This is a genomic window from Xanthomonas sp. 1678 (assembly GCF_031455575.1).
Taxonomy (GTDB): domain Bacteria; phylum Pseudomonadota; class Gammaproteobacteria; order Xanthomonadales; family Xanthomonadaceae; genus Xanthomonas_A.
The window spans coordinates 57,672-114,582 of record NZ_JAVDSZ010000011.1; the positions used below are offsets into that span (position 1 = coordinate 57,672).

Consider the following 56,911-nt stretch of genomic DNA (forward strand, 5'->3'; position numbering starts at 1 on the left):
GGACGCGCTCGGCGCCCGCGCCGTCGCGCATGACCAGCACGGGCTGGTTCTGATCGCCCGCTTTGCGCGTGAAGAAGTAATGGCCCCCGCTCTTCTGCGGGATGCCGAGGCGCTCATAGTCATAGGTCGAGGCGAGCGATCGGCGGAAGACCTCACGGCCGGGCAGGTTGGAAAGGTACGCCGTCGTCAAGCGCTGCTGCGCGTGGATCCACGCCGCGACGTGCTTGTCGGTGCGGGAATCCCCTTCGAGCCAACGATAGGGATCCGGAACGGATACGCCGAACCGATTGTCGGCCACCATACCGCGCGTTGTCTCCGGGTACGCGATCTGCATGGTGTCCTGGCCGGGCGAAGATTCTTTCGTGCTCCCACCATCGAAGCAAGCCGTCTGCGCACCCGCCAACACGGCGGACACGCATAGTGCTTTCCCGAACCGTCGTCGGGAGATCAACGGCACCACTCCGGCCGCTCGCCGCGTTCTCGCGCTCGCTCGGCCTCGCGGTTGCACCGCATCCTGCGGACTGTCTCCACATTGTCCCGCGCGGCTTCAGCATTGTTCCGCTGCTGCTCGGACGCGTTGAGCAACGCATCGTCGCGGCGGCGCTGCTGTTCAAGCATGCACCTCGTGAAATCCCTGCCGTGATCCGCCCCAAACCGTTCGCAAGTTCTACGGTCTTCTTGGTGGGCTTCGCGCCCCCAATCGATCGCGGATGCGCTGCCCGCGATGCCAGCAGTGGCCAGAATCGCGGCGAGCGTCATCAATGCGGATCGATACAAGCTGATAGGATTTTTTCTGATCATTTCCTTGCACTCCTTTCGGTGCCGTCATCGGCGACACCGCTAGGAAAGCAGGCCAAGATTGCGGGAACCTGGGCTCGAGCAAAAAACGTCAGCGCGAAGCAAACTCGGCACGCACGATCGTGCCGCCGCCAGGTGCGCTTGAGATCGAAACCCGTCCGTCGTGCCTTTCAATGATCTGCTGCACCAAGTTGAGGCCGAGTCCGCTCCCGGTCGAACGCGGTCGCAAGCGATGGAACGGTTCGAATACGCGTTCACGCTCCTCTGGTGGCATGCCCGGACCGTCGTCCTCCACCTCGAAGCCTGCTTCCAGCACGCGCAGAACGACATGATGCCCGCCATGCTCGATTGCATTCTGGATGAGATTCGTCATCACCCGCTCGATCGCACCCGTATCACCGCGAAGCGACGGTTTTCCTTCGATCTGCAACTCGATCGAGCGCTCCGATGCAATCAGTAGCGGCGCCAGATCCGCGGCGACACGCCGGGCGAGCGCTTCGAGATCGATGCTTTCGTCGCTCCAGTCGGCGTCCAACCGCTGAATATCGAGCATCTGCTCGGCCAGGTTGCTTAGCCGTGCCACATCGCCACTCAGCTTGCGTGTGGCCGGCTCGACTGCGGTGTCCACTTTCAAGCGCAGGATGGCGATGGGCGTGCGCAGCTCGTGCGCGGCGGAGGCGATGAAGCGCCGCTGCCGCTCATAGCCCTCGTCAAGCCTGCGCAGGGCATCGTTCACGGCTCGCACCAACGGCGCGATTTCGGTCGGTACATGCTCCTCGCTCAGCCGCCGCCCACGCCGGTTCGCGTCGATCTGCTCGGCCTCCTGAGCGATCTTGGATACACCGGCGAGCGCTTGCCGAACGATCCATGGCGTCACCAGCAGCGAGATCAGTGCCAGTGCGAGGAAGATTGGGATGACGATAAAATTGGACGCAAGAAGAACGACGAGACTGACGTCGGTCAGCTTGCCATGTCCCAGAATCGTCAAGGTCCCGGCCGGGGCGACCTCTCGCCGGATCACCGCCGACAGGCGGTAAGGTGGAGACCGATCGCGCAGCTGCGCGTAGGATAGATCACGCAGCCGCCCGAGAAGCGATGCGTATTGCGACGGCACGCTGCCAAATGCGACGCTTCGGCCGGAATCGTCCTCGGCCACAAACCAGAGATCCGGAGATTTTTCGCGAAGCTCGGCCAGTTCCGGTGTCTCGCGCACCGAAAGACTCCCGTTCTGATCACGGACGATCGCGCGCGCGATCACCGGCGTAATCGCCTCGTCGGTGTAGAGGCCGCCGCTGTCCATGCGAAGCGCCAACGTCATGAAGAATGTGCAGGCGATCAGCAATGTCGCGAGCTGGAAGATCAGCGGTTTGACGATCAGCGGGCGTTTCAGCGAAGGCGAACCTTGCTTCATGACAGATCTTTCAACAGGTAGCCAACGCCCTTGATGGCGTGGATTTCGACCTGCGCACCCGCTTCGGCGAGCTTGCGGCGAAGACGCGAGATGTGGGAGTCCAGCGTGTTCGACTGCACCTCGTCGTCAAAACCATAGACTGCCTGCTCGAGAGACTCTCTCAGTACCGTTCTGCCGCGACGCTTCACGAGCGCGGTCAGAACGCGCAACTCTCGGCGGGTAAGATCAAGCCTGGCACCTCCGACGCTCGCCTCGTCGTTGGTCACGTCGAACACAAGCGCGCCGACATGGATTTCCTCGCTCCCCAACTCTGCGGGACGCCGCCGTACCGCGCGGATGCGGGCAAACATCTCGTCTATATCGAACGGCTTGATGAGATAGTCGTCAGCGCCTCGGTCCAGGCCAGCAATACGGTCGATCACTTCGCCGCGCGCGCTCAGCACAATGACCGGAAGCCCAGGGTGTGTTTCACGCAATATCGGCAAGAGCGACAGCCCATCCCCATCCGGCAGAGTGCGATCGAGCAGCACCAGATCATAAGATCCCGACATGGCCGCTTCCTGCGCCATCGATAGGCGGTCCGCCTGATCGACAATGAAGCGCTCTCGCTCGAGCGCAATTCGCAGCGCGTTTGCGAATTCCGTCTCGTCCTCAACAATCAAAACTCTCACGATTGCACCTCGGATCGACATGTCGTGCCGGACGACACCTTGGGTAGGTGCGCCCTCGATATCGCACGGCTGGCATGACGCGCACGTACATACCGTCTCGAGCCGCGACCTTGCACATCGTGCTCCGCGGCTTCAGAGCCTCGATCGCGGCATCCGGCTGCATTTGCGCGTCGCCTCCAAAAGTACCGGGATACGATTTTGGAGTGAGTCTTGGCGGGAAATGACCTTCCTCAGATACTCATGTCGAAAGATACCGCCAAGCGCTCATCGCTCCAGACGGTACTTCCGATTTTGCGGCTGATCAATATGGGCGAGGTCCATCGCGCATGCCGGATACGCCCGGATCGGCGAAAATCACTCCCACTCGATCGTCGCCGGCGGCTTGCCGGAGATGTCGTAGACCACGCGCGAGACGCCGCGCAGTTCGTTGATGATGCGGTTGCTCACCGTGCCCAGGAAGTCGTACGGCAGGTGCGCCCAGTGTGCGGTCATGAAGTCGATGGTCTCCACCGCGCGCAGCGCGATCACCCATTCGTAGGCGCGCGCGTCGCCGACCACGCCCACCGACTTGACCGGCAGGAACACCGCGAACGCCTGGCTGGTCTTGTCGTATAGGTCGGCCTTGCGCAGCTCTTCGATGAAGATCGCATCGGCCTTGGCCAGCAGTTCGGCGTACTCGCGCTTCACTTCGCCGAGGATGCGTACACCCAGGCCGGGGCCGGGGAACGGATGGCGGTAGACCATCGTGCGCGGCAGGCCGAGTTCCACGCCCAGGCGCCGCACTTCGTCCTTGAACAGCTCGCGCAACGGCTCGACCAGGCCCAGCTTCATGTGCTCAGGCAGGCCGCCGACGTTGTGGTGACTCTTGATCACGTGCGCCTTGCCGGTCTTGCTGCCGGCCGACTCGATCACGTCCGGATAGATCGTGCCCTGCGCCAGCCACTTGGCATTGGCCAGCTTGTTCGACTCCTCGTCGAAGATTTCCACGAACAGGTTGCCGATGATCTTGCGCTTGGCTTCCGGGTCGCTGACGCCGGCCAATGCGTCGAAATAGCGGTCGGCGGCGTTGACCCGGATCACCTTGACGCCCATGTGTTCGGCGAACATCGCCATCACCTGGTCGCCTTCCTGCCAGCGCAGCAGGCCGGTATCGACGAACACGCAGGTCAGCTTGTCGCCGATCGCCTTGTGCAGCAGCGCGGCGACCACCGACGAATCGACGCCGCCGGACAGGCCCAGGATCACTTCGTCCTCGCCGACCTGGGCGCGCACGCGCGCGATCTGGTCGTCGATGATGTTGGCCGCGGTCCACAGGGTCTCGCAGCCGCAGACGTCGACCACGAAGCGGCGCAGCAGGGTCTGGCCCTGCAGCGTGTGGGTGACTTCCGGGTGGAACTGCACGCCGTACCAACGCTTGGCCTCGTTGGCCATCGCCGCGACCGGGATGCGATCGGTCACCGCGGTGATGGTGAAGCCCGGCGGCACCTGGGAGACGTGGTCGCCGTGGCTCATCCACACGTTCAGGCGCGCGGCGCCGGGATGGTCGCTGAGGCCGGAGAACAGCGCGTCGGGCGCGACCACGTCCACTTCCGCATGGCCGAACTCGCGCTGGTCGGCCGCCTCGGTGGCGCCGCCCAGCTGCGCGGCCAGGGTCTGCATGCCGTAGCAGATGCCGAACACCGGCAGGCCGCTGTCGAACACTTCCTGCGGCGCGACCGGCGCACCCGGCAGCGTGGTCGATTCGGGGCCGCCGGACAGGATGATGCCCTTGGCGCCGAAGCCGGCGATCTGCGCCGGATCGTGGTCCCAGGCCCAGATCTCGCAGTAGACCCCCAGTTCGCGAATGCGCCGCGCGATCAGCTGGGTGTACTGCGCGCCGAAATCGAGGATCAGGATCTTGTCGTTATGCAGGTCGGACATGGTTACTCGCAGTGCGAAGGCGGCGCGCCCGGCGCCACTCCAGAAACAGGGAAAGCAGCGGCGCGAAAAGCGCCCCCGGCCACAACAGATTGGTGCCCATGACGAGAAACAGCACATGGACGGCGATCGCCAGCGTCGTGGCGATCGCGATGCGCGTGGCCGCTCGCTGGAAGCGGGCGGCTGCGCCGATCCCCAGCACCGCCGGGGACAGCGCGACCAACAGATACGTCGAGCCGAAGAATGTCGCGCCGTACAGCCCCGGCGACACCGCGTACACCCCGATCGCCAATGCGGTCAGAAGCGCGATCAACGCAAGATAGGCCAGCGCCGCCCTGAACACGGCAGATCAGCCCATCCGATAGTTCGGCGGTTCCTTGGTGATCTGCACGTCGTGGACGTGGCTCTCGCGCTGGCCGGCACCGGTGATGGTGACGAACTTCGGCTTGGTGCGCATTTCCTCGATCGTCGCGCAGCCCACGTAGCCCATCGTGGCGCGCAGGCCGCCGACCAGCTGGTGGATGATGCCGCTGAGCGGGCCGCGGTACGGCACGCGGCCTTCGATGCCTTCCGGCACCAGCTTGTCGGCGTCGGAGGCGTCCTGGAAGTAACGGTCCTTGCTGCCCTTCTCCATCGCGCCCAGGCTGCCCATGCCGCGGTAGCTCTTGTAGCTGCGACCCTGGAACAGTTCGACCTCGCCCGGGGCTTCCTCGGTGCCGGCGAACAGGCCGCCGACCATCACCGTGGAGGCGCCGGCGACCAGCGCCTTGCCGATGTCGCCCGAGTAGCGGATGCCGCCGTCGGCGATCAGCGGAATGCGGTCCTGCAACGCCTCGGCGACCATGTCCACCGCGGTGATCTGCGGCACGCCGACGCCGGCGACCACGCGCGTGGTGCAGATCGAGCCCGGGCCCACGCCGACCTTGACCGCGTCGGCGCCGGCGTCCATCAGCGCCAGCGCGGCATCGCCGGTGACGATGTTGCCGCCGATCACCTGCAACTGCGGGTAGGTCTTCTTGACCCAGGCCACGCGGTCGATGACGCCCTGCGAGTGGCCGTGCGCGGTATCGACGATGACCACGTCCACGCCCGCCGCGGCGAGCAGCTCGATGCGCTGCTCGGTATCGCCGCCGACGCCGACCGCCGCGCCGACCAGCAGGCGCGTGGATGCGTCCTTTGCCGCGTTCGGGTTGTCGGTCTTCTTCTGGATGTCCTTGACCGTGATCAGGCCGCGCAGCTCGAAGCCGTCGTTGACCACCAGGATCTTCTCGATGCGGTGGCGGTGCAGCAGCTGCAGCACTTCCTCGTCGCTGGCGCCTTCGCGCACGGTGACCAGGCGATCCTTCTTGGTCATGATGTGGCGGACCGGATCGTCGAGCTTCTTCTCGAAGCGCATGTCGCGGCTGGTGACGATGCCGACCAGCTCGCTGCCGTCGACCACCGGCACGCCGGAGATGTTGCGCGCGCGGGTCAGTTTCAGCACTTCGCCGATGGTCGTTTCCGGACCGACCGTGAACGGCTCGGTGATCACCCCGGATTCGAACTTCTTGACCTTGGCCACTTCGGCGGCCTGCTGCACCGGGGTCAGGTTCTTGTGGATGATGCCGATGCCGCCGAGCTGGGCCATGGCCACCGCGAGGCGGTGTTCGGTCACCGTGTCCATCGCCGCCGACAGGATCGGCAATTTCAGGCGCAGGTCGCGGGTCAGCCGGGTTTCCAGGCTGACGTCCTTCGGCAGGACGATCGAATGGGCGGGGACGAGCGAAACGTCGTCGTAGGTAAGAGCTTCAGCCTGGATGCGCAGCATCGGCGGACCCGAATGTGGGGAAGCGCGGCATTTTAACCGGAAATGGGGGGCTGAGGCTATGGGAGAAGAAGCCGGGACCGGGGACTCGGGACCGGGGACTCGGAGAACGTCCATCGGCAAAGCCACGCAATATCGGCAGCCAGACGCTTCCGCCTGGCTGTTGAGCTTTTATCGAGTCCCGAGTCCCGAGTCCCGAGTCCCGGCTGCATCAGCCGCTTCGATCGTGTTCTGCATCAGCGTGGCCACCGTCATCGGCCCGACTCCGCCCGGCACCGGGGTGATCCAGCTGGCGCGCTGCGCGGCCGCGTCGAAGCCGACGTCGCCGACCAGGCGGCCGTCGTCGAGGCGGTTGATGCCGACGTCGATCACCACCGCGCCGGGCTTGACCCACTCGCCGGGGATCAGGCCGGGACGGCCCACCGCCACCACCAGGATGTCGGCGTCGCGCACCCGCGCCTGCAGCACGTCGGGCGGGGTGAACTTGTGGCAGCAGCTGACAGTGCAACCGGCGATCAGCAGTTCCAGCGCCATCGGCCGGCCGACGTGGTTGCTGACTCCGACGATGGTGGCGTTGCGCCCGCGCACCGGCTGGTCGGTGTGCCCGAGCAGAGTGACGATGCCGCGCGGCGTGCACGGGCGCAGGCCGAATTCGCGCAGCGCCAGGTGGCCGACGTTCTCCGGGTGGAAGCCGTCCACGTCCTTGCGCGGGTCGATGCGGTGGATCAGCCGGCTGGCGTCGGGAATGCCCGGCAGCGGCAGCTGCACCAGGATGCCGTGGACCTTGGGGTCGGCGTTGAGGCGGTCGATCAGCGCCAGCAGCTCGGCTTCGCCGGTACCTGCCGGCAGGTCGTAGTCGAACGCCTCGATGCCGACCTTTTCCGCCGCGCGGCGTTTGTTGCGCACGTACACCGTGGACGCCGGATCGCCGCCGACCAGCACCACCGCCAGGCCCGGCCGCGGCTGCCCGGCCGCCAGCCGCACATCGACCCGGGCCTTGAGCTGGTCGAGCAGGCCGTCGGCGATGCGCCGCCCGTCGAGGATGCGGGCTGGAGCGGAGGAGACGGGCGCGGAGTCGGTCATCAGGGCGAGCGGGTGTAGAGTCTGGGGGACCCCATTGTCCCTGATTCCGCCATGACCGACACCACCCGCATCGAGGCCGCCGCGTTCCGGCGGCTGCTGCAGCACCTCAACCAGGAGCGCAGCGACGTGCAGAACATCGACCTGATGATCCTGGCCGGCTTCTGCCGCAACTGCCTGGCCGACTGGTACCGCGAGGCCGCGGCCGCCGAAGGCGAGACCCTGAGCAAGGAACAGGCGCGCGAACGCGTCTACGGCATGCCCTTCGCCGACTGGAAGGCGCAGTTCCAGGCCGAGGCCACCCCGGAGCAACTGGCGGCCTTCGCCGACGCGCAGCGCCGGCACGGATAGATGCTGCGCAATCTGGGCATCGTGGCGGCCATCGCGATCGTCGCCTACCTGGTGGTCTGCGCCCTGCTCTACCTCGGCCAGCGCGAACTGCTGTATTTCCCGCAGGCGACCCGGGTGCCTGCGGCGCAGACCGATTTCACCCTGCAGCGCAGCCCCGCCCTGTCGTTGCGCGGCTGGCGGGTCAACCCCGGCCGCGACAAGGTGTTGCTGTACTTCGGCGGCAACGCCGAAGACCTGCGCCATGCCCGCGCGCAGCTGGCGCCGCTGCTGCCCGACTACAGCGTGTACCTGCTGGCCTATCGCGGCTACGGCGCCAGCGACGGCACGCCGAACGAAGACGCCCTGATCAGCGACGCCCTGGCGCTGTACGACCACGTGCGCGCCGCCCGGCCGCAAGCCGAGATCGCCGTGCTCGGGCGCAGCCTGGGCAGCGGCGTCGCCAGCCAGCTGGCGGCGCGGCGGCCGCTGGCGCGGCTGGTGCTGGTCACTCCGTTCGACAGCCTGGCCTCGGCCGCGCAAGCGCACTACCCGTGGGCGCCGGTGCGCTGGCTGCTGCGCGACCGCTACGACTCGGCACGCGCGCTGCGCGGCTACCGCGGCCCCTTGCTGGTATTGCGCGCCGGACGCGATCAGGTGGTGCCGGCATCGAGCACGCAGCGCATGCTCGATGCGTTGCCGCAGCCGCCCGAGTTGGTCTCCCTGCCCCGCGCAGGACACGACGACATCAGCGCCGACCCGCGCTATGCGCAGGCGTTGCGGGCATTTTTGCGCTAAAGGTGCGTTTCCCGGGCTACCAAGTTTTCCTTTGGCCGCAACGACGCGTCGCCGGCGAGGCCTGCGGACGACGCGGCAACGGACCGGCGTCTGGCCCTATCGGTCTTGCAGAGGATCCCTGCGCCGCTGCGCGCGTGCCTCGCTCGTGTGGGCCGGCAGCGGACGCGCCCACGGAACGAGCACGCGCAGCCAATGCGGGCGCCAGGCCAGGGTGAAGGCGACGAGCAGCGACGCGCCGGTCAGCGCCATCACCCAGACCAGGGCCGCCATGGAGGCGTGATCGACCGCCAGGCACAGCCCCAGCGCGACGACGAGGCCGGATGCGCCCATCCAGCGCAACACGCGCGCCGCCCGCAGCGACGCAACGCCGCCCAGGACCTGCTGCGCGTGCGCCTGCATCGACAGCGCCAGCCAGCCCATGCCGGCGACGCTGGAGAGCAAGGCCGCCGCCAGCAGGCAAGCCGAAGAGAGGGCGTCAGGCACGTGCAGGCTCCTCGGCCAACGAACGCGGCTGCGCGACGCGCGCGCGCCGTCCCAGCCTGCGTGCGGCCACGAACGCCAGCGCGGCGCTGGACAGCAGGAACAGGTCGATGCCGGCGACCGGCCAGTAGCCGGCCGCGAGCGTGCGCACGAGGTGGTCGCCGGTGGTGATCCAGTTCAACGCCACCGCGGCCAACGCACCGGCGGCGATCGCCCAGCACTGTTCGCGCCAGGCGGGATTGGGCAGTCCCTGCGCGACCGCCGCGCTGCGCCAGGTCGCGTGCAGCAGCGCCAGCATCCAGGTCGCCCAGAACGCCCAGCGCTCCCAATCGCCGCGCGCAGGCAGGTCTTCCGGCAGCAGGCGGTTGGCCAGCAGAATTCCCAGCGTCGCCAACACCATGCCGGTCACCGTGGTCACCGCCAGCGCATCGACGATGCGCGCGCCCTGGCTGCCCTGCTTGGCATGCTGGCGCTTGCGTTTCTCGACGAAGAACACGAAGCCGGTCGCGATGCACACCGCGCCGGCCAGCCCACCCAGCACGTAGAACCAGCGCAGCAGCCAATGGCGGAAGTGCTGCAGGTGCAGCCCGGTGAGGAACTCGCTGACGCGTCCGACCGGCGTGGTCGGCGGGTCCTCCCTGATCAGCGCGCCGGTCGAGGCCTTGAAGTGCACGCCGTCGCCGACCAGCGCGATGCGGTCGGTGCCGGCGCGGTACACGCTGACGTAGCCGTTGGCGTCGCCCACGTGCTGCAGCACCAGGAACCCGACCTCGCCGGCCTTGCCCTTGGCCTGCCAGCGGCGCTGGGCTTCGGCGACCATCGCATCCACCGGCGCCAGGCCCGCGGGCACGCCGGCACGGTCGTGCGGCAGCCCGGTCTCGCGCGCTTCCACCTGCTCGTGCAGGTCGTGCAACTCATGCAGTTGGGTATGGCCGACCGGGAAGTAGTAGCTGCTGGCGAAGATCACCAGCCCGGTGAAGGCGAAGAAGAAGTGGAACGGCAGCGCCACCACGCCGGTGAGGTTGTGCAGGTCGAGCACGCTGCGCAGCCGCGCCTTGCCCGGACGGAAGGTGAAGAACTCGCGGAACAGCTTGCGGTGCATCACCACCCCGCTGACCAGCGCGACCAGCATCATCAGCGCCGAGAACCCGACGATCCAGATGCCCAGGTTCTTCCAGTCCAGCGTCAGGCTGTAGTGCATCGGGTAGAAGAACTCGCTGCCGAGCTTGAGGCGGTCGTTGGGCAGCGCGCGGCCATTGCGCGGGTCGATGGTGCTGTAGGCCCAGATGGCGTCTTCCGGGTCCTTGGCATTGGGCACGTCGTAGCCGGCGTACAGCGCCAGCACCGGGTCGCGGTGGGTGGTGTAGGCGCTCCAGCTGACCACGGTGTCGAAGCGCTCGGGCATGGCGCCGTTCACGCGCGGGCGCATCGCGTCGATGGCCTCGGGCGTCGGCCGCATCCGCTCGAACGCCGGGCGCAGCACGCGCTCGAACGAGGGCATGGGCTGCGGCTCGATACGCGTGGCCGGGATCGCCCAGCGGTCGATCTCGCGGTCGAACACCGACAGCGCGCCGAAGAAGAACGCGGCCATGAGCACGAAGCCCAGGACCAGGCCGAACCAGGTGTGCAGCCAGGCCATGGATTGACGGAAGCTCTGGAACACGACTATCTCCGTTTCAAGGTCGGCACATTACGCCAGCAACGATTGCACGTACGACGCGCCGGCGGCCATCAGCGCACCGGCGCCCAGCAGCACCGCCCAGACCCGCGCCAGGCGTCGCGCCGCGATCGCCCACAGGAACGCCACCAGATAGGCGAGCAGTCCGGCGATGGCGCCCAGGAACTCGGCATCGTGGAACTCCATGTCGGCCGCGAACAGCAAGGCGGTGACTGCGGCGACCGTTCCCCACGCGAAGGCGTAGCCGCCGAGCACCGCCGCGGCGATGCGCGAGGCCAGGCGCAGGCGCGGGGCGGCGAAGGGAGCGGAGCTTGCGGCGGTGCGGGACATGGCGTCGGCGATGGTCTGTGCGTGGGTCGGAGCGGGGTCAGAACCGCCAGTTCAGGCTGAGCGTGTAGTTGCGCGGCGCGCCGTAGTAGCCGCTGTAGCGCAAGGTGTTGATGTACTTCTCGTCGGCGAGGTTGTTGGCGTTGAGGCGCACCGTCGCGTTGGGCAGGAAATCCCAGGCGACGAAGCCGTTGAACACCGCATAGCTGCCCTGGCGCACGGTGAAGCCGCTGCTCTCCACGTTGGAGATGTCGCTCTGCCAGCGTCCGCCGATCCCGAAGGATAGCGCGGTGTAGCTGGGCAGGCGCGCGCTGAGCATCAGGTTGGCGGTGCGCCGCGGCACCCACCGGTAGGTGTCGTCGCCGTCCTGGCCGGTCAGCTTCAGCGCGGTGTAGCCGAACACCACGTCGAGGTCGTCGGTGAGCTTACCGGTCGCCTCCAGTTCCACGCCCTTGGACTCGACATCGACGCCGGTGTAGTAGAACTGGCCGAGCGCGTTGTAGCCGGCGCCGGTGGCCAGCCCGTTCTGCTCGGCCTTGAACACGGCCAGCGTGGTCAGCAGGCGCTGGTCCAGCCAGTCGGCCTTGATGCCGACTTCGTAGTTCGAACCCTTGGTCGGATCCAGGTAGCGGCCGTTCTCGTCGGACTGGCTCTGCGGCTGATAGATGTCCGAATAGCTGGCATAGCCGAGCACGTGTTCGTTGAAGTCGAACGTCAGCCCCGCGTACGGGCTGGTCTTGCTCTCGGTCTGGTCGAAGACCACGCCGTAGTTGACGCCGTCGCGGTGGTATTGGGCATAGTTGACGCCGACCACGGCCTTGAGCCGGTCGCTCAGCGTCAGCCGGGTCGCACCGTAGGCGCGCTTGAGCCGCTCGTCCAGGGTGCTGTACACGGAACTGTCGCCCCACACCGGCTCGGCAATGGCGTCGCCGGGCCATGGGAAGCTGGGCATGGCGAGATAGCCGCAAGGCGCGGCGCCGCACATCGCCTGGGCGTATTCGCGATTGGTGTTCTCGCTCCTGGACCAGCTCACCCCCAGCATCACTTCCTGATCGCGGCCGAACATCTGGAAATGGCCGTTGAGCGTGGCCGCGCCCAGGTCGGCGGTCAGCTCGTCCTTGCCGCCCCATGGGTAGCCGTACAAGCCCAGGTTGGTGCCCGGCTGCAGGCCGGTGCCGGCCAGGTCGGTGGCGTAGAACAGCTTGTCGTCGTTGCGGATGTCGCGGCGGTTGTAGGACAGCTTCAGCAGCCAGTCCGGGCCGAACTGGTGCATGTATTCGACGAACGCGGTCTGAGTGGTGGTGTCCCAGTAGGTCCAGTCCTGCGTGGTCGAGGCGCTGCGACTCCATTCGGCCTGGGTGCCATCGCTGTACATGAAGCCCAGCGCGCCCCACATGTTGCCGTCGGTCTGCGCGTCCTGCCAGGAGTAGCCGAACGTCAACGTGCCGTTCTCGCCGATCTGCCCGTCGACCACGCCATAGAAGAAATCGCGCTGGTCGTCCTTGCCGCGCAGGTAGGAACCGCCTTCCTCGTGGGCGGCCACCACACGGCCGGCCCAGGTGCCGTCGGCGGTGAACGGGGTCGAATAGTCCAGCTCTTCGCGCGTGGTGCCCCACGAGCCATAGCTGACGCCGACCGTCCCGCGCGGGTCGTTGGTCGGGCGCTTGCGCACGTAGTTGATCGTGCCGGCGGCGTTGCCCACGCCGGTCAACAGGCCGTTGGCGCCGCGGATCACTTCCAGCTTCTCGTAGCCGAAGGTGTCCACCGCGCCGGTGACGATGCCCCAGCCGTTGGGCAGGCCGACGCCGTCGATCTGGGTGTTGGCGATATCGAAGCCGCGCGCGGTGAAGGTGGTGCGGTTCGTCTCCCATTCCTCGACCTGGATGCCGGTGCTCAGGCGCAGCGCCTCGTTGAGGCTGTCGGTGCCGAACTGCTCCATCTGCGCGGCGCTGACCACGCTGATCGACTGCGGCGTGTCCTTGATGTCCAGGTCCAGGTTGGTCGCGCCGTTGCTGACCCGGCTGGCCCGCTGGGAGACCACCATCACCGCGTCCAGGTCGGTTGCGGCGGCGTCGGCGCTGCCGCCCTGCGCGCCGGCCGCGGCGTCCTGCGGCGCGGCGAGCACGGCGCCCGACAGGCACGCCAGGCCCAGGCCGATCGCGATGGCCAGGTGGCCGCGCATGAAGGACGACGGATTCTTGTACGTCGCGGATTGCAGCCGACTGGAATTCTTTGAGCGCATTGGCCTGTCTGGGGGCTAAGGAGTAAAGCGGTGAGCGCGGCTTCGCACCGGACAGGCGGGCTTTCAGGAAGCGACGCGTGGTCGGTGCGGATGCGTGGAGCGCCCGATGAGTGCAATTAAGAATGATTCGCATTTTATAGACAGGTTCAGCAGCCGTCAATCGCTGTTCCAATCGACGCGCCGTGGTGCGTGGGCCAAGCGGGCACTCAGGCTGGCGCAATGGCGAACCGTCAGGAGCCGCCTGTGCTTTTGGAACCTCTCCGCAACACTCAAGAAATGGCTCCGGCTTCATCTCCACCGACGGCAGGCCGGGCGCGGCGGGCTCTGTTCGGCCCGGCCCCTAATAGGCCTCTTTATAGGCCTCTTTCCGGATGCATCCTTGAACGTCGGCCACTCGCCGAGGAATGGAGCGCAGCGTCCCGTTGCCGGGCAGCGCCCTGCCCTAGTCGTCCCGCCCCGACGGCGCGTCTTCCGGCACCGCTTCCGGATTGAGCGTGCGGCTCTCGCGCCGCGGCGGGGTGAACGGCGTCGGCTTGGGCACGGTCGGGACGGCGTTGCCGTACATCAGGCCGCTGCCGGCGCGCACGTCGCCGGCGGCGATCTCCAGCTCCAGGCGCTCGGCGTCGCGGCGGCGGATCTCGCGGGCGATGCCCGCGGCCTCGTCCTCGGCCATGCCCAGCTCGATCAGCGCGGCCTGGCCGAATTCCACCGCCGACTCGAAAGTCTCGCGAATCTGGTAGTCCACGCCGGCGGCGATCAGTTTCAGCGCGTGCTCGCGGTCGTACGATCGCACCAGCAGCTTGGCGTGCGGGAACTCCTGCGTGGCCAGTTCGACGATGCGGTTGGCCGCCTCGCGATTGTCGATGCACACCGCGATCGCGCGCACGCTGTGCGCGCCGGAGGCATGCAGCACGTCCAGGCGGGTACCGTCGCCGTAATAGATCTTGAAGCCGAACTCGGCCGCGCTCTGGATCATCTCGATGTCGTTGTCGATGATGGTCACGTCCACGTCGCGCGCCAGCAGCGACTGGCTGGCGACCTGGCCGAAGCGGCCGAAGCCGATGATCAGCACGCTGCCGGTGAGCCCGTCGGCCGCTTCCACGCCGTCCAGCGACGGCGCCTCCACCGGCGCCCAGCGCCGGTACAGCAGCACGAACAGCGGGGTCAACGCCATCGACAGCACCACGATCGCGGTCAGGTTGGCATTGACCCGCGCATCGATGACCCCGGCCGCGCCGGCCGCGGCGAACAGCACGAACGCGAACTCGCCGCCCTGCGCCATCAGCACGCCGCGGTCCAGCGCCTGCGCGTTGCCGCTGCCGGTGACGCGCGCCACCAGATAGATGCAGGCGGCCTTGGCGGCCATGAACGCGAGCACGCCGCTGAGGATCAGCGGCCAGTTCTGCGCGACCACGGCGAGGTTCAAGGCCATGCCCACGCCGAGGAAGAACAGCCCCAGCAGGATGCCGCGGAACGGCTCGATGTCGGCCTCGATCTGGTGGCGGAAGGTGGACTCGGACAGCAACACCCCGGCCAGGAACGCGCCCATCGCCATCGACAGCCCGCCGAGCTGCATCAGCAGCGCCGCGCCCAGCACCACCAGCAGCGCCGCGGCGGTCATCACTTCGCGCGCCTTGGCCGCGGCCAGCAGCCGGAACAGCGGGTTCAGCAGCCAGCGTCCGGCCACCAGCAGGCCGACGATCGCCGCGGCGCCCACGCCGATGCCGACCCAGCGCGACGGCGCGTCCGGCATCGCCGGCAGCGGCGCCATCCACGCCACCACCGCCAGCAGCGGCACGATCAGCAAGTCCTCGAACAGCAGGATCGCGACGATCTTCTGCCCGGCCGGCAGCGCGATGTCGCCGCGCTCGCCGAGCAATTGCATCACCACCGCGGTGGAGGTGAGCACGAACCCGGACGCGGCGATGAAGGCCACCGGCAACGGCATTCCCAGGCCCAGCCCGACCCCGGTCAGCACCGCGGCGCAGACCGCGATCTGCAGCGTGCCCAGGCCGAAGATCTGCTTGCGCAGGCTCCACAGATGCGACGGCCGCATCTCCAGCCCGATCACGAACAGGAACATCACCACGCCCAGTTCGGCCACATGCAGGATCGCCTGCGGATCGGCGAACCAGCCCAGGCCGAACGGCCCGATCGCCAGGCCCGCGGCAAGATAGCCGAGCACCGAGCCCAGGCCCAGGCGACGGAACACCGGCACCGCCACCACCGCGGCGCCGAGCAGCGCCACCACCTTGATCAATTCACTGCTGTCGACTGCATTGGTCATGCGCCGATTCTACGCACAAGGCCGGGACGGCCCCAGCCCATGCGCCGGCGCGCGACATGGTGGCGTGGTGGTCGCGACGGGAGTCGCTTCGTGTTTCATGGAGGCAGGCCCGCGTCGGCTGTTGCTGTTCCCTTCTCCCAGCGGGACCATGGCCCCCTTTTTGGGGGAAGGTGCCCCGCAGGGGCGGATGAGTGTACGGGCGCAGCCTCGTGTACCTAAACCACGAGACGCTTCGCGCCGTACCCTCACCCCAACCCCTCTCCCGAGAGGAGAGGGGCTTTTGCTTCGTGACATTTGCGCGCAACTGACTGCAACTGTGGGCAGCGCAGGCGGCTCCGCGTCCGGCTCAGGTTTCCGCGCCGCAGAATTGCGCGTAGTCGATGTAGCCGGGGAAGGCCCGTCCCGGCGCGCACAGCGGGCACTGCGGGTCGGCGGCCAGGCGGGTTTCGCGGAAACGCATCGCCAGTGCGTCGAAATACAGCAGGCGTCCGCGCAAGGGCTCGCCGATGTCCAGCAGCAGCTTCAGCACCTCGTTGGCCTGCAGCAGGCCGACGATGCCGGGCAGCACGCCGAGCACGCCGGCCTCGGCGCAACTGGGCGCGAACTCCGGCGGCGGCGGCTCCGGAAACAGGCAGCGGTAGCATGGCGCCTGGCCTCGCCGGCGGCCGGCGTCGAACACGCTGACCTGGCCCTCGAAACGCTGCACCGCGCCGTACACCAGCGGCTTGCCCAGCTTCACGCAGGCATCGTTGAGCAGGTAGCGCGCGGGGAAATTGTCCGAGCCGTCGAGCACCACGTCCACGTCCTGCAGCAGGCGTTCGACATTGGCCGCGGTCACCCGTTCGCGCACCGCCTCGACCGTCACGCCCGGATTCAACGCGCCCAGCGCCGCGACGGCCGAGGCCACCTTGGGCTGCCCGATCCGCGCCTCCGTGTGCAGGATCTGCCGTTGCAGGTTGCTGCGGTCGACCACGTCGTCGTCGGCGATGCGCAGCTGGCCGACTCCGGCCGCGGCCAGGTAGAAGCCCGCCGGCGAGCCCAGCCCGCCGGCGCCGACCAGCAGCACGCGTGCCGCCTGCAGCCGCCGCTGGCCCTCGATGCCGACCTCGGGCAGGCGCAGGTGGCGCGAATAGCGCTCTAAGAAATCCTGCTGCTCCGGCGCCAGCGCCGGCCGCTGCAGCGGCAAGCCGTCGCGCTGCCAGCGCGTGGTGCCGCCCAGCACCGAAGCGATTCTCGAATACCCGGCCCGCTGCAGGAACAGCGCCGCCTCGTGCGAACGCTTGCCGCTCTGGCAGATCAGGATCACCTCGGCATCGGCCGCGCCCAGATGCGTGGCCGGGTCGTCCTGCAGTTGCGCGCGGGCCACGCCGAGCGCGTCCTCGGCCATGCCGGATGCGCGCTCGTGTTCCTCGCGCACGTCGATCAGCCGCGCGCCCTGGACGATGCGCGCGCGGGCCTGCTGCGGGGTCAGTTCGTTGATGCTCATGCGCCCATTATCGGCACAAACCGGCGGCGCGTCGTTCGCGCCAGGACGTCCGGGAGCGCATCGTGCGTGGGCCGATGGGCGGAAGCCGCCTCGCCCTTCCCTGCTCCGCCTCACCCAAGCGCTGCATGGCGCATCTCGATCGCCTCGAGGTACCCAGGCCGCAGCACAGCGGCCGGGGCCGGTCGGCGCAACGCCTGCTCACGCGCGCGACCCGCCGTGCGCCTTTCGGCGGCCCACGGGCCCACGGCGGAACGAATACGCGAACACCTCGACCACTTCGCCGACATCGACGGCGCGGCCCATCTCGATCGCACCAGAGCGGCAGACCGCCAATCGGTCGGCTTGGCTAGCGCGACGCTGCGCAGCCCGCGCTCGTCCTGACACGCTCACCTGCCGGCGACCGCGCACGCGGCTCAGTACGCGAACACCTCGACCACTTCGCCGGCCTCGAACTGGCGCGCGCCCTCGTCCAGGCGCAGCAGCACGTCGCTGTCGGCGGCGCCGCGCAGGCGATGCGAACCGTCGGCCGGGTTCGGCTCCACCCACAGTTGGCCGTGCGCGTCGCAGCGCATGCGTCCGCGCAGGAATTCCAGGCGGTCGTGGCGCTTGTTCCAGCCCGAGGCCAGCCGCGCGCGCCATTGCGGCCGCGGCTCGGCGCGCTGTTGCAGCGCGTCCAGCAACGGCCGCCCGATCGCCAGGAAGGTGGCCAGCACCGACACCGGATTGCCGGGCAGGCCCAGGAACAGCGCACGGTCCAGCTCGCCGAACAGCAGCGGCATGCCCGGGCGCATCCGCACCTTCCAGAAATGGATGCGGCCGCGCTCGGCCAGCAGCCGCGGCAGGTAGTCTTTTTCGCCGGCGGACACGCCGCCGCAGGTCAGCACCACGTCGAACGCCGAGGCGGCATCGCTCAGCATGCGTTCGATCCGCTGCGGATCGTCCGGCAGCGTCGGCCACGCGGTCGGCTCCAGGCCGAGCAGGCGCAGCTGCGCCATCAGCATGTCGCGGTTGCTGTTGTAGATCTGCCCGGGCTTGAGCGGCATGCCCGGCTCGACCAGCTCGTCGCCGGTGGCGAACACCGCCACCGTCGGCCGCGCCGACACCGCCAGCTGCGCCACGCCGAGCGCGGCGGCCAGGCCGATCCGCGACGGCGTCAGCGCCACGCCGGCCTCGAGCACCCGCTCGCCGGCGCGCACGTCTTCGCCGCGCACGCGCACGTGCGCGCCGGCGACCAGCGCGGCACGCACCTGCACCTGGCCGTCGCGCTCGATCACGTTCTCCTTGATCACCACCGTATCGGCACCGGCCGGCAGCGGCGCACCGGTGGTGATGCGCAGGCATTCGCCGGCGCCGATCGCCTGCCGCAGGTCCTCGCCGGCGAATTGCTCGCCGGCCAGGCGCAGCAGGCTCGGCGCATCCGGGTCCAGGTCGGCGTGACGCAGCGCGAAACCGTCCATCGCGCTGTTGGCGAACGGCGGCAGGTCGATCGGCGCGTCCAGCGGCGCAAGCAGGATGCGGCCGTCGGCGCGCGGCAGCGCCAGGCGTTCGGACGGCAACGGGCGCGACTGGGCGACGGCGGCGACGATGGCCAGCGCCTCGGAATAGGCGATGCGGGTGGGATAGTCGTTCATGGCGCCGGCAGGATACCTGCTGCGTGCAGATCCTGCGGCGTGTTGAGGTTGCCGAGCCTCACCCCGGGCAGGCGTACGCGAACCATTGCCAACTGCTGCTGCAGGATGCTCGGTGCGTAACGCGCCGTCGCCAGCGCCCTCGCCAGCGCGGGACGCAACGCGTCGAGGCGATACAGCGCCACCAGCGGCTGCACGCCGTCGTCGTCCTCGGCATAGGCGCCGGCACCGGGGCCGCTGGCGGCGATCAGCTTGGCCAGCAATGCCGGCGGCAGCCGGCACAGGTCCACCGGCAGGGTCAGCAGCCAGGGTGTCGCGCAGACTGCGGCCAAGGCATCCAGGCCCGCGATCGGCCCCAGCGAACGTTCGGCGCCCGCGGGCGCGACGAGCCGATCGGGCACCGCGCGCAATCCGGCGGCGGCATAGCGCGGCAGCATGCGGTTGGCGCTGACCAGCACCGCCGCCACCGACGGCGCCAGCGCCTGCGCCAGGCCCAGTACCAGCGGTTGCCCGTCGCGTTGCAGCCAGGCCTTGTCGCGGCCGCCCAGGCGTTGCGCGCGGCCGCCGGCCAGGATCCCCAGCGTGACCTCGCGCCGCGCGTCCATCGGCGCTACTTGCCGCGGACGTGCTTCATCAGGCGCCGCTTCTTGGCGACCTGGCGCTCGGTCAGCACGTTCTTCTTGCCTTCGTATGGATTGGCGCCTTCGCGGAACATGAAGCGCACCGGCGTGCCGACCAGTTTGAAGCGCTTGCGGAAGAAGTTTTCCAGGTAGCGCTTGTACGACTCCGGCAACACCTTCAGGCGGGTGCCGTGGACGATGAAGGTCGGCGGATTGCTGCCGCCCGGATGCACGTAGCGCAGCTTGGAGACATGGCCGCGGATGCTCGGCGGCGGATTGGTCTCGTACGCCACTTCCAGCGCCTGGTTGACTTCGCTGGTGCTGAACACACGGGTCGCCGAGGCATGCGCATTGTGGATCGAGCGGAACAGCTCGCGCAGGCCGGAGCCATGCTTGGCCGAGATCCGCACCGCTTCGGCCCAGGGCACGAAGCCGAGCTTGCGCGACAGCAAGGCTTCGGCCTGCTCGCGCTGGTAGTCGGTGAGCCCGTCCCACTTGTTGACGGCAACCACCAGGGCGCGGCCGGCGTCCAGGATCGCGCCGAGCACGCTGGCGTCCTGGTCGGTAACGCCTTCGGTGGCGTCGAGCAGCAGCACCGCGACCTCGCATTGCTCGATCGCCTGCAGCGTCTTGAACACGCTGAACTTCTCCACCGCCTCCTCGACCCGGCCGCGGCGGCGCAGGCCGGCGGTGTCGATCAGCCGGTACAGGCGGTCGTCGCGCTGCAGGTCGACCGCGATCGAGTCGCGGGTGGTGCCCGGCACTTCGGAGGCGATCATCCGCTCCTCGCCGAGCAGCCGGTTGACCAGCGTCGACTTGCCGACGTTGGGACGGCCGACGAAAGCGATGCGCATGCGCGCCGGATCGGTGTCCAGCGTCGCGCCGGCGCCCTCTTCCGGCAAGCGCGACAGCACTTCCTCGAGCAGGTCGTCGATGCCGTGGCGGTGCGCGGCGGAGACCGCGATCGCCTCGCCCAGGCCATAGCGCGCGAACTCGGCGCGGACCTGGTCCTCGTCGGTACCGTCGATCTTGTTGATCAGCAACAGCGTCGGCCGCGCCAGCTTGCGCAGCCAGGCCAGGATCTCGTCGTCGAGCGAGGACGAACCCTCGCGTCCGTCGACCACGAACAGCACCAGATCCGCCTCACCGGCGGCAGAGCGTGCCTGGTCCGCAGTGGCGCCGGCCAGGCCTTCTTCCTCGCCGGAGATGCCGCCGGTGTCGACGATCACGAACGGGGTTTCCGGCTCCAGCCGGCAGACCCCGTAGTTGCGATCGCGGGTGACGCCGGGCTGGTCATGGACCAGCGCGTCGCGGCTGCGCGTGAGCGCGTTGAATAGCGTGGACTTGCCGACATTCGGCCGTCCAACCAGGGCGACCAGCGGCAGCATCGCGAATTCCCTTCCTTTATTGACCCAACCGGAACGCGGTCAGGTCGCCTTTCGTGTTCTGGACCAGCAGGATGCCATCGGCTACCACCGGCTGCGCTACCAGCGCCTTGCGTCCCACTCGCTCGCGTGCGGCGATCTCGCCGTTGTCGAGCTTCAACCAATGCAGATAACCCTTGTAGTCGCCGACCACGGCGTAGTCGCCCTGGATCGCCACGCCGGTCAACGAGCGCCGCGCCAGCGCCGGCTGCGACCAGGTCGCCGAGCCGGAGGCCTTGTCCAGCGCCCACACCGAACCGGCGTTGTCGGCTACCACCACGCTGCTGGAACTGACGCCGACACCGCCGGCGCTGCCATGGTCGCGGGTCCACAACGGACGCCCGCTCGGGCCTTCCAGCGCCACGGTCTGGTTCTTGAAGCTGGCCGCGTACAGCGTGGTGCCGTCCAGCACCGGCGCGCCGTCCACGTCGGACATGCGCTCCAGCTCGGTACGGCCTTCCGGCACGCCGACGGTCTGCTCCCACAGCACGCGCCCGTCCTGCATCGCCAGCGCCGCCAGCGTGCCGTCGTCGTTGCCGACGAACAGCACACCCGGGCCGGACACCACCGGCGCGTTGCCGCGCACGGTCAGGGTCGGCAGTTCCTGCGTGTGGAACCAGCGCTGCTGCCCGGTGCCCGCGTCGAACGCGGTGACGTGGCCGTCGTTGCTGCGCACGAACACCATGTTCTGCGAGACCACCGGCGCGGCGATCACTTCGTTGGGGACCTTGGCGCGCCACTTCTCGGTGCCGCTGGCGGCGTCGAGCGCGACCACTTCGCCATTCAGGCCGCCCACCACCACCAGCCCCTCGCCCACGCCAGGACCGCCGGCGAAGCGCGGCAGCGGACGGTTCTTCTCCAGCCGCTTGCGTTCCTTGGCCTGCTGCTTCTCGTTGCGCAGGCGCTGCTTGTAGGCGGCGCGCTCGTCCTTGGTCAGGCCCTTGCTGGACTCGCCCTCGACCTGGCTCTCCGGCTGCTCCTGGACCTGCGACAGCCGCTCCTTGCGCGCCTTCTTGGCGTCGTATTCCCACAGCGTCTTGCCGGTCTGCAGGTCCAGCGCGTAGACCGAACCGGAGGTCGCGGCCAAGTACACCTTGCCGTCGGCCACCGCCGGATGCTGGCGCACGCCGATGCGCTGCTCGCCCTTGCCGGCATCGGTGGACCACAGCTTGGCAACCTTCACCGACGGCTTGAAATCGACCAGCTCGGCCGGCTCGGCGGCCTTCTTGGCGGCCGCATCCTTGCCCGCGAACCAGCCCTTGACCGTGCTGCAGCCGGACAGCGCCAGACCCAGCAGGGCGACCGTCGCGATGCGCTTGAACATGACTACCTTCATCAGATCGGCTCCGCAGGATTCGGCACGGTGCCGCCCGCATCCATCAATTTCGTTTCCAGCAGTCGCCGTTGCGGCGCCGCCACGTCCAGGGTGGTCAACGACTTGGCGTACGCCTCGCGTGCCGCATCGCGCTTGCCCTGCGCGATCAGCGCATCGCCGCGGATCTCCAGGCTCTGGTTGTCGTCGGCCGAGGCCAGCAGCTTCAGCGCTTCGTCGCTCTTGCCGGTCTGGATCAGCAACCGCGCCACGCGCTGGTCGACCAGCAGCTTCAGCTCGCCCTCGGTCTTGAGCCCGCGCAGCGTCGCCAGGGCCTGGTCGTACTTGCCGGCGTCGGCATGCGCCTTGGCCAGGCGCAACGCGGCCAGTTCGGCGTAGATGTTGGCCGGACCCTGCTGCAGCGCGGCCATGTCCTTGCCCGCCTTGTCCAGCTGGTTAGCCTGGATGCTCTTGAGCACGGCGTCGTAGCGGGCATTGGCCTGCGCCAGGTCGCTGGAATGCTGCTTGGTCCACCACTGCCAGCCAATGATCGCGCCGATGCCCAGGGCAATGCCGCCGATCAGGCCGGCGCCGTTTTTCCTGAGCCAAGTGCGGACGCGTTCGCTTTGTTCGTGCTCGTCGAGCAGGTCGTCGATCGCCATGCGTACTCTCGCCCCGCCGCAACGACGGGACATGGAATGTTGAGATTGAGGAACCGCGCCGCCGTCACTCGGACGCTGGCACCACGGAACCGTCAGAGGATACCGCAAAGCGGGCCACGTTCGCGCGCTTGTACGGGGTCAGATCCACGGTACTACCGGATTGCTGAACCTGGACCGCCGACGCATTGCCGAGCACGATACGGCTCACCTGGCCCGGCGCGTAGTCGCGCTTCTCGCCCGCTTTCAACAAGGCTTTTTCCAGCGGCGTGCCGTCGGCGGCAATGATCTGCACCCAGCTGTCGCCCTGGAACGACAGGCTCAGGCCGGGCTTCTGCGCCGTGCCGGACGCGCGTTCGGTTTCGCTGGAGACGCGCGGCAGCGGGGTCAACGAGGCGATGTACGGCGCGGCGCTGGGCGCGGCGCGGTCGACCGGCGCGGCGGCCGCGGCGTGGTTGCCTGTGCCGGACGGCGCAGGCTGTGCAGCGTCGCCCGGAGCGGTCGGCACCACGTCCAGCGAAGCGGTATTCGGGCCGTCCTCGGCGAAATGGGTGCGGGTCGCATACCAGACCGGCACCGCCAGTCCGGCGGTGATCACCACGTACACCAGGCGCCGGGTGGCGCTCTCGAGCATGCGCCGCAACGGCGGCGTATGCGTATGGCTGATCAGCTCCACCGGCTGCACCGGCGCCAGGTGCGCACTCTCCAGCAGCGGCTCCAGATCCACCTTGAGCAGGCGCGCGTAGCTGCGCAACTGCCCGCGCACGAACACCGGCGCGCCGAGGCGCTGCCACTGCTCCTCTTCCAGCGCACGGATCACGTGCACCGGCATGCGCAAGCGGCTACCGACGTCGTCGATGCTCAGGCCCGCCGCTTCGCGCGCTTCGCGGAGGTGTTGCCCGCAACCTTTGGCGCCATCGAAAGCGTTCGGATTGGAATCACTGATCACAATGCACTAGCCCCGGGAGTCGTGGTCGCGGCGTCGGGAAACTCCTTGCGCAACCGCTGTTGGTAACGGCCGGCGGCAGCCCTGTCGCCCAGCCCTTGTTCAATCTGAATAGCAAGTTGTAACACGGATGCGGTGGCCGGCGCAGCCGACAAACGCCGTTCGGAGAACGCACGCGCCTGGAAAAAGCGCGCCTGCGCCGCTTCATCGCGCGCCATCGCTTCCAACGCGTACGCATTGCCCGGCTCCAGCGCCAGCGCCTTGCGCAGGTCGCGCGCGCCGCGTTCGCGCTGGCCGATCTGCAGCGCGCAACCGCCGGCATTGGCCAGGGCCGACGCCGGCGTGGCGTACCCCGGCGCCGCCAGGGCGCGGTCGAACCATTGCAGCGATTCGGCGACGGCGCCGTTGGCGCACAGCCAGGCGCCGTAGTTGTTCAAGGTCTCGCCGCGGTTCGGCGCCAGTTCGGCCGCCTTGCGGTAGTGCTCGCCGGCCGCGGCGGCATTGCCGCGGCGGTCGGCGACGACAGCCAGCAAGGTCTGCGCCTGCACCGACTCCGGCGCCAGCGCCAGCGCCTTGCGCGCATGCTCCTCGGCGCCGGCCAGATCACCGCCGTTGAGCCGGTTGCCGGCCAGGCCCAACTGCTCCTGCAGCGCATAGCGCGCCTTGACCGCACCGTCGTCGCGGAAATCGTAGTCCGGCGCCACCTGCTCGACGCTGCGCAGCTTGCCCGGCGTGCTGCTGCGCCCGGCACAAGCGGCCAGCGCCAGCAGCGCCAAGCTCAACCCGGCGATGGCCAGAGGATGCTTAGGCCGCCGCATCCCGGTCCGCCCGCGTCTGCAACTCGCGCTGGAAGTCGGCTTGGCGGCGCGTGCGGTCCAGGACCTGCCCCTTGAGCTGGCCGCAGGCCGCATCGATGTCGTCGCCGCGCGTGCGCCGCACCATGGTCAGCACCTGCGCATCGAGCAGGATCTTCTGGAACGCGCGGATCTCGGTATCGCCGGAGCGCTCGTAGCGCGTGCCCGGGAACGGATTGAACGGGATCAGGTTGACCTTGCCCGCATCCTTGGTCTGCACCGCATTGTCGAACTGGCGCATCAGCCGCGCCAGCTGCCGCGCGTGCTCGGGCTGGTCGTTGATGCCCTTCATCAGCGTGTATTCGAAGGTCACCGACTCGCGGCGCTTGTTGGCGCGCAGGTAGCGCGCGCACGCGGCCATCAGTTCGGCGACCGGGTATTTCTTGTTGAGCGGCACCAGCGTCTCGCGCAGCGCGTCGTCGGCCGCGTGCAGCGAGACCGCCAGCGACACGTCGCTCTCGGTGGACAGGCGATCGATCATCGGCACCAGGCCGGAGGTCGACAGCGTCACCCGCTTGTTGGCCAGGCCGTAGCCCAGGTCGTCGCGCATCACGCTCATCGCGCGCACGACGTTGTCGAAATTCATCAGCGGCTCGCCCATGCCCATCATCACCACGTTGGTGAGACGGCGCTGCTGGTGCGGCACGTTGCCCAGATGGCGCGCCGCGACCCACACCTGGCCGATGATCTCGGCGGTGGACAGGTTGCGGTTGAAGCCCTGGGTGGCGGTCGAACAGAACGTGCAGTTCAGCGCGCAGCCGACCTGCGAGGACACGCACAGCGTGCCGCGGCCCTTGTCGGGGATGTACACGGTCTCGATCGCGTTCTTGCCGTCGGTGCCCATGGCCAGCAGCCACTTGTGGGTCCCGTCGGTGGACGGCTTGTCGAACACGATGTTGGGGACGACGACCTCGGCATGCTGCTGCAGCTTGGCGCGCAGCGCCTTGCCGAGGTCGGTCATCTGGTCGAAGTCGGTGACGTAGCGGTGGTGGATCCACTTCATCACCTGGTGGGCGCGGTAGCGCGCTTCGCCGAGGGTCTCGGCGAAGAAACGCTCCAGGCCCTCGCGATCGAGGTCGAGCAGGTTCTGCTTGGTCGCGCCGCCGGTCCGGATCGGATCGGCGAGCGCCAACGGAGTGTGGACGACCTCGTTCACGATGACCTCTTAGCGCGAAACCACTTCGGTGGCGGCGAAGAAATACGCCACTTCGTTGGCGGCGTTCTCGACCGAGTCGGAACCGTGCGCGGCGTTGGCGTCGATCGAGTCGGCGAAATCGGCGCGGATGGTGCCCGGTGCGGCGTCCTTCGGATTGGTGGCGCCGAGCAGGTCGCGGTGCGCGGCCACGGCGTTCTCGCCTTCCAGCGCCTGGATCATCACCGGGCCGGAGATCATGAACTCGACCAGCGCGTTGAAGAACGGACGCTCGCGGTGCACGGCGTAGAAGCCCTCGGCCTCGCGGCGCGACAGCTGCTTGTACTTGGCGGCCACGACCTTCAGGCCGGCCTTCTCGAAGCGGGAATAGATCTCGCCGATGACGTTCTTGGCGACGGCATCGGGCTTGATGATGGACAGGGTGCGCTCCAGCGCCATGGGAATTTCTCCGTTGGGCGGGCCACTAGACTAGATGGCCCGAGGTTAGCATGAAAAAAACCCGCGTCAAAACGCGGGCTTAGCCAGAATTGCGATGGACAATTCTATCCAATCGCAGCGGGGTTTGCACGGGCGCCGGCTGAATCGTGCTGCATTGCAACATGACGCGCCCGGTGGCGAAGCCTAGACTCAAACAATCGTTTGATTGATTCCGGCGGCCGCATGGCAAAGCAAGCGCACTTCTCCACCAAGGACCGCATCCTCAGCGCGGCCGAGGAACTGTTCGCCCAGCACGGCTTCACCGGCACCTCCTTGCGCCAGGTAACCAGCCAGGCCGACGTCAACATCGCCGCGGTGAACTACCACTTCGGCTCCAAGGAAAACCTGGTCAACGAGGTGTTCCGGCGGCGCATGGACGAGATGACCGCGGCACGCCTGGCGCAGCTGGACGCCGCGCAGCGCCAGCATCCGGGCCAGCTCGGCCCGGTGCTGGCCGCGTTCGTGGAGCCGGCGCTGGCGATGGCCCAGGACCGCCAGAGCGGCGGCGCCTTCGTGCGCGTGATCGCCCGCGCCTACGCCGAGAAGAACGACAGCCTGCGCCAGTTCCTGTCCGACCACTACGGCCACGTGCTGCGCGAATTCGGCAAGGCCATCGCCGTGTGCGTGCCCGAGCTGAGCAAGGAAGAACTGTACTGGCGCCTGGATTTCCTGGCCGGCGCCCTGACCTACGCCATGGCCGACTTCGGCCTGATCAAGCGCCCCGCCGGCGTCAGCGAAGGCGCGCACCGCGCCCACGCCGCGCGCGAACTGATCCGTTTCGCCGAAGCGGGCTTCCTGGCCCGCGCCGCGCCCTGATCCGAAAGAACCGTCTCGCACCACCCACTGCTTCCAGACCCGAACCCGCAATCGTTGACCCACAGAGGCTGATCGCTATGTCCAACCCCCTGCTAGTCCGCCGTGCCGCCGTCCTGGGCGCGGGCGTGATGGGCGCGCAGATCGCTGCGCACCTGACCAACGCCGGCGTCGACACCGTCCTGTTCGACCTTCCCGCCAAGGAAGGCCATCCCGACGGCATCGTGCTCAAGGCCATCGCCAACCTGACCAAGCTGAGCCCGGCACCGCTGGCCAGCCCGTCGCTGGCCGAGGCGATCACCCCGGCCAACTACGACTCCGGCCTGGAGCAGCTGCGCGGCTGCGACCTGATCATCGAAGCCATCGCCGAGCGCATGGACTGGAAGCAGGACCTGTACAAGAAGATCGCCCCGTTCGTGGCCGATCACGCGGTGCTGGCCTCCAATACCTCCGGCCTGGGCATCAATGCGCTGTCCGACGTGCTGCCCGAGCAGCTGCGCCACCGCTTCTGCGGCGTGCACTTCTTCAACCCGCCGCGCTACATGCACCTGGCCGAGCTGATCCCGGCCAAGGGCACCGATGCCGCGGTGCTGGAAGGCCTGGAAGCGTTCCTGGTCACCACCCTGGGCAAGGGCGTGGTCTACGCCAAGGACACCCCGAACTTCATCGGCAACCGCATCGGCGTGTTCTCGATCCTGTCCACCATCCACCACACCGCGCAGTCCGGCCTGGGCTTCGACGAAGTGGACGCGCTGACCGGCCCGCTGGTCGGGCGGCCGAAATCGGCGACCTACCGCACTTCCGACGTGGTCGGCCTGGACACCATGGCCCACGTCATCAAGACCATGGCCGACACCCTGCCCGACGATCCGTGGCACCAGTACTTCGCTTCGCCGAAGTGGCTGGACGCGCTGATCGGCAAGGGCGCGCTCGGCCAGAAGGTCGGCGCCGGCATCTTCCGCAAGGTCGGCAAGGACATCGTGGTGCTGGACCTGCAGAAGCAGGACTACCGCCCTGCCGACCGCAGCGCGGCGCCGGAAGTGGTCGAGATCCTGAAGATCAAGAACCCGGCCGAGAAGTTCGCCAAGCTGCGCGAGAGCCAGCATCCGCAGGCGCAGTTCCTGTGGGCGACGTTCCGCGACCTGTTCCACTACAGCGCCTATCACCTGGCCGACATCGCCGAAACCGCGCGCGACGTGGACCTGGCGATCCGCTGGGGCTACGGCTGGTCGCTGGGCCCGTTCGAGACCTGGCAGGCCGCCGGCTGGAAGCAGGTGGCGCAGTGGATCGCCGACGACATCGTCGCCGGCAAGACCATGTCCAGCGCGCCGCTGCCGGACTGGGTGTTCGACGGTCGCGACGGCGTGCACGCCGCCGAGGGCAGCTACAGCCCGGCGCGCAACGCCAAGCTGCCGCGCTCGGCGCTGCCGGTGTACCAGCGCCAGCGCTTCCCCGATCCGCTGCTGGGCGAGAAGTTCGCCCCGGGCGAGACCGTGTTCGAGAACGACGGCCTGCGCCTGTGGCACGACGGCGACGACATCGCCGTGGTCAGCTTCAAGACCAAGATGAACACCGTCTCCGACCAGGTCCTCGACGGCCTGCAGGAAGCGGTGGGCCGCGCCGAGAAGGGCTTCAAGGGCCTGGTGATCTGGCAGCAGAAGGAGCCCTTCTCCGCCGGTGCCGACCTGGCCGGCGCGCTGGGCCTGCTGCAGGCCGGCAAGGTCGATGCGTTCGAGGCGATGGTCGCCAACTTCCAGGCCACCAGCCAGCGCATCAAGTATTCGCTGGTGCCGGTGGTCGCGGCGGTGCGCGGCCTGGCTCTGGGCGGCGGCTGCGAATTCCAGATGCACAGCGCCAAGACCGTGGCCGCGCTGGAAAGCTACATCGGCCTGGTCGAGGCCGGCGTCGGCCTGCTGCCGGCCGGCGGCGGCCTCAAGGAAATCGCGGTGCGCGCCTCGCAGGCGGCCGGCCCGGGCGGCGACGTGTTCGCCGAGCTGAAGAAGACCTTCGAGACCGTGGCGATGGCCAAGGTCTCCACCTCGGCGGTCAACGCCAAGGAACTGGGTCTGCTGCGCGGCACCGACAAGGTCGTGTTCAACAGCTACGAGGCGCTGTACATCGCCAAGGCCGAAGCGCGCGCGCTGGCCGAGGGCGGCTACCGCCCGCCGCTGCCGGCACGGCGCATCCAGGTCGCCGGCGACGTCGGCATCGCCACCTTCAAGATGCTGCTGGTCAACATGCTGGAAGGCCGTTTCATCAGCGAGTACGACTACGAGATCGCCACCCGCATCGCCACCGTGCTGTGCGGCGGCGAGGTCGATCGCGGCGCACTGGTCGACGAGGAATGGCTGCTCAAGCTCGAGCGCAAGCACTTCGTCGAACTGGCCCAGCAGGAAAAGACCCAGGCGCGGATCGGGCACATGCTGAAGACGGGCAAACCCTTGCGGAACTGATTGAAGACGGGACCAGGGACCAGGGACCGGGGACCCGGAAAGGCAGGAGCGGAGCGACGCTTTTGACTTTCCGGGTCCCTGGTCCCGGGTCCCCGGTCCCGAACCAGCAAACTTCCAGCCATTCGAGACTCCCCAAATGACCAGACAAATCCAAGACGCCTACATCGTCGCCGCCACCCGCACGCCGGTCGGCAAGGCGCCCAAGGGCGTGTTCCGCAATACCCGTCCGGACGACATGCTGGCGCACGTGCTGCGCGCGGTGGTCGCGCAGGCGCCGGGCATCGATACCTCGCGCATCGACGATGCGATCATCGGCTGCGCGATGCCCGAGGGCGAGCAAGGCATGAACGTGGCGCGCATCGGCGTGCTGCTGGCCGGGCTGCCGAATTCGGTGGCCGGGCAGACCATCAACCGCTTCTGCTCCTCCGGCATCCAGGCCGTGGCGCTGGCCGCGGACCAGATTCGCCTGGGCAACGCCGACCTGATGCTGGCCGGTGGCACCGAATCCATGTCGATGGTGCCGATGATGGGCAACAAGGTCGCGCTGTCGCCGAGCGTGTTCGCCGACGACCACGTCGCCATCGCCTACGGCATGGGCATCACCGCCGAGAAGGTGGCCGAGGAATGGAAGGTGTCGCGCGAGGACCAGGACGCGTTCGCGCTGGCCTCGCACCAGAAGGCCATCGCCGCGATCGCCGCCGGCGAGTTCCGCGACGAGATCACCCCATACGAGATCCTGTCGCACCAGCCCGACCTGGCCGGCAATGTCATCGCGCTGCGCAAGCGCCTGGTCGATACCGACGAAGGCCCGCGCCCGGACAGCTCGATCGAAGGCCTGGCCAAGCTGCGCCCGGTGTTCCGCAACGGCCAGTTCGGCGGCAGCGTCACCGCCGGCAACTCCTCGCAGATGAGCGACGGCGCCGGTGCGGTGCTGCTGGCCTCCGAGCAGGCGATCAAGGACTACGGCCTGACCCCCCTCGCCCGCTTCGTCAGCTTCTCGGTCGCCGGCGTGCGTCCGGAAGTGATGGGCATCGGCCCGATCGCGGCGATTCCCAAGGCGCTCAAGCAGGCCGGCCTGAGCAAGGACCAGATTGACTGGATCGAACTCAACGAAGCCTTCGCCGCGCAGTCGCTGGCGGTGATCCGCGACAGCGGCCTGGACCCGTCCAAGGTCAATCCGCTGGGCGGCGCGATCGCACTCGGCCATCCGCTCGGCGCCACCGGTGCGATCCGCACCGCCACGCTGGTGCACGGCCTGCGCCGCCGCCAGCAGAAGTACGGCATGGTCACCATGTGCATCGGCACCGGCATGGGCGCGGCCGGGATCATCGAGGCGCTGTAAGGCAATCACCCCTGATGGGTTGCGTGGCGCGGGTAAGAATGCAGCCCGCCCGCGCCACCCATCCAGCCATTGCCGCCTGCGGCATCGGATTAGTCGTTCCCCGCCTGTTTGCCGATCCGCTTCACCGATCGGCAAGACGTTCGCAGGGCTGGCGCAGCAACGGAAAAGGCAGCCGAGAGGCTGCCTTTTCCGTTGCCGGCACGAGGATTCCGGCCGCGCACCGCAACGAAGCGGGCGCGGCGGCAGGCTCGGTCAGTCTTCGGCCAGCATCTGCGTGAGCTTCGCGCGCGCCGGCTTGGCCAGCTTCTTGTTCTCCAGCGCGAAGCGGATGGTCGCCTCGACCAGGCCCAGGTGGGTGCCGCAATCGAAACGGGTTCCCTCGAAGCGATAGGCGTCGACCTGCTCGCTCTTCAGCAGCGCGGCGATGGCATCGGTCAGCTGGATCTCGCCGCCGGCACCGGTGCCGGTGCTTTCCAGCAGTTCGAAGATCTTCGGACTGAGCACATAGCGCCCCACCACCGCCAGGTCGCTGGGCGCGTCTTCCGGCTTGGGCTTTTCGACGATCTGCGCGATGCGGCCCTTGCGGCCGTCGAAGGCGTCGGTGGCGACGATGCCGTAACTGGCGGTGTTCTCGTGCGGCACGTCCTCCACAGCGATCACGCTGGCGCCGCTGGCCTCGTTGAGGTCGGCCATCTGCTTGAGCGCGCCGGCGCCGCGGTTCCAGATCAGGTCGTCCGGCAGCAGCACGGCGAACGGTTCGTCGCCGATCACCGACTTGGCGCACAGCACCGCATGGCCCAGGCCCAGCGCTTCGGCCTGGGTCACGAAGACGGCGCGCACGCCCTTGGGCAGCACGTTGCGGATCATTTCCAGCAGCTCGACCTTGCCGGCGCGCTCGAGCTTCTGCTCCAGCTCGTAGGCCTTGTCGAAATAATCCGCAACCGCGTGCTTGTAGCGGTTGGTGACGAAGATCAGGGTGTCGCAACCGGCCTCGATCGCCTCGTCGACGGCGTACTGGATCAACGGCCGATCGATGATCGGCAGCATTTCCTTGGGCACCGTCTTGGTGGCGGGAAGAAAGCGGGTACCCAGACCTGCAACCGGAAAAACTGCCTTGCGGATTCTCTTGCTCATCAGAGCCTTCTGGCCTCGCGTGCGGGGAAAGGGACGATTGTAGCGGAGCTATCGTGACCGGCCTGTTGTCGCAACGGCGCGAATTCGGGCATGGTCGTGCGCAGTACTTTCTCGATGCCGTCGCTGTCGTACTCGGCCACGGCCGCACGCAATTGCTGCAGGCCCTGCAGGATGTCTTCGCGCGAAAAGCTGCGCGCGCCGGCTTCCAGGATCTTCGGGTGCGAGGTGGGACGATAGTTCTCGTCGGCATAGAACAGGGTTTCGTGCAGCTTCTCGCCCGGGCGCAACCCGGTGTAGACGATCGCGATGTCGCGGCCGGGTTGCTTGCCGGCCAGGCGGATCATCTGCTCGGCGAGCAGACGGATTGGCACCGGCTCGCCCATGTCCAACGTGTAGATCGCGCCGTGCGACGCCGAGGCGGCGGCCTGCACGATCAGCTGGCAGGCCTCGGGAATGGTCATGAAGTAGCGGGTCACCTGCGGATCGGTCACCGTGACCGGACCGCCCTGGCGGATCTGCTCGCGGAACAGCGGCACCACGCTGCCGGCCGAATCCAGCACGTTGCCGAAGCGCACGGTGACGAAACGGGTGCCCACGGTCTGGTCGTCCAGCGACTGGCACACCATCTCCGCGTAGCGCTTGGACGCGCCGAGCACGTTGACCGGATTGACCGCCTTGTCGGTGGAGATGAACACGAAGGTCGAGACCTTGGCGGCGACGCAGGCGCGGGCCACGGTCTCGGTGGACAGCACGTTGTTGCGGACCGCTTCGCGGAACTGCTTCTCCAGCAGCGGCACCTGCTTGTAGGCCGCGGCATGGAACACCGCATCCGGCTCGGCGATGCGCATCGCATGGCGGGTCACCGCCGGATCGCCGCAGTCGCCCAGCACGCACTCGATTTCCAGGTCGGGAAAGGTGCGGTGCAGATCGGCGTGAATGGTGATCAGCGCCAGCTCGTCGATCTCCAGCAGCACCACCTTGCGTGCGCCATGGCGCGCGCACTGCCGGCACAGTTCCGAACCGATCGACCCGCCGGCACCGGTCACCATCACCGTGCGCCCGGACAACCAGCCCTTGATCAGCTTCCAGTCCGGGGTCACCGGCTTGCGCCCGAGCAGGTCCTCGATCGCGACCTCCTTCAGTTCGCCCGGCAGATAGTGGCCCTCGAGCACGTCGAGCAGGCGCGGCACGGTGCGGAACGGCAGCCCGGTGCTTTCGCAGATCGCCACCACCCGCTGCATGCCGGCCGCGTCCAGCGACGGGATCGCGATGACCAGCAGCTTGGCCGCGGTTTCCTTGGCGATCGCCCCGGCTTCGTCGATCCGGCCCAGGATCGGCAGGCCCTGCAGCTTGGCGCCGTGCAGATGGCCGGCATCGTCGACGAATCCGACCGGGTGATAGGCGCCGGAGCGGCGCAGGTCGCGCACCAACGCCTCGGCCGCACGGCCGGCACCGACGATCAGCACGCGCCGCGCGGTCTCGTCCGAATGCGCGATCTGGTAGTCCTTCCACGCGCGGTACAGCAGCCGCGGCGCACCCAGCAGCGCCGACAGCGCGAACGGATACACCATCAGCACCGACAGCGGAATGGAATCGAAGCGACTGTAGGCCAGCCCCAGCACGATCGCGACCAGGCCGTAGAAGCTGGCCTTGAAGATGTTCAACAGGTCCGGAACGCTGGCAAAGCGCCACAGCCCGCGATACAGGCCGACCTTCCAGAACACCAGGCCCTGCGCCGCCAGCACGATGGCGGTATTGAGGTTCCACAAGGGCAGCGGATGCTCGCCGGGCAGCATCGTGTAGCGCGCCGCATGCAGCAACTGCCAGCAGATCCAGACGATCGCCAGATCGTGGACGACCACGGAGGCCTTGGGGAACATCTCGGTCAAACGGTCGCGGATCGAAAGCATCAGTTTTCCATATGAGTTCAGCGCAATCCCTTACGCAAAGTCAGCCAAAGCGCACTTCCCGATAGATACCAGCCAAGCGCCAATGCAATCTGCCCCCCGGTCTGCAACGTTCCACCGAACCAGGCAATTGTAATCGCGACAATGCTGAACAGGGCATAGGCGAGGGTCACGACCGTATGGCTCCTGCCTGCGTGGACCCAACGTTGGTAGACATGTTGCGCGTGCGGTTGCCACCAACGTTCGCCGGCGAGCATGCGCGACAACAACGTGAAGCCGGCGTCGATGGCAAACGCCGATATCGGTATCAGCAGCAACCATGGTGTGAGCCCGGTCGCGACATTGCACAGCGCGAACAGCGCGGCGAGCAGATAGCCCAGCGCGCCGCTGCCGACGTCGCCGAGGAAGATCCGCGCCCGCGGATAGTTGAACGGCAGGAAGCCGGCGCAGGCCGCGACCAACACCAGGCACGCCCAGCGCAGCGGTTCGGGCAGGAACCCGGCAAAACCCAGCGCCGCCAGCATCGCCTGGCTGGTCGCCAGGCCGTTGATGCCGTCCATGAAGTTCCAGATGTTGATCAGCGAGATCGTCGCCAACCAGGTCAGCGCGGCCAGCCACGGGTTTTGGTGCACTCGGTAGACAAGTGCAGCCAGCAGGCCGGCGGCAACTGCGTGCACCAGCAGCCGCAGCGCGGCCGACAGCGGGCGGTGGTCGTCCCACCAGCCGATGCCGGCGACCAGCATCAGCCCGGCAGCGAACAGCGCGATGGCCACGCCCTGCTGCGGCCAGACCGAGGCCGCATAGGCGCAGGCCGCCAGCACCGTCGCCACGATCGCGACACCGCCGCCGCGCGGCGTGGCCACCGTATGGCTGCGACGCTCGCCGGGAGCGTCCAGCAAGTTGCGCTTGAGGGCGTAGCGGCGCGACAGCCACGTCCCGATCGCGCTGAACGCCGCCAGCGCCGCGAGCAGCGCCCAACCTGCAACCGGCACCTACACCACCGCGTAGTTGAGCAGCGGCTTGACCGTGCCCCACTCCTTGCAGCTCGGGCATTGCCAATGGTGGGTGCGTGCGCCGAAGCCGCAGCGCGTGCAGCGGTAGCTGGGATTGCGCACCAGCAACTGGTCGGTGATGTGCTTCAGGTCCTGCAGGGTGGCGGTGGAATCGGCGCCTTCGGCCAGGGTCAGGTCGATCAAGGCCGACTCGCCGCGTACCGAGGGCCGATCCTTCAGCTGCCGACCGAGGTAGGCACGCGCCGCGGACACGCCTTCCTGCGATTCCATCAGCCGGGTCAGCGCCAGCACCGGGGCGATGCCGCGGTAGTGCTCGGTCATTTCCGACAGGAACGCGCGCGCGCCGCTGAGATCGTGGCCGCGCCGGTAGCAATCCATCAGCGCCGGCATGATCTCCGGCAGGTAGTCCGGGTCGTGGCGCGCGGCGCGTTCGAAGGCGCGGATCGCGGCCTCGTCGTTGCCGTCGTCCACGTCGATGCGCCCTTCCAGGATGCCGGCACGCACCGAGGTGGCGTCGGCCTGGTAGGCGCGCGCGATCGCGGCGCGCGCCAGTTCGGAAGTGCCGGATGCGCGGTAGCGGTCGGCCAGCTCGCATTCGAACTGCGCGATCAGCTTGCCCATCGGCTCGCCGGTCACTTCCTCGTAGCGGGTGGCGTTGTCGATCGCCTTTTCCCAGTCGCGCTCGGCCTGGTAGATGCCGATCAGGTGCTTGAGCGCCTGCGGCGCGCGCTGGTCGATCTGCGCCAGTTCGGTGAACACGGTCTCGGCGCGGTCCAGCAGGCCGGACTTCATGTAGTCCTCGCCCAGTGCCAGCAAGGCCTGCACGCGCTGCGGGTCGCTCAGGTCGGCGCGCTGCACCAGGCCCTGATGCAGGCGAATCGCCCGGTCGACTTCACCGCGCCGGCGGAACAGGTGACCGAGCGCGACCTGGGTCTCGAAGGTTTCCTTGTCCAGCTCGGCGATATGCAGGAACAGCTCGATCGCCTTGTCCGGCTCTTCGTTGAGCAGGTAGTTCAGGCCGCGGAAATACGTGCTGGATAGCCGGCTGACCTGCGTGTCGCCATGGCGCTGGCCGCCGCGGCGGCCGATGACCCATCCGCTCAGCGCTGCCAGCGGCAGGAACAGGAAGAACCAGAACCACTCGGTCAGGAAGTCCATCGAAGATCAGCGTCCGTCCACGGGCTGGGTATAGGTCGGTACCGGCGCGACGGCCGGCGCGGAAGCGGCGACCGCGGCCTTGTTGGCGCGGCGCAGCTTGGCGTACAGCGGGATCACCAGCGCCGCCAGCACCAGAGCCGCACCGATCACCAGGCCGGCGAACAGCGAGACGATGATGGCGATACCGGAGGTGGTATGGAGGTCGGTGAAACCGAAACTGACGACGATCTGCTGCGAATTCAGCGATCCGATGACCAGACCGGCCAGCAGGAACACCAGCAATATCAGCAGACGGGCAATTTTCATGAAGGTCTCCAACGTCGGGAGACGCTAGATTAGCCGAACGGACTGGGATTCCGGAAAAAACCCGGAGTCAGGGCTTCGGTTGGCTCAGGGCGTGTCGGATTCGACCGGAACGACGCCGCTGACGCGCTCGCGCAATTCCTTGCCTGGCTTGAAGTGCGGCACGTGCTTGCCGGGAAGCGCGACGGACTCGCCGGTCTTGGGATTGCGTCCCAGGCGCGGCGGCCGGTAATGCAGGGAAAAACTGCCGAAACCGCGGATCTCGATGCGGTCGCCGCCGGACAGCGCGCCGCCCATCATCTCCAATAGCGATTTCACCGCCAGATCGACGTCGTCCGACTTCAGATGCGCCTGCTTGCGCGCCAGGATTTCGATCAGTTCGGACTTGGTCATTACGGATTCGTGCGGTGGGGTCGCAACCCGGCACGGCCCGGATGACCGGGCCGTGCCAGTAACGCTGCGTGTGGCGGATTACTCGGACTTGTTGCCGTTCAACTGCGCACGCAGCAGCGCACCCAGCTGGGTGGTGCCGCCCGACGCGGACTGGTATTCCTCCAGCACTTCGCGCATTTCGGCATCGTCCTTGGCCTTGATCGACAGCTGCAGGGTGCGGCCCTTGCGGTCCATGCCCACGAACTTGGCTTCGATCTTGTCGCCGACCTTCAGGTGCTGGGTCGCATCGTCGACGCGCTCGTTGGCGATGTCGCGCGCGGCGACGTAGCCCTCGATGCCGTCGGCCAGGTCGATGGTGGCGCCCTTGGCGTCCACTTCACGCACCACGCCCTCGACCTTCGAACCCTTCGGATTGGCCGCCATGTACTGGCCGAACGGATCCTGCTCCAACTGCTTGACGCCCAGGCTGATGCGCTCGCGCTCCGGGTCCACCGCCAGCACCACCGCTTCCAGCGTGTCGCCCTTCTTGAAGTTGCGCACGATGTCTTCGCCGGTGGTGTTCCAGCTGATGTCCGACAGGTGCACCAGGCCGTCGATGCCGCCGTCCAGGCCGATGAAGATGCCGAAGTCGGTGATCGACTTGATCTGGCCGGACACCTTGTCGTTCTTCTTGTGGGTGGCCGCGAAGGTCTCCCACGGATTGGCGGCGACCTGCTTCATGCCCAGCGAGATGCGGCGACGCTCCTCGTCCACGTCCAGGACCATGACCTCGACCTCGTCGCCGACCTGCACGACCTTGGACGGGTTGACGTTCTTGTTGGTCCAGTCCATTTCCGACACGTGCACCAGGCCTTCCACGCCCGGCTCGATCTCGACGAACGCGCCGTAATCGGTGACGTTGGAGACCTTGCCGAACACGCGGCTGTTGGCCGGGTAGCGACGCGCGATGTTGTCCCACGGATCCTCGCCCAGCTGCTTCAGACCCAGCGAAACGCGGTTGCGCTCGCGGTCGAACTTCAGCACGCGCACGTCCAGCTCGTCGCCCACGTTCACGACTTCGGACGGATGGCGCACGCGCTTCCAGGCCATGTCGGTGATGTGCAGCAGGCCGTCGATGCCGCCCAGGTCCACGAACGCGCCGTAGTCGGTCAGGTTCTTGACCACGCCCTTCAGGATCGCGCCTTCCTGCAGCTTGTCCATCAGCTGCTCGCGCTCTTCCGAATGCTCGCTCTCGACCACCGCACGACGCGAGACCACCACGTTGTTGCGCTTGCGGTCCAGCTTGATGAGCTTGAACTCCAGCTCCTTGCCTTCCAGGTAGGCCGGGTCGCGCACGGGGCGCACATCGACCAGCGAACCCGGCAGGAACGCGCGGACATCCTTGATGTCCACGGTGAAACCACCCTTGACCTTGCCGCTGATGCGGCCGGTGATGGTCTCGTTCTTTTCCAACGCTTCTTCCAGCTCGTCCCACACCATCGCGCGCTTGGCCTTCTCGCGCGACAACACGGTTTCGCCGAAGCCGTTCTCGAGCGAGTCGAGGGCGACCTTGACCAGGTCGCCTTCGGCGACGTCGATCTCGCCAGCGTCGTTACGGAACTGTTCGATCGGCACGATGCCTTCGGACTTCAGGCCGGCGTTGATCACCACCACGTCGCCGCGGACTTCCACGACGACGCCGGTGACGATGGAGCCCGGCTTCAGCTTGGCCAGATTGTTTTGACTGGCTTCGAACAGTTCGGCAAAAGATTCGGTCATTTTGAAATTACTCTAGTGGACACACGGACAGTGCGTTTCTTCTGGAAACGGCGAACTGCCCACCTGTTAGTCGGCCCAAACCGCGGCCGGGTGTGAAATGGGAAAACCGCAGCGCGGGATTGCGCGGCGGAGCTTGGAACAACGGTATTGCGGCATTACGGTGAAGCCCACTGCGGTGCAACTCGCCTCCACGGCGCCGGACCGGCGCCGGACCGGCGCCATGCTGCCACCGATTCCCGGTGCGACCCTCAGGCGGGCAGCAATTCCAGGACGCGGCCGACCACGTGGTCGATGTCCATGCCGGTGGTGTCGAGGAGGACGGCATCGTCTGCCGGCTTCAAGGGCGCCACCGAACGTTGGGCATCGCGTGCGTCGCGGGCCATGATCTCGCGCAGCAGGTCGTCGAATATAACGGAAACTCCTTTTTCCTTCAACTGGTTATGCCGGCGCATGGCGCGCTCCTCGGCACTGGCGGTCAGGAACACCTTGTACGGGGCGTCCGGGAAAATCACCGTGCCCATGTCGCGGCCGTCGGCGACCAGCCCCGGCAGGCGCCGGAACGCGCGCTGGCGCTGCTTCAGCGCCGCACGCACCTCCGGGATCGCGGCGATCGCCGAGGCCACCGCGCCGGTGGTCTCCAGCCGCAGCTCGTCGGTGGCGTCGACGTCGTTGATCCTGACCCGCAGGCCGCCGCCGGCTACGTCCTCGAAGGTCACCCGGGTGTCGAAGGTGCAGCGCACCAGCGCCGCGGCGTCGGAAATGTCCAGGTTGGCCCAACTGGCGGCCACCCCGACGGCCCGGTACAGCGCCCCGGAATCCAGGTAGTGCCAGCCCAGCTTGGCGGCCACGATGCGGCTGACGGTGCCTTTTCCGGCCCCGGACGGGCCATCGATGGTCAGGACGGGAGCGGGGTCGTTCATGCGGTTCCTTGGACGGGGGGCGGCGCATTGTAGCCCCGGTGCCGGCCGCGCTGGCGCAAGCAGTTGAAACCATGAAGAAAACCAGGCTACAATCGCCGGCTTACTGATCCAGCGACGTGGTTTCGCCACGCCGCACCCTTCTCTAATCCACAAGTTTACGCCGAGGTGTGCCATGAAAGTCCTGTCCTCCCTGAAGTCGGCGAAGACCCGTCACCGCGACTGCAAGGTGGTCCGCCGCCGCGGCAAGGTTTTCGTGATCTGCAAGTCGAACCCGCGTTTCAAGGCTCGCCAGCGCTGATCCGACGACGGCCCACCCTGCGGCTCCGCGCGCACGGTTGCCGGTCATCGACAAAAGCCGCCTTCGGGCGGTTTTTTGTTGTCGAAGTTTGCTGTAATCGCCGTTCGTCCTCTGGGAGCACATCGTGATGAAGCACCGTCTGTCCGCATTGCTGCTGGTCGTTCTGGGCGTTGCCGGCGTCGCCCACGCCGAGACCCTGCTGGTCGAGCGGGTCAAGCAGGAACCCGTCGCGGCGCTGCCGACGCGCGGCCTGAGCATGGGCGAGGTCGAAGCGCGCTACGGCGCCCCGCAGTCGAAGCTGGAACCGCGCGGCGGACAGAAGCGGCAATGGCCGACCATCAACCGTTGGGTGTATCCGGCCTTCACCGTGTACTTCGAAAAGCACAAGGTGGTCGACGTGGTCGCCAACAAGGCCGACGCCAACGAGGTCGGGCCCAAGCCTGCCATTCGTTAGTGCGAGTCCCTCGCAAGAGCCCGCACATCCATGTGCGGGGATTTAAATAACAGCCTGGCTTCGGTCCGGCAGCACCTGAGTAGTGGTTGCAATGACTGATCGCCTTCGCCTTCCCGCGGAATGGGAGCCCCAGTCCGCCATCCTGATCGCCTGGCCGCATGCCGGCACCGACTGGGCCGAGCGCCTGGCCGAGGTCGAGGAGACCTATATCGCGCTGGTCGCGGCGATCGTGCGCTACCAGCGCGTGCTGATCTGCGTCGCCGATGCCGACCTGCAGATCTACGCCGAGGCGCGGCTGCGCTCGGCGCGGGTGGACATGCAGCGCGTGCGGTTCGTCGAGGCCGAGTACGACGACACCTGGCTGCGCGACTCCGGTCCGATCACCCTGGCCCGCGAGGACGGCGGTTTCCAGCTGCTGGACTTCCGCTTCACCGGTTGGGGCGGCAAGTTCCAGGCCAGCCGCGACGACCAACTGGTGAGCGCGCTTGCGGCGCAGCAACTGTTCGCCGGCAGCGATGTGCGCAGCATCGACTTCGCACTGGAAGGCGGCGCGATCGACAGCGACGGCGCCGGCACCCTGCTGACCACCTGGCAGTGCCTGCACGAACGCCATCCGCAGCGCTCGCGCGAATCGTTGAGCCATGACCTGGCCGACTGGCTGGCGCAGCAGCGGGTGCTGTGGCTGGACCACGGCTATCTGGAAGGCGACGACACCGACGCGCATATCGACACCCTCGCCCGCTTCGCCAGCGAGGACGCGATCGTCTACCAGGCCTGCGACGACGCCGGCGATTCGCACTACGCCGAACTGCAGGCGATGGGCGCCGAACTGGCCGCGCTGCGCACCGCCGACGGCCAGCCGTACCGGCTGTTCCCGCTGCCCTGGGCGCAGCCGGTGCTCGACCACGGCCGGCGCCTGGCCGCGTCCTACGCCAACTTCCTGATCGTCAACGGTGCGGTGCTGATGCCGGCCTATGGCGATGCCGCCGATGCGCAGGCGCAGGCGGTGATGGCGCAGGCGTTCCCGCAGCACGAGATCGTGCCGATTCCGTGCCGCGCGCTGATCTGGCAGAACGGCAGCCTGCACTGCATCACCATGCAGTTGCCCGAGGGCGTGCTGGCAGCCTGACGCTTCGGCGGGTCCGTGCCGCGACCGGAACGGGCGCGGCCTCGCCGAAACGTCCGTTACCCGCATTGCCCCGGAAACGGCCGTGCCGCCGTGCCAGGACTTCGATCCGGCGCCGCGCTGGCAGTAGCGGCGCCGACGTCACGCTTGCCGGCTGCACGAGCGACGGACGCCGCTTGCGCCCCGCTCCGCTTCGCCTCAGCGCCGCCTTCAAGCGCACAACGCGGCATTCATCTGCCGGGAACCTGCCGCGGCGCCATCCGCGCTACCATTCCCGCTTTCGCCGATCATCCTTCACGCAATGAGCCGAAACACTCTTTCCGTCGCGCTGATCCAGGAGCGCAACCATGGCGATGCCGCGGCGAACCTGGCGGTCATCGAATCGCGCGTGGCCGAGGCCGCGGCGCAGGGCGCGCAGCTGGTGCTGCTGCAGGAACTGCACAACGGCGCGTATTTCTGCCAGCACGAGTCGGTGGACGAGTTCGACCTGGCCGAGCCGATTCCCGGCCCCAGCACCGAGCGCCTCGGCGCGCTGGCCAAGCGTCACGGTATCGTGTTGGTCGCCTCGCTGTTCGAGCGCCGCGCCGCCGGCCTGTACCACAACACCGCGGTGGTGTTCGAGAAGGACGGCCGCCTGCTCGGCAAGTACCGCAAGATGCATATCCCGGACGATCCGGGCTTCTACGAGAAGTTCTATTTCACCCCGGGCGATCTCGGCTTCACCCCGATCCAGACCTCGGTCGGGCGCCTGGGCGTGCTGGTGTGCTGGGACCAGTGGTATCCGGAAGCGGCGCGGCTGATGGCCCTGGCCGGCGCCGAACTGCTGCTGTACCCGACCGCGATCGGCTGGGACCCCAGCGACGAGCAGGCCGAACAGGAACGCCAGCGCGACGCCTGGATCCTCAGCCATCGCGGCCATGCCGTGGCCAACGGCGTGCCGGTGCTCAGCTGCAACCGGGTCGGCCACGAAGCCTCGCCGCTGGCCGCCGATGGCGTGGTCGGCGCGGCCGGCATCCAGTTCTGGGGCAACAGCCACGTGCTCGGCCCGCAGGGCGAGTTCATCGCCGAGGCCGGCGCCGAGCCGACCGTACTGGTGTGCGACGTGGACCTGCAGCGCAGCGAGCACGTGCGGCGGATCTGGCCGTTCCTGCGCGACCGCCGCATCGACGCCTACGGCGACCTGCTGAAGCGCTACATCGACTGAGCCGCCACCGCCTTGGACGACCTGCAACTGCGCGCCGCCGAGGCCGCCGATATCCCCGCGATCACCGCGCTGTACGCCGAAGAGGTGCGCAGCCAGGTCAATACCTACGAGTACGACGCGCCGGACCAGGCCGAGATGCTGCGGCGCATGCAGGACGTGATCGCGCGCGGCTATCCCTACCTGGTCGCGCATGCCGCCGACGGCCGCCTGGCCGGCTACGCCTACGCGAGCAGCTACCGGGCCCGCGTCGCCTACCGTTGGACCGTGGAGAACACCGTCTACGTGGACCCGGCGCTGCACGGCCGCGGCGTCGGTTCGGCGCTGCTGCAGGCGCTGATCGCGGCCTGCGAGGCGCGCGGCTTCCGGCAGATGGTGGCGGTGATCGGCGAGTCGAGCAACCATGCTTCGATCCGCCTGCACCAGCGTTTCGGCTTCAGGCCGGTCGGCGTGTTCCGCGGGCTCGGCCGCAAGCACGGGCGCTGGCTGGACACGCTACAGATGCAACGCCCGCTGGGCCCCGGCGCCGATGAGGCGCCCTTCGATGAGTGATGGAATGAACGAACTTTCCCAGGCCGGCGACGACGCGTTGTTCGCCGGCCAGCCGTACCGCATCGTCGAACGCGATGGCGTGCGCTATACCCTGCTCGGCACCGCCCACGTCTCGCTGGCCAGCGTCGCCGCGGTGGAACGGGCGATCGACAGCGGCCGTTTCGATGCGGTCGCGGTCGAACTGGATCCGCAACGGCTGCAGGCGCTGACCGATCCGGATGCGCTGACCAAGCTGGACCTGGTGCAGGTGATCCGCAAGGGCCGCGTGGCCTTGTTCGCGGCGAACCTGGCGCTGGCCGCCTACCAGCGGCGCCTGGCCGAGCAGTTGGGCATCGAACCCGGCGCCGAGCTCAAGCGCGCGGTGCTGCTGGCGCGCGAACGGCAACTGCCGGTGTACCTGATCGACCGCGAGGTCGGGCTGACCTTCAAGCGCGCCTCCGGCCGGCTCGGTTTCTTCGGCAAGCTCAAGCTCGGCAGCGGCCTGCTCGGCGGCCTGTTCGCCTCCGACGAGGTCGGCGAGGCGGAGATCGAGAAGCTCAAGCAGGGCGACATGCTCGAAGCCAGCTTCGGCGACTTCGCCAGCGAAAGCCCGGCGCTGTACGACACCATCATCGCCGAACGCGACCGCTACATGGCCACGCGCCTGCGCGAGGAACACGCGCAGCGGGCCGCGCCCAGCCAGACGCCGATCGCGACCCCGGACTTCGTCGACGCCGCGCGCGCCGGCGGCATCCACGAGGTGCTGGCGGTGGTCGGCGCCGGCCATCTGGCCGGCCTGGCCAGGCACCTGCAGGACGACCAGGACGATCCGGCAGCGCTGCGCAAGGCACTGGAAGACGTGCCGACCAAGAAGAAGATTCCGTGGATCACCCTGACCCTGACCGCGCTGGTGCTGGGCGGCGTCGCCTGGGGCTACTGGCGCGGCGGCTTCGCGCTGGGCACCGACCTGCTGCTGCAGTGGGTACTGTTCACCGGCGGCCTGGCCGGGCTGGGCTGCCTGCTGGCCGGCGGCCATCCGCTGAGCATCGTCGCCGGCGCCATCGCTGCGCCGCTGAAGCCGTTCCGCCCCGGGGTGCCGGCCGGTGCGTTCAGCGCGCTGGTCGAGGTGCACATGCGCAAGCCGGCCTACGGCGATTTCCTGGCGCTGCGCGACGACGCGCAGAACCTGCGCGGCTGGTACCGCAACCGCGTCTCGCGGGTGGTGCTGACCTTCCTGCTGACCAATCTGGGCAGCATGGTCGGCGTGTGGCTGGCGGGTTTCCGCATCTTCGGCAAGCTGGCTGGTTGAGCGCACCGCGGCGGCGCGGCCAGCGCCCTGCCTCATCGCACGGCCGCCATGTCGTTGAACATTGTGGGAGGGGTTTCAGTCCCGACGCGTGATCGATAAGGCGTCGGGGCTGAAGCCCCTCCCACAAGTCGTTCCGCGCGATGCGGCAGGCGCCAAGCGCGCCGGCCATTCCGGCGCGTGGCCCGCTCCCCTGGTCAGGACACCGACGGCGCCGCCACGCCGCGGCCGCCGCGCGCGCGGCGCACCAACTGCGTCACGCCGCCGCTGAGGTCGTCGAGGATCGCGTAGATGGTCGGCAGGAACAGCAGGCTGACCACGGTCGAGAAGGCCAGGCCGCCGGCGATCGCGCGCGCCATCGGGTAGTAGGCCGGGCCGTCGCCGAACATCTGCGTGGTGGTCAGCGAGATCGGCACCATCGCCAGGATCGCGGTGCCCATCGTCATCATGATCGGCCGCAGCCGCTCGCGCGAGCCTTCCACCAGCGCCTCGGTGCGGCCGAGGCCGCGCCGGCGCAGGTTGTTGATGTGCTCGATCATCACGATGCCGTTGTTCACCACCACGCCCATCAGCACCAGGATGCCGATGAAGGCCATGATCCCGAAGTTGGTGCCGGTGAGCCAGAACAGCCAGAACACGCCGAAGATCGAGAACAGCACGCCGCTCATGATCGCCGCCGGGAACAGCAGCGATTCGAACACCGCCGCCATCACCACGTAGATCATCAGCAGCGCGATCAGCAGGTTGAACATCATCTGCTGGCCGGCCTGGTCGTCGTCCTGGCCGTCGGCGCCGTCGAAGCTGTAGTGGTAGCCGGCCGGGAAGCTGACGCCCTTCAGCGTCTCCTCCATCGCCTGCTTGGCCTCCGGCGGGGTGACCTTGAGCCCGAGATTGGCGGTGATGGTCAGCGTGGTCTGGCGGTTGGTGCGCCCGATCTGGGTCGCCGCCGGCCGCGTCTGCACGTCGACCAGGCTCAGCAGCGGCACGCTGCGCCCGTCCTTGGTGCGCACGTTGAAGCTGTCCAGGTCCTCGGGTGTGGTCTCCTCGGCGCCGGCGAAGCGGACCCACACCGGCACCTCGTTGTCGCCACGGCGGAACTCGCGCAGCGAAGCGCCGCGCAACGCCAGGCCGACGAAGCTGGCGACCTGCTCGGCATTGAAGCCGAACGCCGCAGCGCGTTCGCGGTCCACCCGCACCGCCAGTTCGGTGGTGCGGTCGCCGGTGTCCACGCGCACGTCGCGCAGTTCCTTGCGCCGCGCCAGCAGCGGCACCACGTCGTCGGCGATCGCGCGCAGCGCCTGGGTGGAATCGCCGACCAGTTGCACCTGCACGCTCTGCGCGCCGCTGCCGCCGCCCTGCCCGTTGCCGTTGCTGCCGACGCTGTAGTCGGTCAACGCCGAGCGCGGCAGTTCCTTGCGGATCTGTTCGATCAACGCCGGCAGGTCGCGCACCTGCTTCAGGTCCACGGTCAGCGTGGTGCTGCTGCCCTCGACCTCGCTGAACCACGAATACACCTGGGTGACGTGGTAGCGCTGGCGGCGCGCGTCGATGAAGCGTTCCAGCTTGGCCACTTCTGCGGACAGCTGCTCGCGCGTGTACGAGCCCTTCCACGCGTAGCTGATGAAGATCTGCTCGCCGCCGTCGCCGCCGAACATGTCCTTCTTGGTCTGCATCATCGGGATCACGCTGAGCGCGGTGATCAGCGCGATCGCGGCGACGCTCCAGCCGCGGTGGGCCAGCGACCAGCTGAGCACGCGCGCGTAGCGGCGCTGCAGGCGCGGGATCAGGCCGCGCTCGGAGCGCACCAGCGCCGGCGTGCGCATGCGCGCGGACAGCATCGGGATCAGGCTCACCGCCACCAGCCACGAGGCCAGCAGCGACACCGAGATGGTGATCGCGATCTGCGCCATGAAGATGCTGATGTTGTTGGTCTCGCCGAACAGGTTCGGCACGAACACGATGCAGTGGCACAGGGTGCCGGCCGACAGCGCGATGGCGACGTTGCGGGTGCCGATGATCGAGGCCAGCTGCGGCTGCTCGGGCATGCGCTCGCGTTCCTGGTAGATGCTCTCCACCACCACCACCGCGTTGTCCACCAGCATGCCCACCGCCAGCAGCAGGCCCATCATGGTCAGGATATTGAGAGTCACCCCGGCGAAATACATGAAGCCCAGGGTGATGGTGAAGCAGATCGGGATCGCCAGCGTCACCATCAGCGTCGACGGCCAGTGGCGCAGGAAGAAGAACAGCACCGTCACCGACAACAGCAGGCCGACCGCGCCGGCCTCGGCCAGCTCGGTCAGCGACGAGGTCACCGCCTTGCCCTGGTTGTCGATGACCTTGACCTGCACGTCGCTGAGCGCCGGCTGGGTGCGGATCTGCTCCACCTCGGCCAGCACCGCGCGCGACACCTCGACCAGGTTGGCGCTGCGCTCCTTGTACACGTCCAGGCCCACCGCCGGGCGCCCGTCCAGGCGCCGGCCGTAGTTCATCCGGGTCGGCTTGAGCCGGATGTCGGCGATGTCGCCCAGGCGCAGGCCCTTGTTGTCGATGACCAGGTCGCGCAGTTCCTGCAGGTCGCGCAGTTCGCCGACCGGCTGTACCCTCAGGCGCTGGCCGTGGTCGTCGATCTGCCCGGCCGACAGCGAGAAATTGAGCTTGCCCAGGCGCTCGCTGAGATCGTTGAGGCTGAGGTTGTGCGCGCCGAGCCGGTCCGGCGCGATCGCGATCTCGACCTCGTTCGGCGGCGCGCCGGACACCTCCACCTTGGCCACGCCGGGGATGCGTTCCAGGCGCCGCTTGAACTCGCGGTCGAGCATGTCGTAGGCGCCGGTCAGGTCGGCCGCGCCGGCCAGGCGCACCTTCAGCACCGGTTCGTCGCTGCTGGACCACTTGAACACGTGGTAGCGCTGCAGGTCAGTGGGCAGGTCGGCGCGGATCGCGTCGATGCGCTCGCGCGCGTCGGACGCGGCGATGGCGATGTCGCGGTCCCAGTCGGAGAACTCGATGAAGATGTTGGCGCCGTCGGCGGTGGCGGTCGAGCGCATGCGCTTGATTCCGGTCATCGTCGCCAGCGCTTCCTCGGTCGGCCGCACCAGGTTGCGCTCGACCTCGTCCGGGGTCGAGCCGCTGTACGGCAACTGCACGAACAGGAACGGCGCGGAGATGTCCGGCAGCGCCTCCAGCGGCAGCCGGAACGCGGCGATCAGGCCGACCACCACCAGCGACACGAAGCACATGATGGTGGTGATCGGACGGCGGATGCTGAACTCGGCGACGCTCATGCCGGTTCGTCCGCGTCGGTGCCGGCGCTGCCGGCGAGGCCCTGCAGGCGCTTGCGCGCGCGCTGGCCGCGCTCGGCGTAGTAGCCGTCGGCGCGGCGGTCCAGGCGGTCGTAGACCACCGGGATCACCACCAGAGTCAGCAGCGTGGACACCAGCAGGCCGCCGATCACGGTGATCGCCATCGGCGCGCGCACCTCGGCACCCTCGCCCGCCGCCACCGCCAGCGGCAGGAAGCCGAACAGCGTGCACAGCGTGGTCATGATGATCGGCCGCAGCCGCGAGCGCGCGCCTTCGATCAACGCCTCGCGCTTGGCCACGCCCTCCTCGCGCAGCTGGTTGACCTTGTCGATCAGGATGATCGCGTTCTTGGTCACCAGCCCGACCAGCAGGATCAGGCCGATGAACACCACCACCGACACCGGCTTGCCGCTCAGCAGCAGCGCCAGCACCGCGCCGACCATCGCCAGCGGGATGGTGAACAGGATCACGAACGGATGCAGCAGCGATTCGAACTGCGAGGCCATCACCAGGTACACCAGGAAGATCGCCAGGCCGAACGCGAACAGCAGCGACTTGGCCGACTGCGCCAGCTCCTCGCCCTGGCCGCCGATGTGCATGCCGACGCCGGCGCCGAGCGGCTCGCGCGCGACCATGTCCTGCACCTCGCGCACCGCGCCGCCCAGGTCGATGTCGCGCAGGTTGGCCGACACGATCGCCACGCGGATCTGGTCGGCGCGGTGGATCTCGCTGGGACCGGTGGTGGCGACGACGTCGGCGACCGCGTCCAGCGTCACCGGCCGGCTGCTGCCCGGATTGACGATCAGCCGGCGGATGCTGTCGACGCTGGCGCGGTCGCTCTGCTGCGCGCGCACCAGCACGTCGATCTTGCGGTCGCGGAAGCTGTAGCGGGTGGCGACATCGCCGCGCACCTTCTTCACCACCACATCGGCGATCTGCCGCGTGGTCAGGCCCAGCGCGCCGGCGCGTTCCTGGTCGAAGCGGATCTGGATTTCCGGGAAGCCCTCTTCCACCGTCGACTTGACGTCGGCGTAGTGGCTATTGCCGCGCAGCATCGCGGTCAGCTTCTGCCCGGCGTGCTGGATCGTCTCCAGGTCCTGCCCGCGCAGTTCGATTTCCAGCGGCGTGGAGAAACTGAACAGCTCCGGGCGGCTGAAACCGACCTGCACGCCCGGATGGTTGCGCATCGTCGCGCGCATCCGGTCGCTCTGCTGCGCCTCGAACTGCTCGCTGCCGCCGCCGGCCATGGCGATGGTCAGCTTGCCGATGTTCTCGCCGCTCTCGGTGGGGCTGGCGTCGAGCCGGGTGCCGCTGCCGCTGACCCCGTACAGCGCCTGCACGCCGGCGTCCTTGCCGTGTTTTTCCTGCAGTTCGCGCACCAGCGCATCGGTCTGCCGCAACGGCGTGCCGGCCGGCAGCTTCACCGTCATCTCGAAGCGGTCCTGCGCCAGTTGCGGGATCAGGTCGGCGCCGAGCATCGGCACCACCGCCAGCGTCGCCGCGAACGCCAGCGCGGCCAGGCCCAACACCAGCCACGGCCGCCCCAACGCGCCCGGCAGCAGCCGCAGATAGCCGCGTTCGGCGCGCGCATACGGCGCCATCGCCAGGTCGCTGGCCTTGCGCATCACCGGCGCGACCACCGCCACGCCACCGCGCCACAACCGCACCACCAGCCACGCCGCGCCGAAGAAACTGCCGCGCACCGCCGCCGCGGCGCCGCGCCGACCTGCCGCCACTGGCTTGAGCCAGCCGCGCTGCGGCTGCCACTGCGGCTGCTCCGGCTCGGCCGGGAACGCCAGCGGCGGGCGCCCCTTCAGCGAGCTCAGCATCGGGATCAGGGTCATCGACACCACCAGCGAGATCGCGATGGCGATCGCCACGGTCAAGGCCTGGTCGCGGAACAGCTGCCCGGCCACGCCTTCGACGAACACCAGCGGCAGGAACACCGCGATCGTGGTCAGGGTCGAGGCGACCACCGCCATGCTCACCTCGCGGGTGCCGGCGATCGCCGCATCGAGGATGCTCAGGCCGCGCTCGCGCGCCTTGGCGATGCTTTCCAGCACCACGATCGAGTCGTCCACCACCAGGCCGGTGGCCAGCGCCAGCCCGCCCAGCGACATCACGTTCAAGCTCAGGCCGAGCTGGCCCATGAAGAAGAACGTGGCCACGATCGACACCGGCAGCGACAGGCTGATCACGAACGTGCTCCAGCCATCGCGCAGGAACAGGAAGATGATCAGGATCGCCAGCAGGCCGCCGATCACCGCGTCCTTCTTGACGTCGCCGATGGCGTGCTCGATGAAGCGCGACTGGTCCTCCAGCGTGGTCAGCTCCACGTCGGGCGGGATCTGCGTCTTCAGCTGCTCCAGGCGCTTGCGCAGCGATGCCGCGGTGGACACGGTGTTGGCATCGCCTTCCTTGTAGATCGCCAGCTCCACCGCTTCCTTGCCGCCCAGGCGGATGATCGCCTCGCGCTCCTTGTAGCCCTGCCGCACCTCGGCCACGTCCTTCAACCGCACCGGCATGCCGCCGGCGATGGTGGTGGTGGAACTGGACGAGGCGCTCTGCGCCGCCGAGGCGGCGGCCAGCGCCGCTTCCGAACCGGTGGAGGCGGCAATCGCGTACATCTGCTGCATCGCCGCGTCGGCGGCGTTGCTGCCTGCACCCTGGGTGGTCAGCAGCAGGTTGCGGATCTCATCGAGGTCGGCGAACTGGTTGACCGTGCGCACCAGGTAGCGCTGCGAGCCCTGTTCCAGGCGCCCGCCGGAGATGTTGATGTTCTCTTCCTTGAGCCGGGTGATGACGTTGTCGATCGGCAGGCTCAGCTGCGCCAGGCGCTGCTGGTCGATGTCGACCTGGATCTCGTCCTCCAGGCCGCCGCCGACCTTGACCGCGGCCACCCCTGCCACCGGCTCCAGCTTCTTCTTCAGGTCCTCGTCGGCGTAGCGGCGCAGCTGGGTCAGCGCGCGCACCGCGTCGGCGTCGCTGGCCGGCGTCGCCTTGCTCGCCAGCACCAGGCGCATGATCGGCTCGGTGGACGGATTGAAGCGCAGCAGCACCGGCGCCTTGGCTTCCAGCGGCAGCTCCAGCGCCTCCATCTTGTCGCGCACCTCCAGGCTGGCCTGGTCCATGTTGGTGCCCCAGGCGAACTCCAGCACCACGTCGCTCTGTCCGGTGCGCGACACCGACTTGAGCTTGCGCAGGTTCTTGACCACGCCGACCGCTTCTTCGACCGGCTCGGTCACCAGCGTCTCGATCTCCGACGGCGCCGCGCCGGTGTACTCGGTGCGCACGGTCAGGGTCGGATAGCTCAGGTCCGGCAGCAGGTTGACCTTGAGGCTGTTCAACGCGATCACGCCGAACAGCAGCAGCGTCACCGTGGCCATGGCGATGGTGACGCGGCGGCGCGTGGCGAATTCGACCAGCCCGCCGCCGTGCACGCCGGGCGGCGTGTGTTCGTGCGGATCGCTGCCGTGATCGGAACCGGCGCTGGTCATCAGTGCGCTCCGACCGCGGCACCGCCGCCGGTGCCGGCGGCCTCGCGCTGCGGCGCGATCACCTGCACGCGGCTACCGTCGCGCAGCGCCACCTTGCCGGCGGTGACCACCTGGTCGCCGGGCTGCAGCCCGGCGCGGATCTCCACCCACGGACCTTCCGAATAGCCCAGCGTCACCGGCACCCGCGCCACCTTGCCGGCAGCGACCTTGAACACCGCCGGCTCGCCGTCGTCGAGCAACGCCAGGCGCGGCACCACCAGCGCATCGGCGCGCTGGTCGTAGTCGATGCGGATGCGCCCGAACATGCCCGGCTGCAACGCCTCGGCGCCCTCTTCGAACGCGCACACCACGCGGAACGTGCCGCTGCCCGAATCCACCACCGGCGCGATGCGGTCGACCCTGCCCAGGTAGTGCTTGCCCGGCAGCGCATCGGCCAGCAGGGTCACCGGCTGCCCGGCCTTGAGCGTGGCCAGTTCGCGCTCGGGCACGTTGAGCGTGGCCTCCAGGCGCGAATCGTCGACGATGCGGAAGATCGGCGTGTTGATCTGCACGAAGTTGCCGGTCTTGATCGAGCGCGACGCGATCACCCCGGAAATCGGCGCGACCACCGTGGCGTAGGACAGTTCCAGCGACGCCAGCTGGTGCTGCGCGCGCACGTTGGCCAGGTCGTACTTGATCTGGTCGACATCGGCGGCGCTGACCAGCTGCTGGCCGACCAGCTGCTGCGAGCGCCGGTAGTTGTTCTCCAGCTTGCGCAGCTGCGCCTCGCTCTGCGCCACCGCCAGCCGCGCGCGGTCGGGGTCCAGCCGTACCAGCGGCTGGCCGGCACGGACCTGCTGGCCCTCCTCGGCCAGCACCGCCAGCGCCACCCCGGAGGTCTTGGCCACCACCTGCGATTCGGCGCGCGCCTCCAGCGCGGCGGTGCCGCTGTAGCTGGCCGCCACCGCGCGGCGGGTCACCTTGGCCACCTCGACCGGGACCGCGTCCGGCGCCTTCTCGGCCTCTTTCTGCTTGGCCTGGGCATCACCGGCGGCCGGCTTGCAGCCGCCGAGCAGCAGCGTGGAGGTGATCAACAGCGCGGCGGCGCAGCTGGCGGTGCGTCGGCGCGTGGAATATCGCGTCATCGTCGTGTCCCTGGTGGATGGCGTGAATGGTGTTGTAGGTAAGTAGATCACCTGATGACACCAAGGTGAATGAGCCAAAGGTCATGGTGCCCGCCCTCCGTGCCATGTGCGGAGACAGAGGACTGTTTCGGAGCCGCGAAAGGCCAGGCTATACTCGGGTCGTTCCGTGTTCCCCCACGCCGGAACCCCCAGTCCCGTCCTCCGGACCACGAAACCATGCGCACGCAGCCGCTAGCCGCTTGTTTTGCTCTGGCCGTACTCGCTTCTCTCGGGATCACCCCGGCAGCGGCGCAGACCGTGCCGGCGCCCGCCGCTCCCGCTCCAGCCACCGCTCCGGCTCCGGCAGCCTCCGCTGCTCCCGCCGCCGGCAATGCCGCCAACGGCAAGCTGCTGACCTATACCTGTCAGGGCTGCCACGGCGTCACCGGCTACAAGAATGCCTATCCGAGCTACCGCATTCCCAAGATCGGCGGCCAATCGGCGCAGTACCTGACCCAGGCGCTGACCGAATACCGGCTCGGCAAGCGCAAGCACCCGACCATGCAGGCCCAGGCGGAAAGCTTCTCCGACCAGGATATCGCCGACATCGCCGCTTTCCTGACCACCCTCAAGTAGCCTTCCCATGCCGAAAGCCGAGCACGCACTGCGTCCCGCCATCGTCCTGCTTGCTGCCCTGTGGTTGGGGGCATGTTCGCAATCGCAGGTTGAATCCACCAGCCAGTCCGCCGGCGACGCCGGCCATGCCAGCGGCGAGCACGGCTCCGGCTCGTCCGCCGGCCTGCCCACCGGGCGTGTCGCCGCCGGCGAGAAACTGGCCAACGCCAAGGGCAAGGCCACCGGGCAGAGCTGCATCGACTGCCACGGTGCCGACGGCAACGCGCCGATCGACCCGACCTATCCCAAGCTCGGCGGCCAGTACGGCGACTACCTCGCCCATGCGCTGCAGGCCTACCGCGCCGGCGATCGCCAGCATCCGCTGATGACCCCGCAGGCGACGGCGCTCAGCGATCAGGACGTCGCCGATCTGGCAGCGTACTTCGGTTCGCGCGCCACCCAGCTGCGCGACATGCACGGCCTGAAGTAACCGCGAGCGCCGGCGTCTCGCCGGCGCCGGTTCCACCGCCAGTCCGTGCGGCAAACGCGGCGGCGCCGGCTTCAGGTGCCGGGCTTCGCGCCGCCGGCCGCGATCGACTGAGGGTGCACGCGCCTCCGAATCGGGCGTGATCGCCCGCATGTCGGCGGCGAGCCGCTCTTCTGTAGGAGCGGCTTCAGCCGCGACACGCGTTACCGATAGATTCTGTCGCGGCTGAAGCCGCTCCTACAGGAGACAGGCGTCTGCATGCGGCGGATCGCTGTCGCATCCATGCCGCAATCATGGCTGCCTGGATGCCGCAGCAGCGCAATGCGCACGCACTCGGCGCCTACTTCACGCTGCCGTTGTCTTCCTGCAGGCCCGGCTTGAACGGCACGTCCGGCGGCGGGCGCGCGCTGGCGGGCTGGTCGTTGAGATTCGGATCGGTGATGCCGCAGCCGCCGCCCAGCTGCAGGATCGAGACCACGCAGGAAATGCTGCTGGTGGTGCCGGGAATCGGGATGTTGACGGTCTTGACGCCGCGTCGCACCCACTCTTCCAGCAGCGTCGCGTTCGGCAGCCAGTACTTGTCGAACGAGGTCGGCTTGTAGTCGTACGGCGGGCGCTTGAGCCACTCACCGGCCTTGGCGATCTGGTCGCGCGACCAGCTGTCGGTCTCGGTGCCGGGCGCGCCGCGCGGCGGCGCCTTGCCCTGCCCTTCGCCACCGGGCACGCGCACGCTGCCATCGCCGTTGAACAGGCCATTGCGCTGGCCGGCGCCGGCATCGCCGGCACGGTTGCGCGCCGACGCGCCCCAGTCGTCGCCGCGCTGCGGCGTCGCCCAACCGCCATCGCGCGCGACCGCGGCCGGACCGCTGCCCGGCGCGGCCGCCCGGCTGCCGGGCGGCGCGGCGCCGGTGCCGGCTGGCGCCTGGGTCTCCGCCTTGCCTTGTGCGGCGGTGCTGGTCGGGGTCGCAGATTGCGCCGAAGCCGCGGCGTTGGCCGGCGCGCTTGCGGTGGCGTCGGATGGCTGCGCGGGTGGCGCCACGACCGGCGCCGCCGCCGCAGCCGGCGTCGGCAGTTCGATCTGCCGCACCTGCGGCGCTTCGGCCGCGCGCAGCGTCGGCGCGGGCTCGCGCGGGCGGATCTGCGGCACCTGCACCTGGACCTGCGGCAGCGGCGCCGGCACTTCGCGCTCGCGCACCTGCAGCTGCGGCGCCGGCGGGCGCGGCACCGCGACCTCGCGCGGACGGATCTGCGCCACGATCGGGACCTCGGTGACCACGTCGATCTGGCGCTCGGTCACCTGCACGCTCGGCGGCGCGATCTCGCGGGGGGTCAGCGCCGGTTCGCGCACGCTGGGCGGTGGCAGCACGAAATCGCTGCGCGGCTGCGCGGTCTCGGTGACCTGCAGCGGCTGCTCCGGCGGCAGCGGCGGCGGGCTGGCCACCGCCTGTGCCGCGCTCGCCGGCGTGGCGGACGCGGCACGCGCCGCGGCGGCGGTCTGCGCTGCGGCGGTCGCCGCGGCCTGGCGCGCTGCCGCCGCGGCGGCCTGCTGTGCGGCCGCGGCGGCAGCGGCGTCCTGCGCGGCCGCGCCGCCGCCGGTCTCGGCCGGCGTGCCGCGGCCGACGAATTCCACCTGCACGCGCCCGGCCTCGCCCGCGTCCGGGCGCGGCGGCAACAGGCGCACGAATGCCACCCACAACAGGAACAGCGCGAACAGCAAGTGCAGCGCCAGGCTGACCAGCGCCGCGATCCGCCGCCACCAGCGCTGGTCGTAAGGTGCCGGATCCCAGTCCTGCCACCACAGGCGGCGGAATGCCTGCCATGCGCTCAGTGCCGGCAGCCGCGCGGTCGGCGCTAGCGCCGGCGCCGGCAGCGCCGCGATCAGCTGGGAGGAGACGAACGGGCGCGGCTTGACCGGCTGCGAAGCGATCCAGTGCGCCCAGCCATACGGCAGGCCGGTCCGGCGATCGCGCAACAGCTTGCGTGGCGAGCGCGCCAACAGCGCGTCGAGGATGTCGGTGGCGCGCGTCACCGGCGTCGCGGAGGAATCAGGCCGCGGTGTCGCGCGGGATGTACGGCGCGCTGCCACTGTCGTGGTCGGTGGCGTCGCGCACGGCGGTGATGCCCGGCACGCGCCCCATCAGCGTCTTCTCGATGCCCTGCTTCAGGGTCACGTCGGCCATGCCGCAACCGTGACAGCCGCCGCCGAAGCGCAGCAGCACCACGCCCTCGGCCGACACTTCCTGCACCGCCACCCGGCCGCCATGCTGGGCCAGCTGCGGATTGACCTCGTTCTCGACCACCCAGCGCACCCGCTCGACCAGTGATGCGGCCTCGCCCGGCGCCTCGCCCTTGATCTTCGGTGCCTTGATCGTCAGTTGCTGGCCGGTGCCCTGGGTGACGTAGTCGATCTCGGCACCGTCCAGCCAGCCGACGCTGTCGGCGGCGACGTACAGGGTGAAGCCGGCGCAATCGATCGCCCATTCGTCGCCGGCCAGGTCCGCCGGCTCGGCGAACTCCAGCCGCGCGTCGGCGCGTGCGGTGCCGGGGTCGACCGCGCTCAGGCGCACGCCCATGCCGGGCACGGCCTCGCGTTCGAGCAGTTTGCGGAAATGGGTCTGCGCGTTGTCGGAGATCTGGATCATGCGGTTATTCTAGCGCTTCCACGCGATCGGCTCATCGCGAACTTTCCCCATCGGCGGCGCGTTCAGCCGCCCCGCCGCGGAGGCTCCGAACATGAACGACCTGATCCCGCTCGAACGCGCCCATTGCGCGCCCTGCAAGGGCAGCGAATACAAGCTCACCCAGGCGCGCCTGGCCGAATTGCTGCCGCAGGTGCCCGGCTGGGACCTGGTCGAGAACGGCATGGCGATCAGCCGCACGTTCCGCTTCCCCGACTACTACCGCACGCTGGCGTTCGTGAACGCGCTGGCCTGGATCGCGCACCGCGAGGACCACCACCCCGACCTGGGCGTGCACTACGACCGCGTGGTGGTGCGCTATTCCACCCACGACGTCGGCGGCCTCAGCGAAAACGACTTCATCTGCGCCGCCAAGGCGTCGGCCCTTCCGGAATGAACGCCATGCCCATCGTGTCCCCTCGTTGCACCCGCTTGCCGGCGCTCGCCGGCCTCGCAGCCGCCGTGCTGCTGGGCGGCTGCGGCAAGTCCGAACAGTCGCAGACCCAGGCCGTGGCGGCGCCGCCGACCGAGGTCGCCGCGGTGCAGACCCCGCCGCCGGACTATCCGATCGAGCTGGCCTGCGCCGGGCTCGGCGGCAAGGCGGTGCTGAAAGTGGTGGTCGGCGTGGAAGGCAAGCCGACCGACGTGCAGCTGGTCAGCAGCAGCGGCCAGCCCAAGCTCGACGCCTCGGCGCAGCAGCGCGTGCGCGAATGGGTGTTCAAGCCCGCCACCCGCAATGG

51 protein-coding genes (2 of these 51 only partly in view) are annotated in these 56,911 nt (G+C 68.5%); 15 read left to right on the forward strand and 36 right to left on the reverse strand.

Annotated features, from left to right (window positions below):
• The 8 genes from J2Y70_RS17885 to folD form a co-directional block, all read right to left on the reverse strand.
• Positions 1-415, reverse strand: partial view of a prolyl oligopeptidase family serine peptidase gene (locus tag J2Y70_RS17885; RefSeq protein WP_309920556.1) — the beginning only. Its footprint begins 1,739 nt before the window's first position; the window shows 415 of its 2,154 coding nt (coding positions 1-415); it begins with the start codon at positions 413-415; its stop codon lies off the left edge, out of view.
• Between the two features lie 32 nt (positions 416-447).
• Positions 448-801: a hypothetical protein gene (locus J2Y70_RS17890; protein WP_309920559.1), complete on the reverse strand. Its 354-nt coding sequence runs from the start codon at positions 799-801 to the stop codon at positions 448-450.
• 88 nt (positions 802-889) lie between these two features.
• Positions 890-2,209 carry a HAMP domain-containing sensor histidine kinase gene (locus J2Y70_RS17895; RefSeq protein WP_309920562.1) on the reverse strand — a complete coding sequence of 440 codons (1,320 nt, stop codon included), beginning with the start codon at positions 2,207-2,209 and terminating at the stop codon, positions 890-892.
• Positions 2,206-2,880, reverse strand: a complete 675-nt coding sequence (locus J2Y70_RS17900) for a response regulator transcription factor (protein ID WP_309920565.1) — start codon at positions 2,878-2,880, stop codon at positions 2,206-2,208. The genes J2Y70_RS17895 and J2Y70_RS17900 overlap by 4 nt, the downstream gene beginning before the upstream one ends.
• 354 nt (positions 2,881-3,234) lie before the next feature.
• A complete protein-coding gene (guaA, locus tag J2Y70_RS17905) occupies positions 3,235-4,800 on the reverse strand; it encodes a glutamine-hydrolyzing GMP synthase (RefSeq protein WP_263394643.1) in 1,566 nt (521 codons plus the stop codon).
• Complete coding sequence (locus tag J2Y70_RS17910; RefSeq protein WP_263394644.1) at positions 4,784-5,140, reverse strand: hypothetical protein; 357 nt, start codon at positions 5,138-5,140, stop codon at positions 4,784-4,786. Before J2Y70_RS17910 ends, guaA begins: the two co-directional genes overlap by 17 nt.
• A 6-nt stretch (positions 5,141-5,146) precedes the next feature.
• Complete coding sequence (guaB, locus tag J2Y70_RS17915) at positions 5,147-6,604, reverse strand: IMP dehydrogenase (protein WP_309920570.1); 1,458 nt, start codon at positions 6,602-6,604, stop codon at positions 5,147-5,149.
• A gap of 168 nt (positions 6,605-6,772) precedes the next feature.
• Positions 6,773-7,684 (reverse strand): bifunctional methylenetetrahydrofolate dehydrogenase/methenyltetrahydrofolate cyclohydrolase FolD, encoded by a 912-nt coding sequence (folD, locus tag J2Y70_RS17920; protein WP_309920573.1) that lies wholly within the window; start codon positions 7,682-7,684, stop codon positions 6,773-6,775.
• Between the two features lie 51 nt (positions 7,685-7,735).
• On the opposite strand from folD, the gene J2Y70_RS17925 reads away from it, so the two are divergent.
• Together J2Y70_RS17925 and J2Y70_RS17930 are read left to right on the forward strand one after the other, a co-directional pair.
• The gene (locus J2Y70_RS17925) at positions 7,736-8,032 is read left to right on the forward strand and encodes a DUF1244 domain-containing protein (RefSeq protein WP_263394647.1); all 297 of its coding nucleotides are present in this window, start codon (positions 7,736-7,738) and stop codon (positions 8,030-8,032) included.
• Positions 8,033-8,806, forward strand: coding sequence for an alpha/beta fold hydrolase (locus tag J2Y70_RS17930; protein WP_309920577.1), 774 nt, complete (start codon positions 8,033-8,035; stop codon positions 8,804-8,806).
• Between the two features lie 96 nt (positions 8,807-8,902).
• Here J2Y70_RS17930 and J2Y70_RS17935 read toward each other — a convergent pair whose 3' ends face one another.
• The 15 genes from J2Y70_RS17935 to ndk all read right to left on the reverse strand — a co-directional run bounded on the left by J2Y70_RS17935 (position 8,903) and on the right by ndk (position 26,340).
• Positions 8,903-9,289 carry a DUF3325 domain-containing protein gene (locus tag J2Y70_RS17935; RefSeq protein WP_309920579.1) on the reverse strand — a complete coding sequence of 129 codons (387 nt, stop codon included), beginning with the start codon at positions 9,287-9,289 and terminating at the stop codon, positions 8,903-8,905.
• The gene (locus J2Y70_RS17940; protein ID WP_309920582.1) at positions 9,282-10,949 is read right to left on the reverse strand and encodes a PepSY-associated TM helix domain-containing protein; all 1,668 of its coding nucleotides are present in this window, start codon (positions 10,947-10,949) and stop codon (positions 9,282-9,284) included. Before J2Y70_RS17940 ends, J2Y70_RS17935 begins: the two co-directional genes overlap by 8 nt.
• A 27-nt stretch (positions 10,950-10,976) precedes the next feature.
• Complete coding sequence (locus tag J2Y70_RS17945; protein ID WP_263394651.1) at positions 10,977-11,294, reverse strand: iron uptake protein; 318 nt, start codon at positions 11,292-11,294, stop codon at positions 10,977-10,979.
• A 37-nt stretch (positions 11,295-11,331) separates the two neighbouring features.
• A complete protein-coding gene (locus J2Y70_RS17950) occupies positions 11,332-13,473 on the reverse strand; it encodes a TonB-dependent siderophore receptor (protein ID WP_309920585.1) in 2,142 nt (713 codons plus the stop codon).
• Positions 13,474-13,975: 502 nt separating this feature from the next.
• Positions 13,976-15,820, reverse strand: a complete 1,845-nt coding sequence (locus tag J2Y70_RS17955) for a monovalent cation:proton antiporter-2 (CPA2) family protein (protein WP_309920588.1) — start codon at positions 15,818-15,820, stop codon at positions 13,976-13,978.
• A 346-nt stretch (positions 15,821-16,166) separates the two neighbouring features.
• On the reverse strand, positions 16,167-17,306 hold the full coding sequence (gene moeB, locus J2Y70_RS17960) for a molybdopterin-synthase adenylyltransferase MoeB (protein ID WP_309920591.1): 1,140 nt from the start codon (positions 17,304-17,306) through the stop codon (positions 16,167-16,169).
• 413 nt (positions 17,307-17,719) lie between these two features.
• Positions 17,720-18,937 (reverse strand): gephyrin-like molybdotransferase Glp, encoded by a 1,218-nt coding sequence (glp, locus tag J2Y70_RS17965; protein ID WP_309920594.1) that lies wholly within the window; start codon positions 18,935-18,937, stop codon positions 17,720-17,722.
• Complete coding sequence (locus J2Y70_RS17970) at positions 18,934-19,539, reverse strand: NTP transferase domain-containing protein (RefSeq protein WP_309920598.1); 606 nt, start codon at positions 19,537-19,539, stop codon at positions 18,934-18,936. Before J2Y70_RS17970 ends, glp begins: the two co-directional genes overlap by 4 nt.
• 5 nt (positions 19,540-19,544) lie before the next feature.
• A complete protein-coding gene (gene der, locus J2Y70_RS17975; RefSeq protein WP_263394657.1) occupies positions 19,545-20,942 on the reverse strand; it encodes a ribosome biogenesis GTPase Der in 1,398 nt (465 codons plus the stop codon).
• 16 nt (positions 20,943-20,958) lie between these two features.
• On the reverse strand, positions 20,959-22,317 hold the full coding sequence (gene bamB / locus J2Y70_RS17980; RefSeq protein ID WP_309920786.1) for an outer membrane protein assembly factor BamB: 1,359 nt from the start codon (positions 22,315-22,317) through the stop codon (positions 20,959-20,961).
• Positions 22,314-22,952: a tetratricopeptide repeat protein gene (locus J2Y70_RS17985; protein ID WP_309920602.1), complete on the reverse strand. Its 639-nt coding sequence runs from the start codon at positions 22,950-22,952 to the stop codon at positions 22,314-22,316. Before J2Y70_RS17985 ends, bamB begins: the two co-directional genes overlap by 4 nt.
• Before the next feature lie 64 nt (positions 22,953-23,016).
• On the reverse strand, positions 23,017-23,898 hold the full coding sequence (locus J2Y70_RS17990) for a RodZ domain-containing protein (protein ID WP_309920605.1): 882 nt from the start codon (positions 23,896-23,898) through the stop codon (positions 23,017-23,019).
• Positions 23,895-24,686 carry a type IV pilus biogenesis/stability protein PilW gene (locus J2Y70_RS17995; protein ID WP_309920789.1) on the reverse strand — a complete coding sequence of 264 codons (792 nt, stop codon included), beginning with the start codon at positions 24,684-24,686 and terminating at the stop codon, positions 23,895-23,897. Before J2Y70_RS17995 ends, J2Y70_RS17990 begins: the two co-directional genes overlap by 4 nt.
• Positions 24,687-24,699: 13 nt before the next feature.
• Positions 24,700-25,881 (reverse strand): 23S rRNA (adenine(2503)-C(2))-methyltransferase RlmN, encoded by a 1,182-nt coding sequence (gene rlmN, locus J2Y70_RS18000; RefSeq protein ID WP_309920791.1) that lies wholly within the window; start codon positions 25,879-25,881, stop codon positions 24,700-24,702.
• A 33-nt stretch (positions 25,882-25,914) separates the two neighbouring features.
• Complete coding sequence (ndk, locus tag J2Y70_RS18005; RefSeq protein WP_002812972.1) at positions 25,915-26,340, reverse strand: nucleoside-diphosphate kinase; 426 nt, start codon at positions 26,338-26,340, stop codon at positions 25,915-25,917.
• A gap of 222 nt (positions 26,341-26,562) precedes the next feature.
• Between ndk and J2Y70_RS18010 the strand changes: the two genes are divergently transcribed.
• The 3 genes from J2Y70_RS18010 to J2Y70_RS18020 all read left to right on the forward strand — a co-directional run bounded on the left by J2Y70_RS18010 (position 26,563) and on the right by J2Y70_RS18020 (position 30,987).
• Positions 26,563-27,195, forward strand: a complete 633-nt coding sequence (locus J2Y70_RS18010) for a TetR family transcriptional regulator (protein ID WP_309920609.1) — start codon at positions 26,563-26,565, stop codon at positions 27,193-27,195.
• Positions 27,196-27,272: 77 nt separating this feature from the next.
• A complete protein-coding gene (locus J2Y70_RS18015) occupies positions 27,273-29,645 on the forward strand; it encodes a 3-hydroxyacyl-CoA dehydrogenase/enoyl-CoA hydratase family protein (RefSeq protein WP_309920613.1) in 2,373 nt (790 codons plus the stop codon).
• Between the two features lie 136 nt (positions 29,646-29,781).
• On the forward strand, positions 29,782-30,987 hold the full coding sequence (locus J2Y70_RS18020) for an acetyl-CoA C-acyltransferase (RefSeq protein ID WP_309920616.1): 1,206 nt from the start codon (positions 29,782-29,784) through the stop codon (positions 30,985-30,987).
• A gap of 252 nt (positions 30,988-31,239) precedes the next feature.
• On the opposite strand, the gene galU is transcribed toward J2Y70_RS18020, so the two are convergent.
• From galU to cmk, 8 genes are all read right to left on the reverse strand, one after another.
• Entirely contained in the window at positions 31,240-32,121 is an 882-nt protein-coding gene (gene galU, locus J2Y70_RS18025) for a UTP--glucose-1-phosphate uridylyltransferase GalU (RefSeq protein WP_263394663.1), read from the reverse strand.
• A complete protein-coding gene (locus J2Y70_RS18030) occupies positions 32,121-34,031 on the reverse strand; it encodes a nucleoside-diphosphate sugar epimerase/dehydratase (protein WP_309920619.1) in 1,911 nt (636 codons plus the stop codon). Before J2Y70_RS18030 ends, galU begins: the two co-directional genes overlap by 1 nt.
• Positions 34,032-34,048: 17 nt before the next feature.
• On the reverse strand, positions 34,049-35,020 hold the full coding sequence (locus tag J2Y70_RS18035) for a glycosyltransferase family 4 protein (RefSeq protein ID WP_309920622.1): 972 nt from the start codon (positions 35,018-35,020) through the stop codon (positions 34,049-34,051).
• Positions 35,021-36,199 (reverse strand): lipopolysaccharide assembly protein LapB, encoded by a 1,179-nt coding sequence (lapB, locus tag J2Y70_RS18040; protein ID WP_263394666.1) that lies wholly within the window; start codon positions 36,197-36,199, stop codon positions 35,021-35,023. It abuts the gene before it with no gap.
• A 6-nt stretch (positions 36,200-36,205) separates the two neighbouring features.
• Positions 36,206-36,505: a hypothetical protein gene (locus tag J2Y70_RS18045; protein WP_263394667.1), complete on the reverse strand. Its 300-nt coding sequence runs from the start codon at positions 36,503-36,505 to the stop codon at positions 36,206-36,208.
• An 84-nt stretch (positions 36,506-36,589) separates the two neighbouring features.
• Complete coding sequence (locus tag J2Y70_RS18050; RefSeq protein ID WP_010342890.1) at positions 36,590-36,895, reverse strand: integration host factor subunit beta; 306 nt, start codon at positions 36,893-36,895, stop codon at positions 36,590-36,592.
• A 78-nt stretch (positions 36,896-36,973) separates the two neighbouring features.
• Positions 36,974-38,653 carry a 30S ribosomal protein S1 gene (rpsA, locus tag J2Y70_RS18055; protein WP_263394668.1) on the reverse strand — a complete coding sequence of 560 codons (1,680 nt, stop codon included), beginning with the start codon at positions 38,651-38,653 and terminating at the stop codon, positions 36,974-36,976.
• 248 nt (positions 38,654-38,901) lie between these two features.
• On the reverse strand, positions 38,902-39,573 hold the full coding sequence (gene cmk, locus J2Y70_RS18060) for a (d)CMP kinase (protein ID WP_263394669.1): 672 nt from the start codon (positions 39,571-39,573) through the stop codon (positions 38,902-38,904).
• A gap of 172 nt (positions 39,574-39,745) precedes the next feature.
• Between cmk and ykgO the strand changes: the two genes are divergently transcribed.
• The 6 genes from ykgO (at position 39,746) to J2Y70_RS18090 (ending at position 44,492) form a co-directional block, all read left to right on the forward strand.
• On the forward strand, positions 39,746-39,871 hold the full coding sequence (ykgO, locus tag J2Y70_RS18065; RefSeq protein WP_005913193.1) for a type B 50S ribosomal protein L36: 126 nt from the start codon (positions 39,746-39,748) through the stop codon (positions 39,869-39,871).
• 127 nt (positions 39,872-39,998) lie between these two features.
• Complete coding sequence (locus J2Y70_RS18070) at positions 39,999-40,325, forward strand: hypothetical protein (RefSeq protein WP_263394670.1); 327 nt, start codon at positions 39,999-40,001, stop codon at positions 40,323-40,325.
• Positions 40,326-40,416: 91 nt separating this feature from the next.
• On the forward strand, positions 40,417-41,454 hold the full coding sequence (locus J2Y70_RS18075; protein WP_309920633.1) for an agmatine deiminase family protein: 1,038 nt from the start codon (positions 40,417-40,419) through the stop codon (positions 41,452-41,454).
• A gap of 298 nt (positions 41,455-41,752) precedes the next feature.
• On the forward strand, positions 41,753-42,655 hold the full coding sequence (locus J2Y70_RS18080) for a carbon-nitrogen hydrolase (protein WP_309920636.1): 903 nt from the start codon (positions 41,753-41,755) through the stop codon (positions 42,653-42,655).
• A 12-nt stretch (positions 42,656-42,667) separates the two neighbouring features.
• A complete protein-coding gene (locus J2Y70_RS18085) occupies positions 42,668-43,204 on the forward strand; it encodes a GNAT family N-acetyltransferase (RefSeq protein WP_263394673.1) in 537 nt (178 codons plus the stop codon).
• Between the two features lie 4 nt (positions 43,205-43,208).
• Positions 43,209-44,492 (forward strand): TraB/GumN family protein, encoded by a 1,284-nt coding sequence (locus J2Y70_RS18090; protein ID WP_309920640.1) that lies wholly within the window; start codon positions 43,209-43,211, stop codon positions 44,490-44,492.
• A gap of 194 nt (positions 44,493-44,686) precedes the next feature.
• Here the strand turns inward: J2Y70_RS18090 and J2Y70_RS18095 are convergent, their stop codons facing one another.
• From J2Y70_RS18095 to J2Y70_RS18105, 3 genes are read right to left on the reverse strand one after another with little or no spacing between them, the layout of a single operon-like run.
• Positions 44,687-47,773 carry an efflux RND transporter permease subunit gene (locus J2Y70_RS18095; protein ID WP_309920643.1) on the reverse strand — a complete coding sequence of 1,029 codons (3,087 nt, stop codon included), beginning with the start codon at positions 47,771-47,773 and terminating at the stop codon, positions 44,687-44,689.
• Positions 47,770-51,288 carry an efflux RND transporter permease subunit gene (locus J2Y70_RS18100; protein ID WP_309920646.1) on the reverse strand — a complete coding sequence of 1,173 codons (3,519 nt, stop codon included), beginning with the start codon at positions 51,286-51,288 and terminating at the stop codon, positions 47,770-47,772. The genes J2Y70_RS18095 and J2Y70_RS18100 overlap by 4 nt, the downstream gene beginning before the upstream one ends.
• Positions 51,288-52,412 (reverse strand): efflux RND transporter periplasmic adaptor subunit, encoded by a 1,125-nt coding sequence (locus J2Y70_RS18105; RefSeq protein ID WP_309920649.1) that lies wholly within the window; start codon positions 52,410-52,412, stop codon positions 51,288-51,290. The genes J2Y70_RS18100 and J2Y70_RS18105 overlap by 1 nt, the downstream gene beginning before the upstream one ends.
• 216 nt (positions 52,413-52,628) lie before the next feature.
• On the opposite strand from J2Y70_RS18105, the gene J2Y70_RS18110 reads away from it, so the two are divergent.
• Both J2Y70_RS18110 and J2Y70_RS18115 read left to right on the forward strand, forming a co-directional pair.
• Positions 52,629-53,027 carry a cytochrome c gene (locus tag J2Y70_RS18110; RefSeq protein ID WP_263394678.1) on the forward strand — a complete coding sequence of 133 codons (399 nt, stop codon included), beginning with the start codon at positions 52,629-52,631 and terminating at the stop codon, positions 53,025-53,027.
• A gap of 7 nt (positions 53,028-53,034) precedes the next feature.
• A complete protein-coding gene (locus J2Y70_RS18115; RefSeq protein WP_309920652.1) occupies positions 53,035-53,496 on the forward strand; it encodes a cytochrome c in 462 nt (153 codons plus the stop codon).
• Positions 53,497-53,833: 337 nt separating this feature from the next.
• On the opposite strand, the gene J2Y70_RS18120 is transcribed toward J2Y70_RS18115, so the two are convergent.
• Positions 53,834-55,522: a hypothetical protein gene (locus J2Y70_RS18120; protein WP_309920655.1), complete on the reverse strand. Its 1,689-nt coding sequence runs from the start codon at positions 55,520-55,522 to the stop codon at positions 53,834-53,836.
• Positions 55,523-55,538: 16 nt separating this feature from the next.
• Positions 55,539-56,135 carry an NfuA family Fe-S biogenesis protein gene (locus J2Y70_RS18125; RefSeq protein WP_263113380.1) on the reverse strand — a complete coding sequence of 199 codons (597 nt, stop codon included), beginning with the start codon at positions 56,133-56,135 and terminating at the stop codon, positions 55,539-55,541.
• Positions 56,136-56,226: 91 nt separating this feature from the next.
• Here J2Y70_RS18125 and J2Y70_RS18130 point away from each other — a divergent pair, with 91 nt between their 5' ends.
• Together J2Y70_RS18130 and J2Y70_RS18135 are read left to right on the forward strand one after the other, a co-directional pair.
• Positions 56,227-56,568, forward strand: a complete 342-nt coding sequence (locus J2Y70_RS18130; protein WP_309920659.1) for a 4a-hydroxytetrahydrobiopterin dehydratase — start codon at positions 56,227-56,229, stop codon at positions 56,566-56,568.
• A 5-nt stretch (positions 56,569-56,573) separates the two neighbouring features.
• Positions 56,574-56,911 carry the 5' portion of an energy transducer TonB gene (locus tag J2Y70_RS18135; RefSeq protein ID WP_263394681.1) on the forward strand. 106 nt of this gene lie beyond the right edge of the window, so the window shows 338 of its 444 coding nt (coding positions 1-338); it begins with the start codon at positions 56,574-56,576; its stop codon lies beyond the right edge, outside the window.

What these genes read in the sequence shown, in the direction of transcription:
- rpsA (WP_263394668.1), bottom strand. Translation starts at nt 38,653, where the DNA reads ATGACCGAATCTTTTGCCGAACTGTTCGAAGCCAGTCAAAACAATCTG.
- ndk (WP_002812972.1), bottom strand. Translation starts at nt 26,340, where the DNA reads ATGGCGCTGGAGCGCACCCTGTCCATCATCAAGCCCGATGCCGTCGCC.
- J2Y70_RS18080 (WP_309920636.1), top strand. Translation starts at nt 41,753, where the DNA reads ATGAGCCGAAACACTCTTTCCGTCGCGCTGATCCAGGAGCGCAACCAT.
- galU (WP_263394663.1), bottom strand. Translation starts at nt 32,121, where the DNA reads ATGAGCAAGAGAATCCGCAAGGCAGTTTTTCCGGTTGCAGGTCTGGGT.
- J2Y70_RS18070 (WP_263394670.1), top strand. Translation starts at nt 39,999, where the DNA reads ATGAAGCACCGTCTGTCCGCATTGCTGCTGGTCGTTCTGGGCGTTGCC.
- J2Y70_RS18050 (WP_010342890.1), bottom strand. Translation starts at nt 36,895, where the DNA reads ATGACCAAGTCCGAACTGATCGAAATCCTGGCGCGCAAGCAGGCGCAT.
- J2Y70_RS18045 (WP_263394667.1), bottom strand. Translation starts at nt 36,505, where the DNA reads ATGAAAATTGCCCGTCTGCTGATATTGCTGGTGTTCCTGCTGGCCGGT.
- J2Y70_RS18090 (WP_309920640.1), top strand. Translation starts at nt 43,209, where the DNA reads ATGAACGAACTTTCCCAGGCCGGCGACGACGCGTTGTTCGCCGGCCAG.
- J2Y70_RS18130 (WP_309920659.1), top strand. Translation starts at nt 56,227, where the DNA reads ATGAACGACCTGATCCCGCTCGAACGCGCCCATTGCGCGCCCTGCAAG.
- cmk (WP_263394669.1), bottom strand. Translation starts at nt 39,573, where the DNA reads ATGAACGACCCCGCTCCCGTCCTGACCATCGATGGCCCGTCCGGGGCC.
- J2Y70_RS17930 (WP_309920577.1), top strand. Translation starts at nt 8,033, where the DNA reads ATGCTGCGCAATCTGGGCATCGTGGCGGCCATCGCGATCGTCGCCTAC.
- guaA (WP_263394643.1), bottom strand. Translation starts at nt 4,800, where the DNA reads ATGTCCGACCTGCATAACGACAAGATCCTGATCCTCGATTTCGGCGCG.
- J2Y70_RS18125 (WP_263113380.1), bottom strand. Translation starts at nt 56,135, where the DNA reads ATGATCCAGATCTCCGACAACGCGCAGACCCATTTCCGCAAACTGCTC.
- J2Y70_RS17955 (WP_309920588.1), bottom strand. Translation starts at nt 15,820, where the DNA reads ATGACCAATGCAGTCGACAGCAGTGAATTGATCAAGGTGGTGGCGCTG.
- moeB (WP_309920591.1), bottom strand. Translation starts at nt 17,306, where the DNA reads ATGAGCATCAACGAACTGACCCCGCAGCAGGCCCGCGCGCGCATCGTC.
- J2Y70_RS17970 (WP_309920598.1), bottom strand. Translation starts at nt 19,539, where the DNA reads ATGGACGCGCGGCGCGAGGTCACGCTGGGGATCCTGGCCGGCGGCCGC.
- J2Y70_RS17945 (WP_263394651.1), bottom strand. Translation starts at nt 11,294, where the DNA reads ATGTCCCGCACCGCCGCAAGCTCCGCTCCCTTCGCCGCCCCGCGCCTG.
- J2Y70_RS17950 (WP_309920585.1), bottom strand. Translation starts at nt 13,473, where the DNA reads ATGCGCGGCCACCTGGCCATCGCGATCGGCCTGGGCCTGGCGTGCCTG.
- J2Y70_RS18100 (WP_309920646.1), bottom strand. Translation starts at nt 51,288, where the DNA reads ATGACCAGCGCCGGTTCCGATCACGGCAGCGATCCGCACGAACACACG.
- glp (WP_309920594.1), bottom strand. Translation starts at nt 18,937, where the DNA reads ATGAACGACTATCCCACCCGCATCGCCTATTCCGAGGCGCTGGCCATC.
- J2Y70_RS18075 (WP_309920633.1), top strand. Translation starts at nt 40,417, where the DNA reads ATGACTGATCGCCTTCGCCTTCCCGCGGAATGGGAGCCCCAGTCCGCC.
- lapB (WP_263394666.1), bottom strand. Translation starts at nt 36,199, where the DNA reads ATGGACTTCCTGACCGAGTGGTTCTGGTTCTTCCTGTTCCTGCCGCTG.
- J2Y70_RS17890 (WP_309920559.1), bottom strand. Translation starts at nt 801, where the DNA reads ATGATCAGAAAAAATCCTATCAGCTTGTATCGATCCGCATTGATGACG.
- J2Y70_RS18095 (WP_309920643.1), bottom strand. Translation starts at nt 47,773, where the DNA reads ATGAGCGTCGCCGAGTTCAGCATCCGCCGTCCGATCACCACCATCATG.
- J2Y70_RS18020 (WP_309920616.1), top strand. Translation starts at nt 29,782, where the DNA reads ATGACCAGACAAATCCAAGACGCCTACATCGTCGCCGCCACCCGCACG.
- J2Y70_RS18030 (WP_309920619.1), bottom strand. Translation starts at nt 34,031, where the DNA reads ATGCTTTCGATCCGCGACCGTTTGACCGAGATGTTCCCCAAGGCCTCC.
- guaB (WP_309920570.1), bottom strand. Translation starts at nt 6,604, where the DNA reads ATGCTGCGCATCCAGGCTGAAGCTCTTACCTACGACGACGTTTCGCTC.
- ykgO (WP_005913193.1), top strand. Translation starts at nt 39,746, where the DNA reads ATGAAAGTCCTGTCCTCCCTGAAGTCGGCGAAGACCCGTCACCGCGAC.
- J2Y70_RS17985 (WP_309920602.1), bottom strand. Translation starts at nt 22,952, where the DNA reads ATGGCGATCGACGACCTGCTCGACGAGCACGAACAAAGCGAACGCGTC.
- J2Y70_RS18110 (WP_263394678.1), top strand. Translation starts at nt 52,629, where the DNA reads ATGCGCACGCAGCCGCTAGCCGCTTGTTTTGCTCTGGCCGTACTCGCT.
- J2Y70_RS18115 (WP_309920652.1), top strand. Translation starts at nt 53,035, where the DNA reads ATGCCGAAAGCCGAGCACGCACTGCGTCCCGCCATCGTCCTGCTTGCT.
- folD (WP_309920573.1), bottom strand. Translation starts at nt 7,684, where the DNA reads ATGACCGACTCCGCGCCCGTCTCCTCCGCTCCAGCCCGCATCCTCGAC.
- J2Y70_RS17895 (WP_309920562.1), bottom strand. Translation starts at nt 2,209, where the DNA reads ATGAAGCAAGGTTCGCCTTCGCTGAAACGCCCGCTGATCGTCAAACCG.
- J2Y70_RS18015 (WP_309920613.1), top strand. Translation starts at nt 27,273, where the DNA reads ATGTCCAACCCCCTGCTAGTCCGCCGTGCCGCCGTCCTGGGCGCGGGC.
- der (WP_263394657.1), bottom strand. Translation starts at nt 20,942, where the DNA reads ATGCTGCCGCTGGTCGCCCTGGTTGGACGGCCGAATGTCGGCAAGTCC.
- J2Y70_RS18105 (WP_309920649.1), bottom strand. Translation starts at nt 52,412, where the DNA reads ATGACGCGATATTCCACGCGCCGACGCACCGCCAGCTGCGCCGCCGCG.
- J2Y70_RS18010 (WP_309920609.1), top strand. Translation starts at nt 26,563, where the DNA reads ATGGCAAAGCAAGCGCACTTCTCCACCAAGGACCGCATCCTCAGCGCG.
- J2Y70_RS17925 (WP_263394647.1), top strand. Translation starts at nt 7,736, where the DNA reads ATGACCGACACCACCCGCATCGAGGCCGCCGCGTTCCGGCGGCTGCTG.